This window comes from Allobosea sp. MMO-172, assembly GCF_037147855.1.
Taxonomy (GTDB): Bacteria; Pseudomonadota; Alphaproteobacteria; order Rhizobiales; family Beijerinckiaceae; genus Allobosea.
The window spans coordinates 340,919-396,747 of the sequence record NZ_JBBCUM010000002.1 but is presented as its reverse complement, the minus strand read 5'-3'; the positions used below and the strand labels follow the sequence as shown (position 1 = coordinate 396,747).

At 67.4% G+C, this 55,829-nt stretch carries 53 protein-coding genes (2 of these 53 running past the window's edge); 25 read left to right on the top strand and 28 right to left on the bottom strand.

All coding sequences use genetic code 11. The features are described 5' to 3' along the window. On the top strand, positions 1–145 hold the 3' end of the coding sequence (locus WFK61_RS05070) for a TetR/AcrR family transcriptional regulator (RefSeq protein WP_336810435.1). 548 nt of this gene lie to the left of the window's left edge; only the last 145 of its 693 coding nucleotides appear in the window; its start codon lies off the left edge, out of view; its stop codon occupies positions 143–145. 16 nt (positions 146–161) lie between these two features. Here the strand turns inward: WFK61_RS05070 and WFK61_RS05065 are convergent, their stop codons facing one another. The 13 genes from WFK61_RS05065 to WFK61_RS05005 all read right to left on the bottom strand — a co-directional run bounded on the left by WFK61_RS05065 (position 162) and on the right by WFK61_RS05005 (position 18,134). Then, positions 162–1,196: a GSCFA domain-containing protein gene (locus WFK61_RS05065; RefSeq protein ID WP_336810434.1), complete on the bottom strand. Its 1,035-nt coding sequence runs from the start codon at positions 1,194–1,196 to the stop codon at positions 162–164. A 115-nt stretch (positions 1,197–1,311) separates the two neighbouring features. Then, positions 1,312–2,769 carry a polysaccharide pyruvyl transferase family protein gene (locus WFK61_RS05060; protein WP_336810433.1) on the bottom strand — a complete coding sequence of 486 codons (1,458 nt, stop codon included), beginning with the start codon at positions 2,767–2,769 and terminating at the stop codon, positions 1,312–1,314. Next, positions 2,766–3,938 (bottom strand): hypothetical protein, encoded by a 1,173-nt coding sequence (locus WFK61_RS05055; RefSeq protein ID WP_336810432.1) that lies wholly within the window; start codon positions 3,936–3,938, stop codon positions 2,766–2,768. Before WFK61_RS05055 ends, WFK61_RS05060 begins: the two co-directional genes overlap by 4 nt. Continuing rightward, entirely contained in the window at positions 3,935–5,131 is a 1,197-nt protein-coding gene (locus WFK61_RS05050) for a polysaccharide pyruvyl transferase family protein (RefSeq protein ID WP_336810431.1), read from the bottom strand. The genes WFK61_RS05055 and WFK61_RS05050 overlap by 4 nt, the downstream gene beginning before the upstream one ends. Positions 5,132–5,163: 32 nt before the next feature. Then, positions 5,164–6,468, bottom strand: a complete 1,305-nt coding sequence (locus WFK61_RS05045) for a glycosyltransferase family 4 protein (protein ID WP_336810430.1) — start codon at positions 6,466–6,468, stop codon at positions 5,164–5,166. Between the two features lie 2 nt (positions 6,469–6,470). Then, on the bottom strand, positions 6,471–8,672 hold the full coding sequence (locus WFK61_RS05040; RefSeq protein ID WP_336810429.1) for a glycosyltransferase family 2 protein: 2,202 nt from the start codon (positions 8,670–8,672) through the stop codon (positions 6,471–6,473). 4 nt (positions 8,673–8,676) lie between these two features. Further along, positions 8,677–9,429 carry a hypothetical protein gene (locus WFK61_RS05035; protein ID WP_336810428.1) on the bottom strand — a complete coding sequence of 251 codons (753 nt, stop codon included), beginning with the start codon at positions 9,427–9,429 and terminating at the stop codon, positions 8,677–8,679. After that, entirely contained in the window at positions 9,426–10,673 is a 1,248-nt protein-coding gene (locus WFK61_RS05030; RefSeq protein WP_336810427.1) for a glycosyltransferase family 4 protein, read from the bottom strand. Before WFK61_RS05030 ends, WFK61_RS05035 begins: the two co-directional genes overlap by 4 nt. Continuing rightward, entirely contained in the window at positions 10,670–11,509 is an 840-nt protein-coding gene (locus tag WFK61_RS05025) for a class I SAM-dependent methyltransferase (protein ID WP_336810426.1), read from the bottom strand. The genes WFK61_RS05030 and WFK61_RS05025 overlap by 4 nt, the downstream gene beginning before the upstream one ends. Continuing rightward, complete coding sequence (locus WFK61_RS05020; protein WP_336810425.1) at positions 11,506–13,800, bottom strand: glycosyltransferase family 2 protein; 2,295 nt, start codon at positions 13,798–13,800, stop codon at positions 11,506–11,508. Before WFK61_RS05020 ends, WFK61_RS05025 begins: the two co-directional genes overlap by 4 nt. A 135-nt stretch (positions 13,801–13,935) precedes the next feature. Further along, positions 13,936–14,730: a calcium-binding protein gene (locus WFK61_RS05015; RefSeq protein ID WP_336810424.1), complete on the bottom strand. Its 795-nt coding sequence runs from the start codon at positions 14,728–14,730 to the stop codon at positions 13,936–13,938. A gap of 297 nt (positions 14,731–15,027) precedes the next feature. After that, the gene (locus WFK61_RS05010) at positions 15,028–16,383 is read right to left on the bottom strand and encodes an HlyD family type I secretion periplasmic adaptor subunit (RefSeq protein ID WP_336810423.1); all 1,356 of its coding nucleotides are present in this window, start codon (positions 16,381–16,383) and stop codon (positions 15,028–15,030) included. Continuing rightward, positions 16,380–18,134, bottom strand: a complete 1,755-nt coding sequence (locus WFK61_RS05005; RefSeq protein ID WP_336810422.1) for a type I secretion system permease/ATPase — start codon at positions 18,132–18,134, stop codon at positions 16,380–16,382. Before WFK61_RS05005 ends, WFK61_RS05010 begins: the two co-directional genes overlap by 4 nt. A 329-nt stretch (positions 18,135–18,463) precedes the next feature. On the opposite strand from WFK61_RS05005, the gene WFK61_RS05000 reads away from it, so the two are divergent. Together WFK61_RS05000 and WFK61_RS04995 are read left to right on the top strand one after the other, a co-directional pair. Next, positions 18,464–19,066 carry a MarR family transcriptional regulator gene (locus tag WFK61_RS05000; protein ID WP_336810421.1) on the top strand — a complete coding sequence of 201 codons (603 nt, stop codon included), beginning with the start codon at positions 18,464–18,466 and terminating at the stop codon, positions 19,064–19,066. Continuing rightward, entirely contained in the window at positions 19,015–20,208 is a 1,194-nt protein-coding gene (locus WFK61_RS04995; protein ID WP_336810420.1) for a glycosyltransferase, read from the top strand. Before WFK61_RS05000 ends, WFK61_RS04995 begins: the two co-directional genes overlap by 52 nt. A 10-nt stretch (positions 20,209–20,218) precedes the next feature. On the opposite strand, the gene WFK61_RS04990 is transcribed toward WFK61_RS04995, so the two are convergent. Next, positions 20,219–21,124: a LysR substrate-binding domain-containing protein gene (locus tag WFK61_RS04990; protein ID WP_336810419.1), complete on the bottom strand. Its 906-nt coding sequence runs from the start codon at positions 21,122–21,124 to the stop codon at positions 20,219–20,221. A 122-nt stretch (positions 21,125–21,246) separates the two neighbouring features. On the opposite strand from WFK61_RS04990, the gene WFK61_RS04985 reads away from it, so the two are divergent. The 9 genes from WFK61_RS04985 (at position 21,247) to WFK61_RS04945 (ending at position 29,510) form a co-directional block, all read left to right on the top strand. Next, positions 21,247–22,281 carry an ABC transporter substrate-binding protein gene (locus WFK61_RS04985; protein ID WP_442896260.1) on the top strand — a complete coding sequence of 345 codons (1,035 nt, stop codon included), beginning with the start codon at positions 21,247–21,249 and terminating at the stop codon, positions 22,279–22,281. A gap of 161 nt (positions 22,282–22,442) precedes the next feature. Then, on the top strand, positions 22,443–23,486 hold the full coding sequence (locus tag WFK61_RS04980; protein ID WP_336810418.1) for an ABC transporter ATP-binding protein: 1,044 nt from the start codon (positions 22,443–22,445) through the stop codon (positions 23,484–23,486). Beyond that, positions 23,483–24,349 (top strand): ABC transporter permease, encoded by an 867-nt coding sequence (locus WFK61_RS04975; protein ID WP_336810417.1) that lies wholly within the window; start codon positions 23,483–23,485, stop codon positions 24,347–24,349. Before WFK61_RS04980 ends, WFK61_RS04975 begins: the two co-directional genes overlap by 4 nt. Next, positions 24,346–25,146 (top strand): ABC transporter permease, encoded by an 801-nt coding sequence (locus WFK61_RS04970; RefSeq protein WP_336810416.1) that lies wholly within the window; start codon positions 24,346–24,348, stop codon positions 25,144–25,146. The genes WFK61_RS04975 and WFK61_RS04970 overlap by 4 nt, the downstream gene beginning before the upstream one ends. A 14-nt stretch (positions 25,147–25,160) precedes the next feature. Beyond that, on the top strand, positions 25,161–26,279 hold the full coding sequence (locus tag WFK61_RS04965; RefSeq protein WP_336810499.1) for an NAD(P)/FAD-dependent oxidoreductase: 1,119 nt from the start codon (positions 25,161–25,163) through the stop codon (positions 26,277–26,279). Next, on the top strand, positions 26,260–26,568 hold the full coding sequence (locus WFK61_RS04960) for a (2Fe-2S)-binding protein (RefSeq protein ID WP_336810415.1): 309 nt from the start codon (positions 26,260–26,262) through the stop codon (positions 26,566–26,568). The genes WFK61_RS04965 and WFK61_RS04960 overlap by 20 nt, the downstream gene beginning before the upstream one ends. Continuing rightward, positions 26,565–28,019: an NAD(P)/FAD-dependent oxidoreductase gene (locus tag WFK61_RS04955; protein WP_336810414.1), complete on the top strand. Its 1,455-nt coding sequence runs from the start codon at positions 26,565–26,567 to the stop codon at positions 28,017–28,019. The genes WFK61_RS04960 and WFK61_RS04955 overlap by 4 nt, the downstream gene beginning before the upstream one ends. Beyond that, positions 28,016–29,143 carry an NAD(P)/FAD-dependent oxidoreductase gene (locus WFK61_RS04950; protein ID WP_336810413.1) on the top strand — a complete coding sequence of 376 codons (1,128 nt, stop codon included), beginning with the start codon at positions 28,016–28,018 and terminating at the stop codon, positions 29,141–29,143. Before WFK61_RS04955 ends, WFK61_RS04950 begins: the two co-directional genes overlap by 4 nt. A 22-nt stretch (positions 29,144–29,165) precedes the next feature. Then, positions 29,166–29,510, top strand: a complete 345-nt coding sequence (locus WFK61_RS04945; protein ID WP_336810412.1) for a Rid family hydrolase — start codon at positions 29,166–29,168, stop codon at positions 29,508–29,510. Between the two features lie 24 nt (positions 29,511–29,534). Here WFK61_RS04945 and WFK61_RS04940 read toward each other — a convergent pair whose 3' ends face one another. Further along, entirely contained in the window at positions 29,535–30,776 is a 1,242-nt protein-coding gene (locus WFK61_RS04940) for an ROK family protein (protein ID WP_336810411.1), read from the bottom strand. A gap of 165 nt (positions 30,777–30,941) precedes the next feature. Between WFK61_RS04940 and WFK61_RS04935 the strand changes: the two genes are divergently transcribed. From WFK61_RS04935 to WFK61_RS04900, 8 genes are all read left to right on the top strand, one after another. After that, the gene (locus tag WFK61_RS04935; protein ID WP_336810410.1) at positions 30,942–32,201 is read left to right on the top strand and encodes an extracellular solute-binding protein; all 1,260 of its coding nucleotides are present in this window, start codon (positions 30,942–30,944) and stop codon (positions 32,199–32,201) included. A 31-nt stretch (positions 32,202–32,232) separates the two neighbouring features. Further along, positions 32,233–33,174, top strand: coding sequence for a carbohydrate ABC transporter permease (locus tag WFK61_RS04930; protein WP_336810409.1), 942 nt, complete (start codon positions 32,233–32,235; stop codon positions 33,172–33,174). Continuing rightward, entirely contained in the window at positions 33,174–34,016 is an 843-nt protein-coding gene (locus WFK61_RS04925) for a carbohydrate ABC transporter permease (protein WP_336810408.1), read from the top strand. The genes WFK61_RS04930 and WFK61_RS04925 overlap by 1 nt, the downstream gene beginning before the upstream one ends. 5 nt (positions 34,017–34,021) lie before the next feature. Next, positions 34,022–35,536: an argininosuccinate lyase gene (locus WFK61_RS04920; RefSeq protein ID WP_336810407.1), complete on the top strand. Its 1,515-nt coding sequence runs from the start codon at positions 34,022–34,024 to the stop codon at positions 35,534–35,536. Beyond that, a complete protein-coding gene (locus tag WFK61_RS04915; RefSeq protein WP_336810406.1) occupies positions 35,536–36,612 on the top strand; it encodes an ABC transporter ATP-binding protein in 1,077 nt (358 codons plus the stop codon). Before WFK61_RS04920 ends, WFK61_RS04915 begins: the two co-directional genes overlap by 1 nt. Next, positions 36,609–37,556 (top strand): carbohydrate kinase family protein, encoded by a 948-nt coding sequence (locus tag WFK61_RS04910; protein ID WP_336810405.1) that lies wholly within the window; start codon positions 36,609–36,611, stop codon positions 37,554–37,556. Before WFK61_RS04915 ends, WFK61_RS04910 begins: the two co-directional genes overlap by 4 nt. Beyond that, the gene (locus tag WFK61_RS04905; protein ID WP_336810404.1) at positions 37,549–38,574 is read left to right on the top strand and encodes an SIS domain-containing protein; all 1,026 of its coding nucleotides are present in this window, start codon (positions 37,549–37,551) and stop codon (positions 38,572–38,574) included. The genes WFK61_RS04910 and WFK61_RS04905 overlap by 8 nt, the downstream gene beginning before the upstream one ends. Positions 38,575–38,655: 81 nt before the next feature. Beyond that, positions 38,656–39,042, top strand: coding sequence for a RidA family protein (locus tag WFK61_RS04900; protein WP_336810403.1), 387 nt, complete (start codon positions 38,656–38,658; stop codon positions 39,040–39,042). Positions 39,043–39,064: 22 nt separating this feature from the next. Here the strand turns inward: WFK61_RS04900 and WFK61_RS04895 are convergent, their stop codons facing one another. The 11 genes from WFK61_RS04895 to WFK61_RS04845 all read right to left on the bottom strand — a co-directional run bounded on the left by WFK61_RS04895 (position 39,065) and on the right by WFK61_RS04845 (position 48,633). Further along, positions 39,065–39,796, bottom strand: a complete 732-nt coding sequence (locus tag WFK61_RS04895) for an amino acid ABC transporter ATP-binding protein (protein ID WP_336810402.1) — start codon at positions 39,794–39,796, stop codon at positions 39,065–39,067. After that, positions 39,777–40,430 (bottom strand): amino acid ABC transporter permease, encoded by a 654-nt coding sequence (locus tag WFK61_RS04890; protein WP_257733432.1) that lies wholly within the window; start codon positions 40,428–40,430, stop codon positions 39,777–39,779. Before WFK61_RS04890 ends, WFK61_RS04895 begins: the two co-directional genes overlap by 20 nt. Continuing rightward, a complete protein-coding gene (locus tag WFK61_RS04885; RefSeq protein WP_442896264.1) occupies positions 40,430–41,089 on the bottom strand; it encodes an amino acid ABC transporter permease in 660 nt (219 codons plus the stop codon). Before WFK61_RS04885 ends, WFK61_RS04890 begins: the two co-directional genes overlap by 1 nt. A 125-nt stretch (positions 41,090–41,214) precedes the next feature. Continuing rightward, entirely contained in the window at positions 41,215–42,018 is an 804-nt protein-coding gene (locus tag WFK61_RS04880) for a transporter substrate-binding domain-containing protein (RefSeq protein WP_336810400.1), read from the bottom strand. Between the two features lie 89 nt (positions 42,019–42,107). Beyond that, positions 42,108–43,085 (bottom strand): 2-hydroxyacid dehydrogenase, encoded by a 978-nt coding sequence (locus tag WFK61_RS04875; RefSeq protein WP_336810399.1) that lies wholly within the window; start codon positions 43,083–43,085, stop codon positions 42,108–42,110. A 19-nt stretch (positions 43,086–43,104) separates the two neighbouring features. Then, entirely contained in the window at positions 43,105–43,866 is a 762-nt protein-coding gene (locus WFK61_RS04870) for a GntR family transcriptional regulator (RefSeq protein WP_336810498.1), read from the bottom strand. A gap of 157 nt (positions 43,867–44,023) precedes the next feature. Next, a complete protein-coding gene (locus WFK61_RS04865) occupies positions 44,024–44,803 on the bottom strand; it encodes a sulfite exporter TauE/SafE family protein (RefSeq protein ID WP_336810398.1) in 780 nt (259 codons plus the stop codon). A 143-nt stretch (positions 44,804–44,946) separates the two neighbouring features. Then, positions 44,947–45,636: an ankyrin repeat domain-containing protein gene (locus WFK61_RS04860; protein WP_336810397.1), complete on the bottom strand. Its 690-nt coding sequence runs from the start codon at positions 45,634–45,636 to the stop codon at positions 44,947–44,949. Between the two features lie 82 nt (positions 45,637–45,718). Next, on the bottom strand, positions 45,719–46,210 hold the full coding sequence (locus WFK61_RS04855) for a GlcG/HbpS family heme-binding protein (protein WP_336810396.1): 492 nt from the start codon (positions 46,208–46,210) through the stop codon (positions 45,719–45,721). A gap of 282 nt (positions 46,211–46,492) precedes the next feature. Beyond that, a complete protein-coding gene (locus WFK61_RS04850; protein ID WP_336810395.1) occupies positions 46,493–47,098 on the bottom strand; it encodes a response regulator transcription factor in 606 nt (201 codons plus the stop codon). Further along, the gene (locus WFK61_RS04845) at positions 47,095–48,633 is read right to left on the bottom strand and encodes a sensor histidine kinase (RefSeq protein WP_336810394.1); all 1,539 of its coding nucleotides are present in this window, start codon (positions 48,631–48,633) and stop codon (positions 47,095–47,097) included. Before WFK61_RS04845 ends, WFK61_RS04850 begins: the two co-directional genes overlap by 4 nt. A 202-nt stretch (positions 48,634–48,835) precedes the next feature. Here WFK61_RS04845 and WFK61_RS04840 point away from each other — a divergent pair, with 202 nt between their 5' ends. The 4 genes from WFK61_RS04840 (at position 48,836) to WFK61_RS04825 (ending at position 53,033) form a co-directional block, all read left to right on the top strand. Beyond that, positions 48,836–49,858, top strand: a complete 1,023-nt coding sequence (locus tag WFK61_RS04840) for an amino acid ABC transporter substrate-binding protein (protein WP_336810497.1) — start codon at positions 48,836–48,838, stop codon at positions 49,856–49,858. An 87-nt stretch (positions 49,859–49,945) separates the two neighbouring features. Further along, entirely contained in the window at positions 49,946–51,118 is a 1,173-nt protein-coding gene (locus WFK61_RS04835; RefSeq protein WP_336810393.1) for an amino acid ABC transporter permease, read from the top strand. A 1-nt stretch (position 51,119) separates the two neighbouring features. Beyond that, positions 51,120–52,244 carry an amino acid ABC transporter permease gene (locus WFK61_RS04830; protein WP_336810392.1) on the top strand — a complete coding sequence of 375 codons (1,125 nt, stop codon included), beginning with the start codon at positions 51,120–51,122 and terminating at the stop codon, positions 52,242–52,244. Positions 52,245–52,349: 105 nt separating this feature from the next. Next, positions 52,350–53,033, top strand: coding sequence for a lysophospholipid acyltransferase family protein (locus tag WFK61_RS04825; RefSeq protein WP_336810391.1), 684 nt, complete (start codon positions 52,350–52,352; stop codon positions 53,031–53,033). Between the two features lie 13 nt (positions 53,034–53,046). Here WFK61_RS04825 and WFK61_RS04820 read toward each other — a convergent pair whose 3' ends face one another. After that, the gene (locus WFK61_RS04820) at positions 53,047–53,727 is read right to left on the bottom strand and encodes an EipA family protein (RefSeq protein WP_336810390.1); all 681 of its coding nucleotides are present in this window, start codon (positions 53,725–53,727) and stop codon (positions 53,047–53,049) included. A gap of 186 nt (positions 53,728–53,913) precedes the next feature. Here WFK61_RS04820 and WFK61_RS04815 point away from each other — a divergent pair, with 186 nt between their 5' ends. Then, positions 53,914–55,242, top strand: a complete 1,329-nt coding sequence (locus WFK61_RS04815) for a HAMP domain-containing sensor histidine kinase (RefSeq protein ID WP_336810389.1) — start codon at positions 53,914–53,916, stop codon at positions 55,240–55,242. Between the two features lie 182 nt (positions 55,243–55,424). Here the strand turns inward: WFK61_RS04815 and WFK61_RS04810 are convergent, their stop codons facing one another. Next, positions 55,425–55,829, bottom strand: partial view of a response regulator transcription factor gene (locus WFK61_RS04810; RefSeq protein WP_336810388.1) — the 3' portion only. The gene runs 279 nt beyond the window's last position; 405 of the gene's 684 nt are visible here — the last part of the coding sequence; its start codon lies off the right edge, out of view; the stop codon is at positions 55,425–55,427.

Sequence of the window (55,829 nt, the reverse complement as noted above, 5' to 3'; positions counted from 1 at the left end):
GACGGCGCTGGGCTGCATCGCCATGGTCGACAAGCTCCTGCACGAGGTCTTCGCCCGCGGCCTCGCCATCGGCCTCGGCGATGACGAATTCGCCGGGACGCTCTCGCTCAGCTGGCACCGTTCCCTGCTCGGCCGCGATCCCTGACCGCAGCGTCGCGCGCTCAGGCCGCCTGCGGCTGTTCCTGCGGCGCGAGATAGGCGCTCTGGAACGTCTCCATCACATGCCCGACCATCTCGCGCGCGACATGGAGCTGGTCGTCCTGGAAGGCGAGCGCGCGCGGCGAGTTGAGCACGATCTCGTAGCTCGGGAAGTAGTCGACGAAGTCGAAGCGGCGGAACAATTCCTCCGCCACCGCCCGCAGCACCGATTTCGAAGCGCTGTTGGCGACGATGACATCAGCGTCCTTGAAGGTCGCGCCGAAGGGCACCGGCGAGACCGTGACGACGAAGCGCATCTCCGGATGGCAGTGCTCGCGGATCAGCCCGATGATGTCGAGCATGTCGGCCAGCGTCGCGTCATAGCCGTAATCGACGAAGCGGAAGCGCTCCGGCATGCGTTGCAGCCAGACCGGGCCGGGATGGGCGTTCATGGCGATGCCGGTCTGCGCATCGAGCCAGGTCTCGGTCAGGCCGAGCGTGAAGAAGCAGACGCGCGCCTGCCTGATCTGCGCCGTCGCGGCGGTGAGACGCTGGCGGTTGGCGAGCGCCGTCTCGCGATCGAGCAGCCTCAGGCCGCTGGCCTGCGGATCGAACCATTGCCCGGGCGCAAGCTCGACCAGACCCTCGTCCGGGTAGCTCTCGCCGAGCAGGACACGCTTGATCTCATGGGTCATCGAGCGCACCGAGTACTTGTTCAGCGCGCCTCGGCTGAGCTGGCCGCGGTCGGCGCCGCCGCCGCGCCCGCTCTCCTCGTTCCAGCTCTCGAAATGCTCGGCCGGCACGCCATGGCCTTCGAGCAGCAGCGGCAGGCCACGCGTCATCAGGATGTTCTCGACCTCGCGCGCGAAGCAGGAACCCATGGTGAAGATCGGCTCGGACGGATCGAGCCTGAACTTCGACTTGTGCTCCACCGCGACGTAATCGCCCGTTGTCAGGCGCTCCTTGGCCATCTTCTCGGGCTTGCCCGAGGTCCAGCCGCGCACGGGGTTGCCGCGCATGATCGAGAGGGCCGTGCCTGCATCGTATTCGATCTTCATGATCGTCTCCTGGTTCGTGGAAGCCGATAGCTGGAAGGCCTTCGCCATGCCGGGCTGGCGAAGGGCCCTCCGTGATCCGAGACAAGCCGACCGTGATCCCGCCCCGGCCAGTCCCTCACATCCGGTGGGGAATGCCGTTCCGGTCGAGGAAGCCGCGCATCCGGTCGTAGGAGCCGGCATAGCTCTTCGCGAGGCCGTTCAGCGCCGCCTCCTGATAAACCGCGCGCCAGCCGCCCTCGGCGAGTGCCACCTCCGGCACGACCGGGATCTTCAACGTCTCAGCCAGTTCCTGGCTGCGTGTGTCATAGGCGACGAGCACGCCGGGCACGCCATGCGCCACGGCCGGCAGCACGCCATGAACGCGATAGCCGACCGCGAGGTCCTGCGAACGGGCGAAGGCGTCGTAGTGCTCGACATCGAAGAACGAGAAGAGCTGCTTCTCGTAGATCCGACGCATCGCGGCATCGTCCGCCCCGCTCCACCAGCCCGTGCGGGTGAACTCCGCGACGGCCTTCGCCTTGGCCGCGGGATCGCGCAGGAAGAACGCCTTCTCCTCCTGCTCGCCATGGGAGGACATCACCATCTCGCCTTGGGCATCGACCTTGAGCAGGGCGGCCTTCTGGTTGCGCAGATAGGCTTCGGGGTCGGCGGTGTAGCTCTTGTCGGCCTCGCGGCGCAGGCTGAACGCGACCTTGCGGATCTCGCGCTGATCGGGAACACGGATCTGGAGGTCGCGATTGCGGGTGCGGAAGATCGAAGGGCAGCCGACCACCTCGACATTGCGGATGCCGTTCTGCCTGAGCGTTTCGGCGCTGAAGGCACCACGCACGCCGATGGCGGCCGAACGCTCAGCCACAATCGACCAGAAGCGCTTCGAGGCGTCCGGAAGTTCGATCCGGCGGTTCTGGCTCGCCTGCGCGCCGACGCCGATGGCGTAGACCGGCAGCTTGACCTTCTCCAGCACTTCGACCGCGCGGAACCACTCCATGCTCTCATGGATGAAGTTCGAGCCACGCACGAAGACGAAGTCGAACTCGCTGGCATAGCGCGCGATGTCGGCATCCGTCGGCGACATGATCTTCATCGGCTCCAGATGCGCGTAATCCAGGAGCTTCAGCGTCGAGTCGTAGACGATCATGTCGCCGATATTGAAGTAGTCGCTGAGCAGCTTCTCCATCGGGGCGCGGTACCAGCGCACCTTGTCATGGTCGTAGACCTCGCCAGCCGGATAGATCACCAGCGCCCGCAGGGCCTTGGTCTTCGAGACCGGCCGCAGTTCCGAGCCCGGCGCGAGCGCGCCGGTGCGGACATCCGCGACCGCGATGGAGCGCAGGCGCGTTTCCGGCAGGGGAGGCAGCGGGATGGCGATCTCGGCAACGGTCGCATCGCCGGTGACGAGCGCGCCCGGGTTGATCGTGGCGTAGTCCTGCCCGTCGAGCAGCAGGCGCAGCGACGGCCAGCTACCGCCGGGCTCGCGGGCGACGAGGACGACGACCTCCTGCGTGGTCGCGCGCAGGATTTTCATCGTCTGCACGGCCTGGCTGGCCGGGAGCGGATGGGCGGGCGCATTCATGGATTGTCCTTCACGATGCGGATTTTGATGCGGACGAGATCGCGCTGCGGGCCGATCTTGCAGTCGGCGACACGCATCTTGGTCATGAACAGAAAGGGCTGGTCGCCCGTGGTCTCGAAATTGCGCGAGGGCGAGGCCGGATCGGCAATGGCGCCATAGGCGTAGCGGTCGCGGTCGCCGCAATCCTTGCTCCACATCGTCGGATGCGTGACGAGCGTCTTGAGCGGCGACCAGGTCACGAGATCCTTCGACCAGCTATAGGCGACGCGCCCGCCGGCGATGCCCTGCCTCGGATCGGGACCGAGATGGAAGATCGCGAGCCATTGCCCGCTCGCCTCGTGCCGGGTGACCGAGCCGACCGTGGTCGGCAGATGCCTCAACGGCTGGCACGGCCGCGCCCGGCTCAGGTCGTCGCGATAGGGATCGACGGCTGGAATGGTGAAATCCTGTCCGTCGAAGGCGCGCCACGCCGTCGCGTCCTTGATATCCGTGGAGCGGAACAGGCAGACGCCGTTCTTCTGGCCCTCGCCGCCAGTGGTCGCGATCAGCGCATACCAGGCGCCATCCTTCTCGACGATGTTGGAGGGGTTGAAGAAGCCGCGATGCCGGCCCTGCCCGACATCCTGCTTGTAGGGCGGCGCCGCCACCAGGGGACGCGGCTCGTCGGTCCTGAAGCTGCGGCCGCCATCGTTCGAGCGGGCGGCGGTCACGACATTGTACCAGCAGCTCATCGCCTCCTTGAAGCGGCAGGCGCCGGGATGCTTGTCGGCATGGTATTCGGCATGGATCAGCGCCTCGACATGGCGCCCGTCGCCGGTCCAGGTCGCGGCGATCCAGCTCTTGTCGCTGAAGGCGCTGGGATCGGCGCTGTTCTTCGCCTCGAAGGAGACCGCGCAGCTCTTGCGGATCGAGGCGAGGTCGCGGCCGATCAGCGGGCGGTTGCGGTAATGGCTGGCGAAGGCGACGACCTCGCCCTTGTCGTCGCGGAAGGCCCGCAATGGTGCATCCGGCAGGTCCCATTGCTCGCAGCGCTCGCGCGCCCAAGACACCACCGTCTCCTCCTGCGCGTCGGGCGCGAGCTCGAGCCGATAGCCCTGCGCCATCGCGGGCGCTGCCAGCAGCAGCAAGGCCGCTGGCAGCGCCCCACGCAGGATACGGGCGGCCCTCATGCCACCTTCCTTTCCGGCGCGGGCGCCTCCTGGGCAGCAGCAGCCGGCCTGACCATCTTGTGGTCGACCTTGTTCTCGCTGAGGAAGGCGCTCATCGCGCAGTAGACCTGCCCGTAAGCCACGTTGAAGCGGTCGAAGCGCGCCTGCTCCCAATACTCCTCCAGCCTGAAATCCTGGCCGGCGAAGACGTCGATGCTCGGGATCTTGAACGTGTCCGCGAACTCGACCGTGCGGCTGTCATAGGTGAAGTAGATCGAGGGCGTGCCGTTCGCGAGCGCCATCAGGTTGCCGTGCAGACGGTAGCCGAGCACGAGGTCGAGCCCGCGCACCAGCCGCTCATATTCCGCGACCACGTCGGAATAGAACATCCGGGTCTGGTAGAGCCGCTCGACCTGCTCGTCGAGATACCAGTTATTGGCCCATTCGTTCGCGCGCAGCGCGGTCATCGCCTGCGCCTGCTGGTCGATGGTGCCGAGCGCGAGCTTCTTCTCCTCGACCTCGCCCTGCGACATCAGCGTGACCTCGAAACGGTCCGCCATCGACTTCACCAGCGAGCGGTGGAAGGTGAGGTAGCGCTTGATGTCCTGGGCATAGGTCTTCGAGACCTCGCGCCGCAGCGTGACGCCGGCAGTCTTGATCTGCTCCAGCGGCGGCAGGCGGATGGCGAGGTTGGGATCGTTGTTCCGGAACGCCGTCGGGCAGCCGATGATGCGGACATTCCTGATGCCGAGATCGTTCAGCACCTCCGCGGAGTAGGTGCCGCGCACGCCGAGCGAAGCCGTCGAATCCGCAATGAGCTTGAGGACGGTCTTCGTGTCCTCGCTCAATTCCAGCTTGCCACTCACCGGGGCCTGCGCGCCGATGCCGAAAGCGATCACCGGAATTTTAAGCCGGCGCAGCACCTCGGCCGCCTTCGACCAGTTCATCTGCGCATGGACATAGTTGGAACCGCGCAGGAAGACGTAATCGTATTCGGCGTTGAGCCGGTCGATCATCGCGGGATCGACACGGTCGATCGGCAACTCGTCGAGCTTCTCGAAATTGAGCAGCTTCAGCGAGGAATCGAAGACGAAGGCGTCGCCGATATTGTGGTAGTGCTCGATATGGCTCTGCAGATCGGCATGGCGATACCAGCGGACATTGTCGTGGTCATAGACCTCCCCGGAGGGGCTGATGACGAGGATACGGGCCATGGTCGGGTCTCCCCTGTTGTTTCGTTATGGTTTCAGGCGATCATCGCGGCAGGGTCCTGCCGAGCGGGTGCAGGCTTGCGGCGTTCCGCCAGCAAGCGGCGGTAGAGATCGAGATGCGTGCCCGCGCATTCGCGATGGCTCATCGGCCGCTTGATGCCGCCGCGCAGGCGGTCCCAGAGCCCGGGCTCGGTCAGCGCGCGCGTCATGCAATCGACGAGGTCCTCCGGGCTGCCGGGCCGGAAATGCAGGCCGTCGACCTCGTCGGTGATCTTCTCGGCCATGCCGCCGAGATTGCTCGCCAGGATCGGGCGGCCGTGGAAGAACGCCTCCTGGATCACGATCGGCGAATTCTCCCACCAGACCGATGGCATCACCATCCAGTCGACCGAGCGCATCAGGTTCGGCATCTCGCGGTTCTGGAAGGCGCCGCAGAAGCGCACGCGCCGGCCGGCGGCCTCGACGAGCTTCGCGAACTTGTCCTGATAGGCCTGCGGCTGGCGCTCCAGATTGCCGCCATAGACCAGCAGGATCGAATCCTCGCCCCAGACCTTGTCGGGGATACGCGTCACCGCGTCGATCAGCACGTCGGCGCCCTTGTAGGGCGTGAGCTGGCCGAAATAGGCGAAGCGCGAGCGCCGCCCCTTACCTTCCGGCAATAGACGTGGCGGCGCGGCGCCGGCCACGTCGATGCCGTTCTCGATCACCGAGAAGCGCTCCTCGGCGAGGCCCCAATCGACATAGCGGTCGACGAGGAAGCGGCTCGGCGAGACGAAATGGTCGGCCAGCCCCAGCATGCCCTTGATGAAGGTCTCGCGTGCCAGGAAACGTGCCGGCGAGATATCCGGGAAGCAGGCGTTGCAGTCGGTCGGCGAGGCCCGGTAGCAGAGCTTGAACGCGCCGGTCTTCACCATCTGGCCGTGGTGGTGGCAGATCGAGAGATATTCGTGGAAGGTCACCACGATCAGCGCGTCCGGCAGCGCGTCACGCACCGCGAACAGGCATTCGAGACCGAGCCCGATGAAATGGTGGAAATGCACCACGTCGGGCTTCAGGTCGTGCAGCACGCGGACGAAATCGCGGTCGATCTCCTCCGTCGCCCGGTTCGAGATCAGGAAGTGGTCGTAATCCTCGGCGTAATAGAGCAGTTCGCCGCCGCGCTGGCGCAGGCTCATCAGCGCCGTGCCTGCATGGCGCGGTGTCGGCGCGCCGACGCGCGCGAGGAAATGGGAATCGACGCCCTCGCCGGCCTGCAAGCCCTTGTGCAGGTTGTAGGACGCCACCTCCGCCCCGCCGAGCGAGAGCGAAGGATGGCCGTGCGATATCACGAGAACCCGCATCCTCAGCCTTTCATGTTGGAGATGGCGAGCGCCCAGCGCCGGTCGAAGCTGGTGCGGTCGGCGAGCTGGGCGAGCGCGCCGGCATGGGGCGTCGCGGTCTCCGCATCGTCGACGGCATAGACCTCGACATCGGGCACCCAGAGCGAGGGCGAGCCCGCCATCCGGAGCTTGAGGCAGAGATCGAGCCCCTTCTCCGCCGTGGTGAAGTAGTTGCGCGCGAAGCCGCCGACCTCGATGAAGGCGGCGCGCGACAGCACGCAGCATTCGCTGGCGCCGGCCGCGACCTCCATCGGGCCGAGATTGCCGACCGCCTCCAGGGGATAGCCGACGAAGCGGTTGGCGATACGCCGGCTCGCGCCCTCGCCTTCCAGCCAGGCGCCGGCCCAGCGGATCGAGTCATCCTCGAAGAGCAGCGTCGGGCTCGCGACGCATTGGCCGCCCCGCGCTCGATAGGCTCGCTCCAGCCGGCCGAGCCAGCCGGGCATGCGGATCTGTGCAGCGCCGGACAGCAACGCGACCGTGTTGAACCGGCACGCACGCACGCCCGCCTCCAGCGCATCGCAGGCATCCTCGACGCCTTCGACGGCTACAAGACGCACCGACAATCCATAGAAGCGCGCCAACCGCCGCGCTTCGGCGCCGACACGGTCGAAGCTCTCCGAGGGCGCAGCGAGCACGATCGGCAGAGGCCGCGCCTCCGGGTCCATCGCGAGAAGCGCGAACAGCGCCGACAATTCGCGATGGCGGTGATCGAGGCCGATAACGAGGCCGAGGGGAGCTTCGGGATCGAAGGCGCCGACATCCAGCGTCTCGGCGGCACGCGGCGGCGCGATCTCGGCGGCCTGCAAGGCCGGCGCGATCTGGCGCTCGACCACGGCGTTCGCGGTCGAAGAGCGGGGATCGAGCAGGCCGAGCACGCGCTCAAGCGCGCGACGCGCCGGGGCCCGGTTGGGTTCGAGCGGCAGGAAGGCCGGGCCCGTGCCCTGCACCTCGAAGGCGAGATGCAGCGGCTGGCCGGCCTCGGGCAGAAGCTTCGGCGCGAAGACGATGAAGCCGTGATTATTGCGCCGCGAGGCCAGGGCCGGGCCGAAGCGCGGGTCCTCCATGAAGGCTGCCGTCACGTCGGCGCGCTGCACCCGCGTCCACACGCGGTCGACGGCGCAGGACTGGCTGCCGCTGCGCAGCGAGACCCCGCCGACCCGACGTTCGGGATCGAACAGCCAGCCGATGATCAGCACGCCGGTGCCCTCGACCACCGTGACCGAGTCGATGCCGGCCCGCACCGGCTCCTCCAGCAGGCAGACCGTGTCGCGCCCGTCGAAGCGCTGCGAGGCGCGCTTCAGCTTGTCGGCCGTGGCCTGCGGGGCGGTGCCACGTTGCAAGCCGTCGCGCAGGTGGCCGGGCACCGTGATCGGTTCGAGCAGGACATGGCGCTCATAGACCTCAAGCGCGCGCCAACCGTCATTGCCGCGGAAATAGAGCCGCTCGATCTCGCCGGGGTGCTGGGCGTGGCAATCCTCCAGCAGGCCGAAGAAGCCGCGCGCGCCCTCGCCGAGATCGTCACGCTCGAAGGTCCCGGTTTCGAGATGGGCCGGCGACAGGCCGCCATGCGAGATCAGGAGCTTCACCCGCCCGGCGGCGAAATGCGAGGTCCAGCCCTGCAGGAAGATGCCGCCGACCGATCCGGCGATATCGTCGAGCTTGCCCATCACCTCGACGAAGCCGCCCGGCCGCGCCACCGTCTGCAGCAGCATCGCCACGGCCCTGAGGCGGCGCGGATTGGGCGCCCCGGTCAGCAGCACTTCGAGCAGACCGTCGACCACGCTCGGAAAGGCCTGCCCGGCATCGTCGGCAAGCTCGGAGAGGAAGGCCTGCAGCGGTTGAGGCTTCGGCGCCAGGATCAGCCGCAGCGGCCGGCCGGGGCGGCCGATCAGCAGCGCGCCGGTGCCGCTGTCGTCGACGCTGGGCGCCGGCGCCAGGCACAGGAAGCCGGTCGCCGCCGAAGGCTCGGAGCCGGGCCGGCGCCAGCTCAACACCATCGTCTGGGCGCGGTTGCGCGGGTTGCCGTCGACCGCGACCGGCACCTTCGCCGGAATGGCGTCGCAATGGCTGCGGACGAGGATCGCGTTTTCGCCGAGCGGCGTCCAGGCGACGGTCGGCGCCTGCGCGATCGCTGTCCTCTCGGGAACGATGACCTCGCTCATCGTCTTAGCCTCCCCACAAGGTGACGGCGAGCGTGACGAAGGACATCACCGCGGCGAGCGCCGAGAGGAAGCCGAGGATGACGGTGACCTGCCGAAGCGGTGCGCGCGCCTCCTTGCGGATCGCGTCGAGCCGCTCGTCGAAGCCGCGCAAGGTGCCGTCGAAACGCAGCTGGAAGACATCGAGCTCGCCGAGCCGGCGCACGATCTCGCTCTGGCTCTCGGTCTCGGCTTTGGTCGCCTCGGCCAGCGCATGGTTTTCTTCGAGGCGGGCCGCGATGCGGTCGAGCTTCTCGTTGAGCTCCTTCTGGGCGAGCTGGCCGCGCCGGTTGAGCGCGATCAGCAATTCGACCTTGTCGAAGAAGCGCGCCAGCGGCACGGCGATCGCCGCCTCCGCCGCAAGCTCGTCCGCTGCCGGCAAGCGCAGTTCGAACTCCGCACTCGTCGCAGGCGAAATGCCGGTCACCACCAGCCGGGTGCGCGCCGCGACCAGCGTCTCGTCGAGATCGATCGAGAAGGCGTGCTTGCCGTCGCCGATGCCGTTACGGCGCAGGTCGATGCGGCTCTGGTCGGCCTTCGTTTCCGCGACGACCTTGCCGTCCAGGAAAACCCTGACCGTGATCGCCTCGTCGGGCCGGGCCTCGTCCCAGATCCAGCCATGCAAGCGGCTGCCATCGAGGGCATCGACCCGTCCGTTCAGGCGGGCGGGGTTGACGTTAGGCAGGCGGACTTCGTTGTCCTGATGCTGAGCCGTGGTCATGCAGCCTCCGCGAGCTTGAGGTCATCGAAGAGGGCAAGGTGGCGGCCGGCGCAGTCGGCTAGCGTCGGCTGCTCGGCAATGCCGTGGACGAGGCGCTGCCAGAGGCCGGCCTCCTCCATCGCCCGGCGAAGGATGCGGGCCAGCGCGACCGGATCGCCCGGCCGGACATGCAGCCCGTCGATCTCGTCGCGCACCATCTCGGCCATGCCGCCGATGGCGCTGACGATCGGCGGGCGGCGGTGCTGGAAGGCTTCCTGGATGACGAGGGGCGCGTTCTCCCACCAGATCGAGGGCATCACCACCCAGTCGATCTCGGCCATCAGGCCCGGCACCTCGTCGCGGGAATAGGGCCCGCAATGCGTGACGACGCCCTCCGCGCCGCCAAGCGCAGTCTCGAACGCCGCGGTGAAGGCCTCGCTCTGGAACGGCGCGCCGCCATGGATGCGCAGGGAGAATTCGGTCTCGCCGGAAGCGCGCAGCAATTGCGCCGCCTGCAACAGCGGCAGCACGCCCTTCCAGGGGTTGAGATTGCCGAAATAGCCGAAGCTGGTGCGCCGGCCCGTGGCCTGCCGATGCGGCGCGGCCTCCTGTGTCGGGCGGGCATTGGCGATGACCTCGATCCGCTCGCCGGGCAGGCCCCAGTCGACATAGCGCTGGCACAGGAACCGGCTCGGCGCGACGAAGCGGTCGACAGCGGCGAGATGCGTCTTGATGAAGCGCTCGCGCAGCAGGAAGCGGTCGGAGCCGATCTCGGGGAAACAGCCATGGCAGGCCGAGGGCGAGGAACCGTTACAGCGCTGGCGATCGCCCGGCCGCACCATCAGCCCGTCATGATGGCAGATCGGGTAGTAGTCGTGCAGCGTCATCACGATCGCCGCCTGCGGCAGGAGCCTTCGCGCCAGCGTCAGGAACTCGGCGCCGATCAGCACGAGATGATGGACGTGGATCACGTCCGGCCGGAACTCCTCCAGCAGCGTCGCAAGGTCCTGCAGCGTGCCGTAATGGTCGATCTGGCTCATGTGGAAGCGGTCGTAATGCGCGCTCCACAGCAGCACGTCCTCGCCGATAGCCTGCAGCGCCGTGCCCGGATGCGGCCCGCGATGCATCGCATTGGTCGCACCGAGGAACAAAACCTCGCAGCCCTGCTCCCGATAGGCCTGCGTCAGGTCATGCGCGAAGATCTCGGTGCCGCCCGGATGCAGCGACGGATGGTTATGCGCGACGACGAGGATGCGCCGGCTCATGCCACGCCTCCCGGTCCCTTGCTCCCCGGCTTCGTCGCGATCAGCAGGTCCTGGTAATGCGCCGCGCTGATGCCGCGCCAATGCCCCGGCCTGAGCGCCTCGACGGCAAGCCCGGCCTCAGCCGCCTGCTCCAGCAGGAAGCGGCTGTCGATCCCGGCAGCGGCAAGCGGGGCCTCGTCGATGGCGTACCAGCCCGGCCCATCCTGCCAGCGCTTGAACGAGAGGCGCTCCTGCCCCGTCGGGGAGCCGTCGATCGCAAAGGCGGTCAGGAACAGGCGCCCGCCCGGCGACAAAAGGCGCGCCGCCTCCTGCAGGTAGACTACCAGTTCCTCGGGCGGCAGATGCGTCGCGACCGAGGTCATCGTCACGAAATCGAAGCTGCCATTGGCGAAGCCGAAGCGGACCTCGATACCCGGCAGCGAGCCCTGCGGATTATAGAGCGGATGGGCGATGTCGAGCCGCTGGAAACGGAAGCGCGGATAGGCCGGCGTGATCGTCTGGGCGCACCAGAGGATGCCCTCCATCACGGGATCGACGCCGTCATAGCTGCCGCGCTCGGGATCGAGATATTGCGTCAACGGCACGGCCATACGACCGATGCCGCAGCCGATGTCGAAGACGCGCTCATGCGGTTTCAGCCGGCCGATCCGGATGAAATGGCCGAGGAATTCAGCGCCGATCGCGCGATAATCGCCGTCGCCGACGAAGATCGAATCCGGCGGCGGATGCGGCATGAAGCGGTTGCTCTGCAGCGAGGCCAGGAGCCAGTCGAGCTCGGGCCCGGCGGAAGCCTCCGCGGGAGCCGGCTCCGGTGCGATCTGTCTCAGGGCAGTCATGCGGCGGTCGCTCTCCTGAAGGTGAAGCGGGGAACAAGGTCGGGTTCGCTGGGAACGGCAGGCGCCGGCAGGGCAAGCTCGGGCGCGGAGGTCTCGAAGGCCTGCATCAGCGCCTCGATCTGGGCGCCCCAGCGCTGCGATTGCAGCCAGGCATTGTGCTGGGAGGCGGCGCCGCGCGTGTAATCGACACTGCGCGCGATCGATTGCCGCTCGAGATGATAGAGCGCGACATCCGGGACATAGAGGATGCCGAAGCCGGCGCGCCTGATCTTGAGGCAGAGATCGCTGTCCTCGTAATCGCCGATGACATAGCTCTCGTCGAAGCCGCCGAGCTCGTCATAAAGATCGCGCGCCATCACAATGCAGGCGCCGGTGACGCCGGGCACGGGCCGCTCGATCGTGGCCGGCGCATAGCTGCCGGGCATGCCCTTGAAGTAATGATGGTTGAGCCAGGTGCCTTTGCTGTCGCGCTTGAAGAACAAGCCGGCATGCTGCAGCGAATTGTCGTCATAGAGCAGCTTCGGGCCAACAGCGCCGACCCTTGCGCGGCGATCGAGCCGGGCGATCAACCCCTCCAGCCAGCCGTTTCCGGTCGGGACCACATCGGAATTGACGAGGGCGAGCACCTCGCCCCGGGCCACGGCGGCGCCGGCATTGCAGGCAGCCGAGAAGCCGCCGTTGCGCTGCATCGCGACGAGCTGCATCGGCAGGCCATAGGCGAGATGCAGGCCGCCGAGCAGATGCGCGACCTCGGCCTCGTGCTCGGGCGAATCGAGCACATAGATCAGTTCGGCATGCTCCGAGAACCACGGGTCCCCGGCGAAGGCCGCGACCTGCACGCGCAGGAAATCATAGACGCGATAGAGCGGGATCACGACCGAAGCCTTCGGTCGCGCCAGCGAAGGCCCGTATGCTTTGATGAGCGGTTCGGGCCGGCTGTCGCGCAGGTCCTCCTGGCAGGCGGCGAGGATCGGCGCGAGTGTCGTCTCGATCATCCCGGCGGTGAGATATTGCGGCGGGATCGCCGCCAGCGCCCGCGCCCGGATCGTCACGGCATCGGCCGGCTGCACCGGCGGGCGCAATGTCAGCGTCGTCCCGGATTTCAGCTTGATCTCGCAGCGCGGCTGCAGAACCGGCGCGCCGCCGGCATAATCGGCAGCAAAACCGGCGAAGCCTGTGGCGGCACGCGTCTCGCCATCCGCCCCGGCCGGCAGGCGCACGGGGAAACGCTGCAAACGCGAGAGCATCGCGATCGGCTCGCCATTGCCGCGATGGAGCAGGACTTCTTCGAGGAGATCGTCGGGATCACGCAGCCAGCCGCCGATCAGCAGCCCGGCGCGGTTGCAGACCGCGAGATCGAGTTCGGCGGCAGGCAGGTCGTCGCTGCGGCGGACATGCTGGACGGCGAGCGGCACGCGCCGCTGCATCTCGATAGCGAGCAGGCGACCCTGCTCGGACAGCCCGGCAAGCTGCTCGACGACCCAGTTGCGCAGCCCGTCGCGGCTCGCGGCCTTGCCCGCCCACCAGCGACCGAGCGACGGCGCGGATTGCCGGCCGGGCAGCGTGCGCAGCACCAGCGAGCGCTCGCCCTGCAGGATCAGCAGGCCGCCGCCACGGCTTGGCGGCGCATCCAGCACGAGTTGGGCCTCGCGCTTGCCGCTGCGGTCGGCCGCGCCGAGGCGAGCCTTGAGATCGAGCCGCGTCAACCCCGCACCGTCGAGGCGGGCAACGCCCTGCAAGGCGCCGAAGCCGGCCGGCACGGCGGTCTCGAACAGCCATTGCCCTTCGACCAGCGCCGCGGTCGGCTGCATCGCGATCGGCTTCGGGAATAGCGTCAGCAGGAACTGGCGCAGGAAGGACAGGTAATTCGGGATCGCGGCGAGGCCGAACAGGGGCGGCCAGGCGCGGACCAGCGCATTGGCGAGTGTCAGGCGCGCCTGCGGCGTCAGCTCCTTGAGGATTTCAGCCGGGTCGGCGAGGCCGTGGACGAGCGTCGGATCGAAGCCGGCCGTCACCTCGCCTTGCGGACCATGGTCGCTGAGGGTCGCGACGACATTGTCATGGCCGGAGGAGCGGAAGGCGACGGCGAGCCGCTCGCGCCCGTCGCGCAGGCCAAGCGAGATCGAGGCCGCCGGCAGGCGCCTGCCGCCGCCCGCGAGCGCAAGTGCGGGCTTGCCGAAGGGCGAGGCCTCGAGCGTCCAGCAGAGCAGGAAGACCGAACCGCCGAGGCGGTGGAGTTCGAGCTGGGCAGGCGGTGTCGTCGCCATCGCGACGGGCGCGAGAGAAAGCATTGAGGCGCTCCTGCGGCACGGAGAATCCCGGAGCGCATGCGGAAAGCGGGGGGAGGCTTTCCGGGGGCGTGCGCGCTCCGGGAGCTGCGAACCTCTCGCCCGGCCGCCATGGCCGAACGAGAGGCAGCATCAGGATCAGGCGACCGTGAAGTAGGAGTTCGGATCGGCCTGAACGTCGTCGGCGGAGACGCCGACCAGGGTGAGCGTGTCGCCGTTGCCGAGATCGACGACGGTGTTGCCGCCGACGGTGGTGGCACGCGCCGCAACGTCCTCGGCCGAGCTGATGCCCGTGCCGTTGATGTCGGACGCGATCTGCAGCATGTCCGAGCCGGCCTCGAAATCGAGGACGACATCGTTGCCGCCGCCGCCCTCGAACACGAAGGTGTCGCTGCCGGCGCCGCCATGCAGGATGTCGTTGCCGGCACCGCCGAACAGCATGTCGTCGCCAGCGCCACCCTGAAGGATGTCGTTGCCTTCGCCGCCGTTGAGGATATCGGCCCCGTCACCGCCCTGAAGGACGTCGTTGCCGGCGCCACCCTGGAGGATGTCGTCGCCCGGGCCGCCCTGCAGGATGTCGTTGCCTTCGCCGCCGATCAGGACATCGTCGCCGTTATTGCCGCGCAGGATGTCGTCGCCGGCACCGCCGCTGAGGATGTCGTTGCCCTCGCCGCCGAACAGGGCGTCATTGCCCTCGTCGCCGGACAGGACATCGTCGCCGAGCCCGCCGAAGAGGGTATCGTTGCCCTCGCCGCCGAACAGGGCGTCGTTGCCGCCGTCGCCGAACAGGGTGTCGTCACCTTCCTCGCCGAACAGGGAATCGACCTGATCCCCACCCTTGACGATGTCGTCGCCGGCTCCGGCGAGAATCACGTCACTGAAGCGACTCCCAATCAAAAAGTCGTCGAATGCACTTCCTTCGATCGTCGCCATACGGCACCTCCTGGGCGATCTGGTGAACCTGGACCATTCGGCGGCCGCACCGCAGAACGAGAAGACCAGGAATGTTTCCGACGACCATCGATAGATCAGGCCATCGCTCGACCGGGCGAAGATTGCTCAACAGATGCAGTGCAGCAAGCTTTTTATTGTGATCATTTTGCGACGCAACATAGTTTAGTCTTTATTTTACGATCAAAAACCTATCCATATTCTCGAAGATATACTTTCAAATTCGAAATATAGCCCCGAACGCACTAGCCTGTCGGCCACTGCGCCGATGGCACCCGCTCAATCCTCGCGGAAGGCCCGGTTGAAGCTGTCGGTGATCGGCGAGAGCAGGTAGTCGACCGCGCGGCGCGCGCCGTTGACGATCATCACCTCGGCGGTCATGCCGGCATGCAGCGAGACCTTGTAGTCGCGCAGGCTGCCGGGATCGATCTCCGCCCGCACCACGAAATAGGGCGCGCCGGTCTTCTCGTCGATCAACTGGTCCGGCGCGACATAGCTCACCTTGGCCTGCAGGGGCGGCAGCAGGCGCGAATTGAACGCGGTCAAGCGCACGCGCGTCGTGGAACCGATCTTCACCGCATCGATGTCGCGCGGATCGACCTTGGCCTCGACGATCAGCGGCTCGTGCTCCGGCACGATGTCGAGGATCGCCTCGCCCGCCGCGATCACGCTGCCGGCCGTGCGCATCCGGATATTGGCGACGACACCTTCCTGGGGCGAGGTCACCACCAGCCGGCGCAGAATGTCCTCGGCCTGCACGATGCGCTCGGTCACCTCCGAGAGCGCGAGCTGTCCTTCCTGGATCTCCCCGCCGATATCGTTCTGCCGTTCGAGGCTGATCGAGAGGATTTCGAGATTGGCGCCCGCGACCGCCTGCTCGGCCTTGGCCTTGCGCGCGGTCAATTCCCCGGCCTTGCCGGACAATTCGCTCTGCTTGGTCTGCAATTCGACGAGCTGGCTGCGCTTGGCATAGCGCTTCTCGTAGAGCTCGGCCATGATCCTGGCTTCCTCGTCGATCAGCGAGCGCTGCTGCGTGGTGGCGTCGATCTGGGCCTTCAGCGCGTCCGATTCCGCCTGATGCTGCTCGATAACGCGCTGCTGGATATGGACCTTGCCGTCATGGACCTGGGCGCGGGATTTGAACAGGCCCTGCTCGGCCCGCAGCACCTCGCGCGCGATCGGCGAATCCATCCGCGCGATATCGGCGGGAAAGGCGATCTCGCCGGCCCCGGTCTGCTCGGCCCGCAGGCGCGCGAGCTTGGCTTCGAGCCCGATGCGCTTGGCCTGCAACTGCTGCAATTCGGCGCGCTGGCGCGCATCCTCCAGCCGCAGCAGCGGCTCGTCCCGTGCGACGCGCTCGCCCTCCGCCTTGAGCAGGGTCTTGAGGATGCCGCCTTCGAGATGACTGACGGTCTTGCGCTTGCTGTCGACCGCGACGAGGCCGGGCGCGACGGCGGCATTGTCGAGCCGCGCCGTCACGGCCCAGGCGCCGAAGCCACCGAAGCCGACGCCGATCGCGGCGACACCGGCCAGCACGAGGTTGCGCAGGCTCGGCATGCGCTCCTCGAGGATTTCCGGCTCGACCTGTACGGTGAGCGAATGTTCGGGGCGCTTGATCAGGGAACGTCCGGTCATGCCTTCACCTCGCGAGCCGGGGCCGGGGCTGTCGGAGCCTTGCCAGCGGGCTCGATCTCGACGCGCCCGCCGGGCGTGATCATGCCGGCGATCTCCCCGCGCGGGCCGAATTGCTGGACGCGGCCCTCGCGCAGCACCAGGAGCTTGTCGACCACCTGCATCACCGAGGGGCGATGCGCGATCAGCACGACGATGGCGCCGCTCTCGCGCGCCGCCGCAATGGCGCGGATCAGGCTCTGCTCGCCCTCGGCATCGAGATTGGCATTGGGCTCGTCGAGCACGATCAGGCGCGGCATGCCGTAGAGCGCCCGCGCCAGGCCGATGCGCTGGCGCTGGCCACCGGAGAGGTTGAAGTCGCTATCGGCGACATTGGTGTCGTAGCCGAGCGGCAGGCGGCCGATCAGCTCGTGAACGCCGGCAATGCGTGCCGCCTCCAGAATGGCGCGCGGATCGGGATCGCGCATGCGGGCAATGTTCTCGGCGATCGTGCCGTTGAGCAGCGAGACCGATTGCGGGAGATAGCCGGCCATCGCGCCGAACGAGCCGCGCTCCCACAGATAGGTGCTGTGCCCGTCGAGATAGACGCCGCCGACATTGGGCCGGAGCACGCCGACAAGCAGCCGCGCCAGCGTCGACTTTCCGGCGCCGGACGGGCCGACCACGCCGAGCACCTCGCCGGGCTGCAGCGTGAAGGAGACGCTCTTGATGACCGTCAACTCCTGCCCGGCCGGCGCATAGATCACCCGGTCGACCACGAGATCGCCCTGGCAGGGCGGGGTCGGGACGGTCTGGCGCTGCGAGTTGCGGCCGAGAACCAGCTCACGCACGCGCTTCCAGGCGGCGGCGGCGAGAACCCATTGCCGCCAGTCGGTGATCATCGAATCGAACGGCGCGAGCAGGCGGCCGAGCAGGATGCTCGCGGCCATCAGCGTGCCCGCGGTGACCTCGTTGCGGATGATCAGGATGGCGCCGGTCGCATAGACCGCGAGCTGCATCGTCATGCGCGAGGAACGCGTCACGGCGGCGATGAACTTGCCCCGCCGCGTGCCCATGTCGAGCTGCTCGATCATCGCCAGTTGCTGGCCGCGCCAGCGCCGCGAGAGCGCCGGCAGCATGCCCATGGCCTCGATCGTCTCGGCATGGCGCAGGCTGGCGCCAACCTCGTTGATGCTGGCGACGCCGGCCTCGTTGGCCTCCTTGAGGACGCGCCGGGTCAGCATGTCCGAGAGCACGCCGAGCAGCAGCAGGATGATCAGCGAAGCGAGCCCCACCAGCCCGTAGATCGGATGCAGGGCGAAAAGCACGGCCAGGAAGATCGGCGACCAGGCCGCCTCCAGCGGCGTCGCGATCGCCGAGCTCGCGATGAAGAAGCGGATGTCGTTGAGATCGCGGATCGCCTGCGTCGCCTGGCCCGAACCCTTCTCGAGCGAGGAGCTCACCGCCGCCTGCAAAGCCGGCAAATTGAGCTTGCGCGCGAAGATGCTCGCCATCGCCTGGAAGGTCAGCGAGCGGATGAACTCGATCACGCCGTAGAGCACGAGCGCCCCGACCGCGATGACCAGGAGCATCGTCAGCGTGTCATAGCTGCGGCTGACGATCACGCGGTCCTGCACCTGCATCATGAACAGCGGGACGGTCAGCAGCAGCAGGTTCACGCACAGGCTGAGGAAGCCCGCATAGCTCAGGCCGCCGACGAACGAGCGCTGGAGATTCCGGATCAGGGCGTCGGGCGCCGGCGTCACCGCCTTCATGCAAGGCTCCAAGAATGAGGGTGCGTTGGGTCCGAGAGAGCTGCGGGGAAAACCCCGTCATCGGACTTGCAACGAGACATGGAGGGAGTGTCAAGATTATGACAGATTAGAAGCGTAGCTCACCGACTCAGATGGAAGCAAATAAGGCTGAACTATGAGAAATTTTGAATTTCGAAACAGTTTCTGCGCATCGAAAGAATACTACAATCTTATCTAATGGCTAACGTAGGTGGCATGTGCTTTGCCTATAGGCTTCTAACCACAAATCGGAGGCAAAAGAGATGGATTGTTTAATTTTCGATCAGGTGGGGTAAGGAATGCACTTTAAATTGCGCGGCGGCGAGCAATTCACAGGCAGTTCCCTGAACGGCCACCATCCGGCGAATGGTTCCGGTGTCCTCGACGAGGTCCCCGATCGCCGAATTTCCCCTTTTGACCTCGCGCGGGTGATCGAGCGGGTCAGCCGGCGCTTTCTCGACTATCTCCGGCTCGAACTGACCAAGCTCGGCATCGACGACATCTCGCCATCGCAAGTCATGGTGCTGATGACGATCGGACAAGGCGAGATCGCCGTCCGCGATCTGCTTGACCGCGGCCATTACGGCGGCTCGAACGCCTCCTATAATCTCAAGCAGCTCGTGGAGAACGGCTATCTCGACCGGGGGGCCTCGCCGCGCGATCGCCGGCAGGCCCGCATCTCGCTCTCACTGAAGGGGCAGATGCTGTGCGAGCGGCTGCGCCTGCTCGACGAGGCCAGCCAGTTCGGCCAGCGGCTGGAAAGCAACCGCGAGACCGACCTGAACACGACCCACGAAACCCTGCGCCAACTCGAACAGTGGTGGAACGACGCGCTCCGCTACGGCGGAGTGCTGCTCGCATCATGCATGTCCTATTCGTTCATCGCGCAGGATCTGGTCAATTCGCTGCTCTGATCGGCAGCCTCGTCGCGGAGGGCGCCGAGGTCACCCTGATCACCGAACGCCCGGCGCAGGAGGCGCCGGGCGTTCGCCAGCTCGTCTATTCCGTCGACGAGAGCACGACCCAGCACCCGGCGCTCGCAGCGACCGAGTATCACCTGCGCACCGGAGAGGCGGTGGCGCGCCTGATGGAGCGCCTGAAGCGCAGCGATCCCCCGGATGTCGTCCTCGGCCATATCGGCTGGGGCGGCCTGCTCTTCGCCCGTGACGCGCTGCCCGCTGCGGGGCTGATCGGCTATTGCGAGTACTATTACCGCAGCACGGATTCCGATCTCGATTTCGGCATCGACGAGCCCGTGCCGGCCGCCGATCGCCAGCGCGTCCGCATGCGCAACGCCGCCCAGCTTCTCGCGCTCGACACGCTCGATGCCGCCTATGCGCCGACGCAATGGCAGCGCCGGCAATATCCGGCCGCCTACCGCCAGCGCATCGCCGTCTGCCATGACGGCATCGACACCCGCTTCTGCCGCCCGGACAGCGAAGCGACCTTCATCCTGCCCGACGGCCGTGTGCTCTCGCCGGGTATGCCCGCCGTGACCTTCGTCGCGCGCGATCTCGATCCCTATCGCGGCTATCCCGAATTCATGCGCGCCGCGGCGCTCCTGGCCGCCCGTCGCCCCGACGCGCTCTTCGTCGTGGTCGGCGGCGACGGCTCCGGCTATGGCCGCCCCCGTTCCGATGGCAACAGCTGGCGCGAGGCGATGCTTGCCGAGACCGGGCTCGGCGACCGGATCGTCCATATCCCCTGGCTCGCCCATGATGAGTTGATCCGGCTGTTCCAGGTCTCGGCCGCCCATGTCTATCTCACCGTGCCCTTCGTCTTGTCCTGGTCGCTGCTGGAAGCGATGGCCTGCGGCTGCCTCGTCGTCGGCTCGGACACCGAACCGGTCAAGGAAGTGATCCGCGACGGCGCCAACGGCCTGCTCGCCCCCTTCCATGACAGCGAAGCGCTGGCTGAACGCATCGAGGAAGCGCTGGCGAGCCCCGCGCTGTTGCAGCCACTGCGCCGCGCCGCACGGGAAACCGTCATCGCCGGTTACGAGCGCGAGCGCTGCATAAGCAGACAGACCGGCTGGATCCATCAGTTCGGCGACTGAGGCCTGGCTTTTACGCGGCCGCAGTCCCGGCAAAGTCGAGAGCCGCAGCCCGAACCGTCTCCGCGAAATCCTGCGCGACGGCGGAGCGGAAACGGCCGGCACCCCAGATGATCGCGATATCGTAGGTCACCGACGGCCTGAGCGGCCTCACCTCGACGCCTTTGCCGCGATATTCCTCGGCCGTGAACGGATCGACCACCGAAAGCCCCGCGCCCGCCGCGACGAGCCCGCAGGCGATCATCGATAACGGCGTCTCGACCCGGGTCTGGCGCGCGACGCGATGGGCTGAGAACAGCGCATCGATACGGTAGCGCAATTGCGTCGACTGCTCGAGCGAGATGAACGGCTCATCGACGAAATCCTCCGGCGCCAGCACCGCCTTGGCGGCAAGCCGATGCCCTGTCGGCAGCACCGCGACCGGCGCCATTGCCGGCAGGATCTCGATATCGATCCCCGGAAAATCCAGCGGGAGCTGTGCGAAGCCGAGCTCGCAGAAACCCGACGTGACCCAATCCACGACCTGCGAGGAGATGCTGCCATAGATCGCGATCTCCAGGTCCGGCTTCTGCTTGAGGTAGCTACCCACGACCCGCGGCAGGAAGCCGACATTGAAGGCCGGCAGCGCCGCGACCCTGAGCGAGCCTGCTCGCCCGTCGCGCAGGTTGCGCGCGGCATTCTCGATCCGCTCCAGCCCGACGAATTGGCGCTCGACCTCGCGATAGAGCGAGAGCGCCTCGTTGGTCGGCACCAATCGCGCGCCGCGCTTCACGAAAAGCGGCAACCCGAGGGCATATTGCAGGTCCTGGATCAATCGCGTCACCGCCGGCTGCGTGACGTTCAGCGCCTGCGCGGCGGCGGTGATGCCGCCGGTCACGATCACCGTCCGGAAAGCCTCGATCTGGCGCGGGTTCAGCATGCTCGATCCTCACTCGAAGCGGACATAACATTTCGGCATGGGCTGCGCGAAACATTCGATTTGACCAGTTCCAAAACAGCCCCGAACCTAACGGCATCACTCGAAAACGAGGAGGGGATACCGTGAAGCTCGCCATCACATTCGCTCTGGTTACCGGAACCGCGCTCGCCGGCTCCGCCGCTTTCGCCCAGCAGAAGACGCTTTACGTCGCCGGCTATGGCGGCTCCTACGAGCAGACCATGCGCAAGGAGGTCATCCCGGCCTTCGAGAAGCAGGCCAACGTCAAGATCGAGTATGTCGCCGGCAATTCCACCGACACGCTCGCCAAGTTGCAGGCCCAGAAGGGCAACCAGCAGATCGATGTCGCGATCGTCGATGATGGCCCCGCCTATCAGGCGGTGGCGCTCGGCTTCTGCGGCACGCTGACCGACGGCGCAGTCTACAAGGACGTCGCGCCGGTGATGAAGTTCAAGTCGAACAAGGGCGTGGGGCTCGGCCTCGTCGGCACCGGCCTGTTCTACAACAAGAACGTCTTCGACGAGAACAAGTGGCCGGCCCCGACCTCGTGGACCGACCTGAAGTCGAAGATCTACGGCAAGAAGATCGTCAGCCCGCCGATCAACAACACCTATGGCCTGCATGCGCTGATCGCCTTCGCGCAGATCGGCGGCGGCGGCGAGGGCAATATCGAGCCGGGCTTCGAGGCCTTCAAGAAGGACATCAACCCGAACATCGTCGCCTATGAACCCTCGCCGGCGAAGATGACCGAGCTCTTCCAGAACGGCCAGGCCGTGCTCGGCGTCTGGGGCTCGGGCCGCGTCAAGGCCTTTGCCGACACCGGCTTCCCGGTCGAGTTCGTCTATCCGAAGGAAGGCGGCTTCGCGCTCGGCGTCGCGGCCTGCCCGGTCGAGGGCTCGAAGAACGCGGCCGAGGCCAATGCCTTCATCCAGTTCATGCTCTCGCCCGCGATCCAGAAGGTGATGGCGACCGGCGCCGGTTTCGGCCCCGCCAACATGACGGTGACGCTGACACCCGACGAACAGAAGGGTCTGCCCTATGGCGAGGACGTGAAGAAGCTCAAGGCCGTCGACTGGGACATCGTCAACGCCAAGCGCGAGGAATGGACCCGCCGCTGGAACCGCGAGGTCGAGCGGTAACACAGTCCGCCTTCCAACCTCACCGTCATCCCTGACGCAGCGAAGCGAAGATCCGGGATCCATGCCTGAACCTTCTTCGGAAGCGCTCCGGAATGGATCCCGGGTCAAGCCCGGGATGACGCGGAGTTTCCGCGCCCTCAAACGAGGCCAGCAAACAACCCATGTCCCATCTCGTTCTCGAAGGCCTCGGCAAGTCCTACGGCACGGCGGTCGCCGTCGAGGGGCTCAACCTCACGGTCGCGCGCGGCGAGTTCATCTCGCTGCTCGGCCCCTCCGGCTGCGGCAAGACCACGACGCTGCAGATGATCGCCGGCTTCGTGCCGGTCGATCGCGGCCGCATCCTGCTCGACGGCGGCGATCTCGGCGGCGTCGCGCCGAACAAGCGCGGCCTCGGCATCGTCTTCCAGAGCTACGCGCTCTTTCCGCATATGACCGTGGCGCAGAACATCGCCTTCGGCCTCGAAATGCGCGGCGTCGAGAAGGCGGAGCGCGAGAAGCGCACGCTGGAGGCGATGGCGCTGGTCGGCCTCAAAGGGTTCGAGGATCGCTATCCCCGGCGCATGTCGGGCGGCCAGCAGCAGCGCGTCGCATTGGCCCGCGCCCTCGTCATCAGGCCCTCGCTCCTGCTGCTCGACGAACCCCTCTCCAATCTCGACGCCAAACTGCGCGAGGAGATGCAAGGGGAGCTGCGCCAGATCCAGCGCTCGATCGGCACGACCACCATCCTCGTCACGCATGACCAGCACGAGGCGATGGCGCTGTCCGACCGCATCGTCGTGATGAATCGCGGCCGCGTCGAGCAGATCGGTGCGCCCGACGCCGTCTATGGCGCACCCGACACCGCCTTTGTCGCGAATTTCCTGGGCAAGACCAATGTCCTGGCAGCAACCGGCGACGGCCGTGGCCATGTCGCGATCGAAAACCTTTCCGTGCCGCTCGCCGGCGCCCCTTCAGGCACGCTGCGCATCGCTGTCCGCCCCGAGCGCCTCGGCTTCGCGGCGAAGGGCGCGCCGGGCTTCACAGCCCGCATCACCACCCGCGTCTTCCAGGGCGCGCATTGGCTGCTGACGGCAGACAGCGCCGCCGGTCCGGTCACGCTGATCCGGCACAATGACGGCAGGCCTGTCCCCGGCGAAGGCGAGAGCGTGATGCTGAGCTTCGGCCCCGGCGACGCCGCGTTGCTGGCGGAGGGCGCAGGTTCATGAGCCCGGATGCTTCCGCCCGCGCGACGCCTTACTGGCTGACGGGTCCTGCGCTCGCCGTCTTCCTCGGCCTCGTCATCATACCGCTCGGCATGACCGTGCTGCTCGCCTTCTACGACTGGGGTCAGTACAAGGGCATCGTCGCCGAGTTCACCCTGAAGAATTTCCGCGAGATCTTCAGCGACAGCTATTTCCTCGAAGTCTTCCTGCGCACGCTGCGCATCTCCGTGCTGGTGACGCTGTTCGCCATCCTGATCGGCGTGCCCGAGGCCTATATCCTCAATCGCATGTCGCCGGCCTGGCGCGGCCTCTGCCTGCTCGCGATCCTCGGGCCCCTCCTGGTCTCGGTCGTGGCTCGCACACTCGGCTGGGCGCTGCTGCTCGGCTCGAACGGGCTGGTGAATCGAGGGCTGATGGCGCTCGGCCTGATCGGCCAGCCGCTCGAATTCATGTTCACTGAGACCGGCGTGGTGATCGCACTCGTCCATGTGCTCATCCCCTTCATGATCCTCGCGGTCTGGGCCTCGCTGCAGCGGCTCGATCCGCAGATCGAGAATGCCGCGCTCTCGCTCGGCGCCTCGCGCCTCACCATCTGGCGCCGCGTGATCCTGCCGCAGATCGTGCCGGGCATCCTCTCGGGCTCGATCATCGTCTTCGCGCTGGCGGCCAGCGCCTTCGCCTCGCCCGCGATCATCGGCGGCAGGCGGCTCAAGGTCGCGGCGACGCTCGCCTATGACGAGTTCCTGAACACGCTGAACTGGCCGCTTGGCGCCGCCGTCGCCGTGCTCCTGCTCGCAGCCCTCGTGATCCTCACCGTCGGTGCCAACCGGCTGGTCGAGCGGCGCTACTCACAGGTGTTCGAATGAGCCGCAACGGTCCCTTCGCCATCCTGTTCCACGCGCTCTTCGTCGTCTTCATGCTGGCGCCGCTGGTGGTGGTCTGCCTCGTCGCCTTCACGCCGGAGGGCTATCTCTCGCTGCCCGGCCGGGTCTGGAGCCTGCGCTGGTTCAGGGCGATCCTCGATTACCCCGAGTTCCTGCGCGCCTTCCGGGATTCGCTCTGGCTGGCCGCGCTGTCCTCGACCGTCGCGATCGGGCTTGCGGTGCCCGCCGCGCTCGCCATCGCGCGCTATCGCTTCCCCGGCCGCGAGGCGATGACGGCTTTGTTCATGTCGCCGCTGATGGTCCCCCATGTCGTCCTGGGCATCGCCTTCCTGCGCTTCTTCACGCAGATCGGCCTCTCCGGGACCTTCCTCGGGCTGGTGCTGAGCCATATCATCGTGATCCTGCCCTTCGCGCTGCGCCTCGTGCTCGCCGCCTCCTACGGCATCGACCGGCGCATCGAGCACGCCGCGATCTCGCTTGGCGCGAGCCCGGCCGTGGTCTTCCGGCGCGTAACATTGCCGCTAATCCTGCCCGGCGTCGTCTCGGGCTGGCTGCTCGCCGCGATCAACTCCTTCGACGAGGTGACGATGACCGTCTTCATCGCCTCGCCCGCCACCACCACGCTCCCCGTCCGGATGTTCCTCTACATCCAGGACAATATCGACCCGCTCATCGCAGCCGTCTCCGCCTGCCTGATCGCCCTGACCGCCATCCTGCTGATGGCGCTGGACAGGCTCTTCGGGCTCGACCGGCTGTTCGTCGGAACCGGAAAAGGCTGACGCCAGTGTCCACTATCCCTAAAGAACCCGATGTCGCCGTGATCGGCGGCGGGGTGGTCGGCGGCGCCATCGCGCTCGGCCTCGCCCGCAGCGGCGCCAAGGTCGCGATCCTCGACGAGGGCGACACCGCGTTGCGGGCCTCGCGCGGCAATTTCGCGCTGGTCTGGGTGCAGTCCAAGGGCTTCGGCATGCCCGACTACGCGCTCTGGTCGCGCCGCTCGGCCGATAGCTGGCACGAACTGGCCGCGTCGCTGGCCGGCGAGACCGGAATCGACGTCGCCCATAGCCAGCCCGGCGGCTTCATGCTCTGCCTCTCGCAGGACGAGCTCGACAAGCGCGTCGACGCGATGCGCCGCCTCCATAACAGCCGGCCGCTCTCCGACTTTCCCTATGAGGTGCTCGACCATGCCGAGACGAAGCGGCGCCTGCCCGCCATCGGCAAGGATGTCGTCGGTTCGCTCTATTCCCCGCTCGACGGCCATGTGAATTCGCTGAAGCTGTTCCGGGCCTTGCGCGAGGCGACGGTCCGGCGCGGCGTCGACTACCGTCCGAACAGCCCGGTCGAGAGCATCGTGCCGAAGGATGGCGGATTCGCCATCACAGGCCCCTGGGGCGAGATGCGCGCCGGCAAGGTCGTGCTCTGTGCCGGGCTCGGCAATGCGCGGCTGGCTCCCATGGTCGGGCTCGATGCGCCGGTGAAGCCGAGCAAGGGCCAGATCATCATCACCGAGAAGACCGAGCCCTTCCTGCACAATCCGATGGTCACGGTGCGCCAGACCGACGAGGGCGGCGTCATGATCGGCGACAGCCAGGAGGATCGAGGCTTCGACACCGTCGTCGGCCAGCCGATCCTCTCGACCATGGCGGAACGGGCCGTGAAGATGTTCCCGCGCCTCGCCGGCCTCAATGTCGTCCGCACCTGGTCGGCCTTGCGCGTGATGAGTCCCGACGGCTTCCCTATCTACGACCAGTCGCAAACCCATCCCGGCGCCTTCGTCGTCACCTGCCATTCCGGCGTGACGCTCGCCGCCAACCATGTCCTGACGCTCGCTCCCGCGATCCTCGCCGGCACCTTGCCGGAGAGCGTCGCGAGCTTCACCGCACGGAGGTTCCATGTTCCGGCCCATAGCTGATCTTGCCGCGAGCGGAGAGCTGAGCTTCACCTTCGACGGCCGGCCGCTGACGGCGCGCGCGGGCGACACTGTCGCCACCGCCCTGCTCGTCAACGGCATCACCGCCTGCCGCGAGACCCCGGTCTCCGACACACCGCGCGCGCCCTATTGCCTGATGGGCGTCTGCTTCGACTGCCTCGTCGTGATCGACGGCATCGGCAACCGGCAGGGCTGCCTCGTCCCGCTTGTCGAGGGCATGCGCATCGAGACCCAGCATGGCCGCCGCCATCTCACGGAGGCCGCGGAATGATTCCGATCGCCAGCATCGAACAGCTCACTGAGACCTATGACCTCCTTGTCGTCGGCGCAGGCCCGGCCGGCCTTTCCGCCGCAGCGCGTGCCTCCGAGCTCGGCCTCTCCGTCCTGCTCGCCGACGAGAACCCGGCGCCGGGCGGCCAGATCTACCGCGCCGTGACCACGACGCCGGTCAGGAACCGCGCCATCCTCGGCGAGGACTATTGGCGCGGCACCGGCATCGTCGCCCGCTTCGAGCGCTCGAAAGCCGCCTACGCCCCGCGCTGCACCGTCTGGTCGATCGGCCCGGACGAGACCGCGCCCGGAACCTTCGAGCTTGGCCTCTCGCTCGACGGCAAGGCCCGCATCATCAATGCGCGGCAAGTGATCCTCGCCACAGGCGCGCAGGAACGCCCCTTCCCGATCCCCGGCTGGACCTTGCCCGGCGTGATGACGGCGGGCGCCGCGCAGATCGCGCTCAAATCCGCAGGCGCCATTCCAGCGGGGCGCACGGTCATCGCCGGCTGCGGCCCGCTGCTTTACCTGCTCGCGGGCCAGCTCGCGGCTGCCGGCTGCCAGATCACCGCCGTGCTCGACACGACGCCATCCGCCAATTGGTCGAAAGCGCTCGCCGCCGTCCCGGATTTCCTGCGCTCGCCCTATCTCGCCAAGGGCCTCAAGCTGATGGCGGCGGCGCGTCGCAAGCTGCGCTTCGTCTCCGGCGTGACCAGCCTGACGGCAACCGGCGATGGAAAGCTTGCCACCGTGCAGTTCGAACAAGGGGGCCGCACCGGCACCATCGCTTGCGACACGCTCCTGCTGCATCAAGGCGTGATCCCGAGTGTGAATTTCTCCAATGCCGCCGGCTGCGCCCATGATTTCGACACTGAGCAGCACGCCTGGGTGCCGCGCGTCGATGCCTGGTTCGCCTCGACCGTGCCCGGCATCGCCATCGCCGGCGACGGCGCCGGCATCGGCGGTGCGGAAAGCGCGGCCCTGCGCGGCGAGATCGCGGCCTTCGGTGCGGCATCGCAGCTGGGTAGGCTCAGCGAGGCCGAACGTGACCGGCAGGCGGCGCCGGTCCGGGCAGAACTGGACAAGAAACTGCGCGGTCGGCGCTTCCTCGACCTGCTCTACAAGCCGGCGCCGCAATTCCTGGCGCCGCCCAAAGACGAGACCATCATCTGCCGCTGCGAGGAGGTCACGGCCGGACAGGTCCGCGACGCCGCGAAACGCCTTGGCGTCACTGGCCCGAACCAGATGAAGGCCTTCCTGCGCTGCGGCATGGGTCCCTGCCAGGGCCGTCTCTGCGGCCCGACGGTCGTCGAGCTGATCGCGCAGACGCGCGGCACGACCCCGGCCGAGACTGGCTATTACCGCCTGCGCCCGCCGATCAAGCCGGTGACACTGGCCGAGCTCGCAGCTTTGCCGCAGACTGAAGCCTCGGTGAAGGCGGTCGTCCGGTGAGCGCTGAGCGTCGTAGCGCCGATGTCATCGTCATCGGCGGCGGCATCCATGGCTGCTCGACCGCCCTGCATTGCGCCATGCGCGGGCTCTCGGTCATCCTGATCGAGAAGGACCATGCCGGGCGCCACGCCTCCGGCGTCAATGCCGGCGGCGTGCGACAGCTCGCCCGCCATATCGCGGAAATTCCCCTCTCCAACGCCTCGATGGCGCTCTGGCACAACATCGCCGAACTGGTCGACGACGATTGCGGCTTCACCAGCGACGGGCAGGTGCTGGTCGCCGAGGACGAGGCCGACCTCGAAGGCTGCCGTACCCGCGTCGCCGACCTGACGCTGCGCGGTTTCCACCATGAAGAAATGATCGACGCCAGGGAATTGCGCGCGATCGTCCCCGCGGTGTCCGAGAGCTGCCCCGGCGGCGTGATCTCGCGCCGCGACGGCGCCGCGATTCCCTTGCGCGCGACACAGGCCTTCAAGCGTAAGGCCGAGAGCCTCGGCGTCACCATCCGCGAGGGCGTGCGCGTCACCAGGGTCGAGCAGGACGGGCCGAACTGGCGCGTCGTCACCGATGCCGGCGACTTCCTCGCTCCGCGCATCGTCAATGCCGCTGGCGCCTGGGCCGACCGCATCGCCAGCGATCTCGGCGAACCCGTGCCGCTCTCGGTCATCGCGCCGATGCTGATGATCACCGCGCCATTGCCGGCCTTCATCAAGCCCGTGGTGATCCTGCGCGGGCGAAAACTCTCCTTCAAGCAGTTCGACAACGGCACGGTGCTGATCGGCGGCGGCCATCTCGGCACCCCCTTGCGCGATGAGAACCTCACGTTGCTCGACTGGCGCAAGCTCGCGATCAGCGCCGGCACGGTCTGGGACCTCTTCCCGATCATGCGCGGCGCGCCGGTCGTACGCGCCTGGGCCGGGATCGAGGCACGCATGCCGGACGACCTGCCGGTCTTCGGCAGGAGCGCCCGGCACGAGGGCGTCTATCATCAGTTCGGCTTCTCGGCCCATGGCTTCCAGCTCGGCCCCGGCGCCGGCGCGGTGATGGCCGAGATCATCGCGACCGGCCGCTCGAACGTGCCGATCGACGGCCTCGACATCGCCCGCTTCACCACCACCCACTGAGTTTCAACGCAGGAGAAGACCCATGGCCATCAAGCGTTCCATCCGCACGCCGATCCAGAACCGTATCGTCGAGACCGGCAATCTCGTCTTCGTCGGTGGCGTCATCGCCGACGACACCATGCAGTCGATGGGTCCGCAGACGCAGAACATCCTCGGCAAGATCGAGGGCTATCTCGGCGAGGTCGGGCTCGACCGCAAGGCGATCGTCGCCGCGCAGATCTACGTCACCGACCTCTCCCAGAAGAAGGACATGGACGCCGCCTGGACCGGCTTCTTCGGCGAGGACATGCCGACCCGCGCGACGGTCGGCGTCGCCGATCTCGGCGGCGGCGCGATCATCGAGATCGTGGTCACCGCTTCGCGCTGAACGATTGTCGCGACCGGAGCACCGTCAGCCTGAAGCCGAGGCGGATGCGTCCGGGATCAGGCTGACGCGATCGAGCTTCGGCGTCATCGTGTCGAGCAGGGGCAGCGCCGCCGCGCCAAGCGCTGCCGTCAGGCGGCCGGTCCCGCCGCGCTGGACGCGCGGGATTGTCCGCCACGGCCGGTTCGCCACCGAGATCGGCAGAGGCGCCATCGCCGCGATCAGCGCATCGATGACCGTATCCGGCATCTCGCCGCCGAGAATGACGGTCTCCGGATCGAACAGGTTCTCCAGCATCGTCACGACCGGCGCCAGCAATCCCGCCGCCTCAGCGATCCAGCCGGCAAGCGCGGGATGCCCCTGCGCGTGCAGGCGCGCGACCTCCTCCGGCCCAGCCCCTACAAGACCGGCCTCGCGCAAAGTCTCCGCCAGCGCATGGAAGGAGGCATAGCGTTCGAGGCAGCCATGCCCGCCGCAGGCGCAGGCGCGGCCATCTAGCACGACCGGGATATGGCCGATCTCACCGGCATTGCCGAAGGCCCCGCGATAGGGCTGCCCGGCAACGATGACGCCAAGGCCCAAACCCGCACCAAAATAGATCTGGCAGAAATGGCGCAGGTTACGGCCAAGCCCGTGGAGATGCTCGCCCACCGCTGCCGCATTGGCGTCGTTCTCGATCACGACCGGCGTGTTCAGGGCATCCTGCAGGAGCTGCGCCGCATCCTGCCCGGCCCAGCCGGGCAAGGGCGATGTGCCGACCGAGTTCATGCCCTCGATCTCGAAAGGGCCGGGCATCACCACGCCGCAGCCGAGCAGGCGCTCGGGCAGGCCGGCCTCGCGCCTGACCGCGACCAGCTCCGCCGCGGCCGTCTTCTGCACGCCTGCGACTGTCGTGTCCGCGAGAGGCGCGATGCGCTGCGCCCTGATCCGCCCGGCGAGGTCGACGAGGACGGTCGTGACATGGTCGGCCGCGATCTCCATCCCAGCCGTCATCCCGCCCTCGGGATTGACGGCGAACTCGACCGGCGGCTGCCCCCGCGCCGTCCGGCGCCGGCCAAGCTCGGTCAGGAAGCCCTCCTCGACCAGCTCGGCGACGATGTTGGAGACCGCCTGCGCCGTGAGCTTGGTCAGCACCGCGATATCGGACCGGCCGAGCTGGCCGTGCTGGCGCACGGTTTCCAGCACCACCCGGCGGTTATGGCTGCGCGTCCGCTCGGGATTGGTGCCGACGGCGACGCTGCGGGAGGGAGGGACGGGACGGTTCGGCATAGGCGGTCGCGCTGAATCGGAGCAACAGCCTGCTCCGGCAATTAATCCAACTCAAGTGAATTAATGGATTGACAGCCGCGGGCCGGCGAGACGACGATACCTGCGAGCCTCCCGAATGCCGTCCGCCGGCAGGGACGGGGGACGACGAAATCAGGGGAGAGGGTCATGCGCGGCTTACGCGGGATGCTGTTGGGTCTGATGGTCTCGGTCGGCGCGGTCGCCGGCGCCAAGGCGCAGACCGTCGAGATCGAGTACTGGCAGTATGTCTTCGACGCGCGCGTCAAGGCGATGACCGAGCTGATCAAGCGCTTCGAGGCCGCCAACCCGAACATCAAGGTCAAGCAGACGACCTTCCCCTATGCCGACTACCAGACCAAGATCGCCGCGGCGATGCCGGCCGGCCAGGGCCCCGACGTCGTGCAGCTCTTCTACGGCTGGCTCGACAATTTCGTCGGCGCCAAGTTCATCCAGCCGCTGCCGCGCGACGCCTTCCCGCCCGCCGCGATCGAGAAGGAATTCTACCCGATCGTCTCGGCGATGAAGCGCGACGGCGAATATTACGCCCTGCCGACAGCGGTGCGCTCGCTCGCGCTGTTCTACAACAAGAAGCTCTTCCAGGAGGCCGGGCTCGACCCGAACACGCCGCCGAAGACCGTCGAAGAGCTGCTCGACATGGCCAAGAAGACGACCAAGCGCGACGGCGCCGGCAACATGCTCTCGGCCGGCATCACGCTCGACTTCCCCGGCCAGGATTATCACTGGTGGCGCGAGACGCTGCTGCGCCAGAACGGCGGCGCGCCCTATAGCGACGACAACCGCAAGGTGACCTATGACAGCGAGGCCGGCGCCAAGTCGCTGAATTGGTATGCCGACCTCCAGCGCACCCACAAGGTCGGCCAGGTCGGCTTCATGGACGAGGGCCAGGCCGCCTTCCGCGCCGGGCGCGCCGCGATGACCATCGACGGCTCCTTCCGTCTCGGCGCCTTCGGCGGCATCAAGGCCTTCGAATGGGGCGTTGCCGAGCTTCCTGCCTCGGCCGACGGCAAGAAGGCGAATTTCGCCAGCTACTGGGTCAACGCCATCACCACCAAACCGACCGGCCCGAAGCTGGAAGCGGCCAAGAAGTTCCTCGCCTTCGTCACCACGCCCGAGGCGATGCAGCTCTGGCTCGAGACCGTCGGCGAGTTGCCGGCGCGCAAGGAAGCGGCCGAGACCGAGAAGAACCTGAACCACCCGGTCTATGGGCCGTTCCTCAAGGCGCTCAACTACTCGCACGCCACGGTCTTCGTCGACGAGCTGGCCCAGCGCCAGGTCGCACTCGACATGATCAATCGCGTGCTGCTGCAGAACCAGGACGCCAAGGCAGCGCTCGCCGAGGCCGCCAAGGCCGAGCAGGCCATCCTCGACCGCTTCTACAAGAAGTGATGCGGGCCGGGCGTCGGATCGGATTGTCGCGATGAACGCCTCTTCGTCTCGTGTCGATGCGCGATCCGGCGCCCGCCCGTCATCGGGCCTCGGCATGCGCCAGAAACAGGTCCTCTGGGCCTGGTCCTTCCTGGCCGTGCCGGTGCTGTTCTATGCGGTGGTGCGCTTCTATCCGACGCTGGAAGCGTTCTGGATCGCCACCACCAACTGGAACCTGCTGACCAAGCCCTCCTTCATCGGGCTGGCCAATTTCAAGCGGCTGATGGCCGATCCGGTGTTCTGGCAGGTCTTCCGCAACACCGCGCTCTACCTGCTGCTGGGCACGCCGATCAGCCTGCTGCTCGCCTTCACCATCGCCTATCATCTCGACCGCGTGCGCTTCCTGCACGGCTTCATCCGGGCGCTGTACTTCCTGCCCTTCCTGACGACCGCGGCGGCGATGGCCTGGGTCTGGCGCTGGTTCTACCAGCCGGTGCCGATCGGCCTGTTCAACAACCTGCTCGCCGGCATCGGCATCGCCCAGCAGCCCTTCCTGCGCTCGACGACGCAATCGCTGCCGGCCGTGCTCGCGCCCGCGATCTGGGCCGGTCTCGGCTTCCAGGTCGTGATCTTCATGGCCGGCCTGCGCGCCATCCCGACGACCTATTACGAGGCCGCCCGCATCGACGGCGTCTCGAACGGCACGATCCTGCGGCGGATCACCCTGCCGCTGCTCAAGCCGACGATCGTCTTCCTCGTCGTCTTCTCCTCGATCGGGTTCCTGCGCATCTTCGATCAGGTCTACAACATGACCAGCCAGACGAGCAGCGACCCCGGCGGCCCCCTGAACGCCACCAAGCCGCTCGTGCTGATGATCTACCAGACGGCCTTCTCCTCCTTCGATATGGGCTATGCCGCGGCCCAGACCGTCGTGCTCTTCCTCGTGCTGCTCGTGGTCTCCCTGCTGCAGCTCAGGCTGCTGAAAGACCGCTGATGAGCGCCGCCGCCTCTCCCCTGGCCTTGCGCATCGAGCCCGGCCGCATCCTCACCTGGCTCCTGCTCTTCGGCGGCGGCCTGTTGATGGTGACGCCGCTCGCCTTCATGTTCGCGACCTCGCTGAAGGATTCCTCCGAGATCTACGATCTCGCCTTCTTCCCGGCCCATCCGACACTCGCCAACTACGTGGCCGTGCTTTCGGACGGCCGCTTCCTGCGCTGGTTCGCCAATTCCTTCGGCATCGCGGTCGCGGTCACGCTCTCGAACGTCTTCTTCGACAGCCTCGTCGGCTACACCCTCGCGAAGTTCCAGTTCCGCGGCCGCTATCTCGTCTTCATCGCCATCCTCTCGACGCTGATGATCCCGACCGAGATGCTGGTCATCCCCTGGTACGTCATGGCCAAGAACTTCGGCTGGCTCGACAGCTACTGGGGCATCATGTTCCCGGGCATGATGACGGCCTTCGGCACCTTCCTGATGAAGCAGTTCTTCGAGACCGTGCCGAACGACTTCCTCGAAGCCGCCCGCATCGACGGCCTCAACGAATTCGCGATCTTCTGGCGCATCGCCATGCCGCTGGTGACGCCGGCGCTCTCGGCGCTGGCGATCTTCACCTTCCTCAGCAACTGGACCGCCTTCATCTGGCCGCTGATCGTGACCACGAGCAAGGAACTCTACACCTTGCCGGTCGGCCTCACGAGCTTCGCGGTGGAATCGCAGGTCCAGTGGGAGTTGATCATGACGGGCGCCGCGCTCGCGACCCTGCCGACGCTGACCGTCTTCCTGCTGCTCCAGCGCTATATCGTGCGCGGCGTGGTCCTCGCCGGTCTCAAGGGCTGATTGCCATGACGAAAACCGATCCCCGCGCGAGCGACACCTCCGTCTTCCCCGATCCCGTCTACAAGGAAACCGTACTGCGCCCGCTCTTCGACGGCGCGAAGACGCATCATGTCCAGAGCTTCCGCGCCATCGACCGCGCCCATCTCGTCATGCTCCACGAGACGGACATCCTGCCGCGTGCCACTGCCGGCCGCATCGCCCGCGCGCTCGCCGAAATCGACGATGAGATCGACCCGGCCACGCTGAGCTATGACGGCTCGGTCGAGGATTACTTCTTCCTGATCGAGGCGGAACTGAAGAAGCGCCTGCCGGCCGACGATGCCGGCCGCCTCCATACCGGCCGCTCGCGCAACGATATCGACCACACCCTTTTCAAGCTCGCCCTCAAGCCGCGGCTCGACCATATGGCCGGCCTGCTGCGCGCGCTCATCACGGCCACCCTCGACCTCGCCGAGCGCGAGAAGGCGACATTGATCGTCGCCTATACCCACGGCCAGCCGGCGCAGCCGACCACCTTCGGCCATTACCTCTCGGCCGCCATCGAAGTAATGCTGCGCGACCATGAGCGGCTGGTGCAGGCCCGTGCCCTGCTCGATCTCTCGCCGATGGGCGCCGCCGCGATCACCACCTCGGGCTTCCCGCTGGACCGTGCCCGCGTCGCGCATCTCCTCGGTTTCGCCGTGCCCCTCCAGAATTCCTACGGCTGCATCGCCGCGATCGACTACCTCACCGCGACCTACAGCGCGGTCGAGCTCGTCTTCCTGCATCTCGGCCGCCTGATTCAGGATTTGCAGGTCTGGACTGCCTTCGAGGTCGGCCAGCTCTATGTGCCCAATGCCTTCGTGCAGATCTCCTCGATCATGCCGCAGAAGCGCAATCCGGTCCCGATCGAGCATCTGCGTCATCTGGCCTCGCAGACCGTGGCGCGCGCCCGGATGGTCAGGGACATCGTCCACAACACGCCCTTCACCGACATGAACGACGCCGAGGGCGAAACCAACGAAGCCGGCTATCAGGCCTTCGCGACGGGCGAGCGCGTGCTCGGCCTGCTCGCCGCGCTGTTGCCGGCATTGCAGGTCGACGGGCGTCGCGTTGCCGAGAACATCCGCCGCTCCTGCATCACCATCACCGAGCTGGCCGACACGCTCGTCCGGTCGGAAGGCCTGTCCTTCCGCACAGCCCATGAGATCGCCGCCGATGTCGCCCGCGCCGTGGTCGCAGCTGATGGCGACCTGCCGCGCGATGGTTACGCGCCCTTCCGCAAGGCTTTCCGCGAGCATGCCGGCCGCGAGCCTGCATTGAACGAGGCCGCCTTTGCCGAGGCCGTCTCGCCCGAGCATTTCGTCGCGGTGCGCGAGCGCTTCGGTGGGCCGGGGCCGCAGGCGCTTGGAGCCGCCCTCGCCGGCTATCGCGGTATCCTCGTAGCCGCCGGCCTCGCCGCAACCGCGACCGCTGCGCGCGAGGCTTCCGCGCGCCATGAACTCGACGCCGCCTTCGCGGATCTGATGGGAGCAGCCTGATGGCGGGTATCGAGCTTCAGGGGCTGGTCAAGCGCTACGGCAAGACGCAGGTCGTTCATGGCATCGACCTCGCCATCGAGGACGGCGAATTCGTCGTCTTCGTCGGCCCGTCCGGCTGCGGCAAGTCGACGACGTTGCGCATGATCGCGGGGCTGGAGGAAATCGACGGCGGCACCATCACCATCGGCGAGCGGCCGGTGAACCGGCTGGAGCCGAAGGAGCGGAACATCGCCATGGTGTTCCAGAACTACGCGATCTACCCGCATATGAGCGTCGCCGAAAATATCGGCTTCGGCCTCTATACGGCGAAGCTCGACAAGGCCGAGAAGCGCCGCCGCATCGAGGATACCGCGCGCATCCTCGGCCTCGAGCCGCTGCTCGAACGCAAGCCCTCGGCCCTGTCCGGCGGCCAGCGCCAGCGCGTCGCCATCGGCCGCGCCATGGTGCGCGACCCCGCCGCCTTCCTCTTCGACGAACCGCTCTCCAATCTCGACGCGCAACTGCGCGCCCAGATGCGGCTTGAGATCAAGCGCCTGCACCAGCGGCTCGGCCGCACCATCGTCTTCGTCACCCATGATCAGGTCGAGGCGATGACGCTGGCCGACCGGATCGTGGTGATGCGCGATGGCCGCATCCTCCAGGTCGGCGCACCGATGGAACTCTACGAGAAGCCGGCCGATGTCTTCACCGCCCGCTTCATCGGCTCGCCGACGATGAACATCCTGCCGGCCCGGACGAGCACCGCCGATGGCAAGCCGACGCTGGAGCTGGCCGGCAACGCCATCGCCCTGCCGCCCCGCCCCACGCCGCTCCCCGCCGAGGTGCTGGTCGGCGTCCGTCCGCAGGAACTGCGCGTGCTCGCCCCCGGCGACAACGCCGATCTCGTGCTCACCGGCAAGGTCGCGGTGGTCGAGCCGCTGGGCTCGGAGACCTTCGTCCATGTCGAGCATGGCGACGGGCTGATCCTCGCCTCGGCCTCGGCCAAGGCGCCGCCGGTCGTCGGCCACGAGGTTCGCCTCGGCGCCGGCATCGACTCCTTGCGCCTGTTCGATGCGGCGACCGAGCGCGCGCTATGAGCGCCGGGCGCGACCTCGTCCTCAGCATCGGCCGGCTCTACTGCGATATCGTCTTCCGCGGGCTCGATGCGATGCCGCGCCTCGGCGAAGAGCGTTTCGCCGAGACGGTGGCGATCGTGCCCGGCGGCGGCGGCTTCATCACCGCCGCCCATCTCGCCGCGCTCGGAATGCGCGCGAGCCTGCTCGCCCGCATCGGCACGGACCCGCTCTCCGGCACGCTTGCGCCGGCACTGGCGGAAAGCGGCGTCGATCTGCGCTGGCTCGAACGCACGCCCGAGGCCGGTCCCCAGCCGACCGTCGTGATGGTGCAGGACGGCGAGCGCGCCTTCCTGTCACGGCGCGCCGGCAGCGCCCGCCCGGCAACGCTGGACGCGGCCCTCGCCGATCCGGCCGCGCGCCATCTCCACATCGCCGAATTCGCGACGCTCGCGGAAATCCCCGATCTGATCGAGAAAGCGAAGCGCGCAGGCCTCACCGTCTCGCTCGATCCGAGCTGGGACGATGACTGGATTCGTCGGCCCGACCTGATCGCGCGCGCCGCCGGCGCCGATATCTTCCTGCCCAATGCAGCGGAGGCACGGGCGATCGCGGCTTGCGAGGATCTCGATCAGGCTGGCATCCGCCTCGCCCGGCATTTCCCGCTCGTCGTCATCAAGGATGGCGGCAATGGCGCCCGCTTCTTCGAGCGCGACGCCGCCATCGCCCTGCCCGCTCCCGAAGGCGGGCCGGTTCTCGACACGACCGGTGCGGGTGATGCGTTCAATGCCGGTTTCCTCGCCGCCTGGTTCGCCGGGCGCACGCCCGAGCGGACACTGGCGGAAGGGATCGCCTGCGGTACCCTCTCCGTCCGCTCCGTCGGCGGGGCCGGCGCACGGCTTGACCGCGCCGAGGTCGAAGAGATCAGCCGGAACCTGCTGCACAGCCATGAGCGGATCGATGCCTGAAGCCATTCTCATCCGTGAGGCCGCCGAGGCGGCCGAGGTCGCCGCTCGCCAGATCTCGGCCAATGCCGACGCGATGGCACAGCTCGGCGAACAGCTCCGGCGGCGCCAGCCCGCCTTCATCGCGACCTGCGCGCGAGGCTCCTCCGACCATGCCATGACCTATGGCAAGTACCTGCTGGAGCGCACGCTCGGCCTGCCGGTCGCCTCGCTCGGCCCGAGCCTGGCTTCGGTCTATCGCGAGGAACTCGATCTCTCCGGCGCCGTCTTCATCGCCGCCTCGCAATCGGGCCGCAGCCCGGACGCGCTGCAACTGACCGAGACGGCCAAGCGCGGCGGCGCGCTGACGGTCGGCCTGATCAACGACATGGACTCGCCGCTGGCGGCGCTGGTCGATGTCGCCCTGCCGCTCGCAGCCGGCCCCGAGACCAGCGTCGCAGCCACCAAGAGCTTCCTCGCCACCGGCATCGCCCTCCTGCACCTCACCGCCGCCTGGAGCAGCGAGCGTGCCCTCTCGGATGCGCTCGTCCGTTCGCCCGAACTGCTCCGGCAGGCCGGGCTTTGCGACTGGTCGCCCTTCCTCCGGCGCCTTGAACAGGCGACGAGCCTCTATGTCATCGGCCGCGGGCTCGGCCTCGGCATCGCCCAGGAAATGGCGCTGAAGTTCAAGGAAACCTGCCGCATCCATGCCGAGGCCTTCAGCGCGGCTGAAGTGCTGCATGGGCCGCTCGCGCTGGTCGGGCCGGGCTTCCCAGCACTCGTCCTCGACCCCGCCGACGAAGGCAGCGAGAGCACGCTTTCCGTTGCCCGCAACTTCGCGGCGCTGGGGGCGGAGGTCGCCTATGCCGGCTCCGACGCGGCGTCGGGCATCGCGCTCCCCGTACCGGCCGAGGCCCCGCCCGTGCTGATGCCGCTGCTGCAGGCGCGCGCCTTCTACGGCGGCATCGCGGCGCTGGCGGCGGCCCGCGGGCTCGATCCCGACCGCCCGCCGCATCTGCGCAAGGTTACGCAGACGCTGTGAGCTGTGGCTGTCTCGGGGCAAGGTTCCGCGGAACCGCCGCTTGCTTTAGACCTGATACGGCCTCAAGCCTTGGATCGTCAGATGAAACAGCCGCTCACGCCCGCTTCGCTCGCCCCGCCTTTCGGGCAGTATTCCCACGGCATGAAGGCCGACGCACAGGGCGTCCTGCTGACTTCGGGCCAGCTCGGCATCAACAGCGACGGCAGCGTCCCGGAGGATGCCGGCGAGCAGGCCCGCATCTGCTTCGAGAGCATCGCCGCAATCCTGCGCGAAGGCGGCCTGTCGATGGCGAATATCGTGCGCCTCAACGCCTTCGTCACCGACCGCAAGCATATGCCGGCCTATATGAAGGCGCGCGACGAGGCACTGGCCGATTGCCCGGTCAAGCCGGCCTCGACGCTGGTGATCGTCTCCGGCTTCAGCCGCCCGGAATTCCTCGTCGAGGTCGAGGCGACGGCCGTCTACTGAGCCGGCCGTCCCCAACGGGCGCTCAGTGAGCGCCCGCCTTGACGAAATTGGCGAGTTCCGGCGTCTGCGGATTGGCGAAGACTTCCTTCGACGGCCCGCTCTCCCAGATCAGCCCCTGATGCATGAAGATGGTGGTGTCCGCGACGTTGCGCGCGAAACTCATCTCGTGCGTCACCAGCAACATGGTCATGCCGCCCTTGGCGAGCTTCTCCATCACCAGCAGCACCTCGCCGGTGAGCTCCGGATCGAGCGCCGAGGTCACCTCGTCGAACAGCATCACCTTCGGCTGCATGGCGAGTGAACGGGCGATCGCGACGCGCTGCTGCTGGCCGCCGGAGAGATTGTCCGGATAGCTGTCGAACTTCTCGGAGAGGCCGACCTGCGCCAGCACCTCCTTGGCGAGCGCCAGGGCCTGCGCCTGCGGCACGTTCTTGGTGATGCGCGGCGAGAGCATGATGTTCTGCCCCACCGTCAGATGCGGGAACAGATTGTAGCTCTGGAAGACGATGCCGACATCCTTGCGCAGCTCGCGCAGCTTCGTCGGGTCCTGCGTCATCGTGTGGCCGGCGACCTCGATCTTGCCGGACTGGAACGTCTCGAGCCCGTTGATGCAGCGCAGCAGGGTCGACTTGCCCGAGCCCGAGCGACCGATGATCGCGACGACCTGGCCGGCCTCGACGCTGAGCGAGACGCCCTTCAGAACGGCCAGCGAGCCGTAGCTCTTGTGGATGTCTTCAATGAGAACGGCTGGCATTCATCACCTTTTCGAGATGGCGGCTGAGCCGGGACAGCGGGAAGCAGATCGCGAAATAGATCGCCCCGACCAGCGTGAAGATCTGGAAGGCCTGATAGGTCGCGTTGTTGACCAGCATGCCGGCGCGCATCAGGTCGACGAAGCCGACGACCTGCACGATCGAGGTGTTCTTCACGAGCTGGACGAGGAAGCCGACCGTCGGCGGCAGCGAGATGCGGATCGCCTGCGGCAGGATGACATGGCGGTAGGTCTGCGCCGTCGTATGCGCCAGCGAGGCCGAGGCCTCCCATTGCTGGCGCGGCACGGATTCGATCGAGCCGCGCCAGATCTCGGCGAGATAAGCCGAGACATAGATCGACAGCGAGGCCGACGCCGCCAGGAAAGGCGGCAGTTCGATGCCCAGCGCCGAGAGCCCGTAATAGCTCATGAACAGCACCATCAGCACCGGGATCGACTGGATCACCAGAATGTAGCCGGCCGCGAAACGGCGCAGCCAGCGGATGCGCGACAGGCGCATGATCGCGAACACGCCCCCGATCGCGCCGCCGATGAAGAAGGCGATCGCGGTCAGCGCCAGCGTCCAGCCGGCGGAACGCAGGATGAAGAGGGCCTCTGGCCAACCGAAGGTCTGCATCAGGCGGCCTCCCCATGCGCTTCGGTGAGGCGGGCGAGGCCCGAGACCTGCGGGAAGAGCTTCCGGCCGAGCCAGTTGAGGAAGAGTTTGAAGGAGAGCGCCAACACCAGATAGAGCACGGTGACGACGATATAGGTCTCGAACGAGCGGAACGTGTCCTGCTCGATGATCGCCGCCGTGCCCGACAGTTCCTGCACCGAGACGAAGGAGCAGATGCTGGAGGCCAGCATCATCAGCACGAACTGGCTCGACAGCGCCGGCCAGACCCGGGCGAAGGCCGGCTGCAGCACGACATGCTTCAGCACCTGCCATCGGGTCATGGCGAGCGCGAGCCCGGCCTCGATCTGCGATTTATGGATAGAATCGACGCCGGCGCGGATGATCTCGGTGGCATAGGCCGCGAGATTGAGCGTCATCGCCAGCAGGGAGGCTTCGAGCCCGTTGAGGCGGATGCCGATCTGCGGCAGCCCGAAGAAGATCATGAAGAGCTGCACCAGGAACGGCGTGTTGCGCATCAGCTCGACATAGGCGTCGACGATATAGCCGGCCCAGCTGCCGGCGAGGCTGCGCAATGCGGTCAACGCCGTCGCCAGCACGAGCCCGAGCCCGATCGCGACGAAGGACAGCACGATCGTGAGCCAGACCCCGTTCAGGATCATCGGCCATTTGGAAAAGACGTCTTGGAAGAGCAATGGCCCGCTCCTTCGGCCTCAGGGGTAGGTCGAGGGTCGCCGGCGCGCACGGGGCGCGCCGGCTTTTCGGCAGATCCGGTGGAAAAGGCGGATCAGAAGGTCGGAAGCGGCGGCAGCGGGCTGCCGACCCACTTCTGGGCGATCGCGTCGAGCTCGCCGTTCTGCTTGACGTAGTAGATGAAGTTGTTGAGCCACTGGCGCAGCTCATAGGCGTCCTTGCGCATGGTCATCGAGTTCGGCTGCATGCCGAAGACGAACTTGAGCTCGGTCTCGGTCTCGCCGCGCGCCTTCATGGCGGCGTTGGCCTGCGCGTCCGGGCCGGCAATGGCCTGGACCTGGCCGGAGAACAGCGCCTGCATCGTGGTGGCGTCGTCCTCGAAGCGCAGGATGGTGAGGTTCAGTTCCTTCTCGCGGTTGGTGAACTCGCGCTCGACGCTGGAGCCGCGGTTGACGCCAACCTTCATGCCCTTGAGATCGGCCCAGGTTTTGATCGGGACGTTCTTCTTGGCGTAGATGCCGGTCTGGAAGGCGCTGTAGGGGATCGAGAACATCACCGCCTTGGCACGCTCGGGCGTCGGCGCCAGCGTGGCGACGAGGAAGTCGACCTTGTTGGCTTCCAGCGCCGGGATACGAGCCGGCGGCGTCAGCTGCACCAGCTCGACCTTCACGCCGAGATATTTGCCGATCAGCGCGATGACATCGGCGTCATAGCCGATGGCGTTGCCCTGGGAATCGACCGAGCCGTAGGGCGGCGCACCGATCAGCACGCCGATCTTCACCGAGCCGCGCTTGATGATGTCGGTGACCGTCTGGGCCGAGGCCTGGCCGGCTGCGAGCATGCCGGCGCCGAGCGCGAGCAAGGTACCGGCAATCCGGAGATGCTTGAGCATATTCATCTTGTGTCTCCTCTGCTGCGGCCTTGCCGCTTGTCATGGCCCGGCTTCTGGCGGCCGGTTTGGGAAGAAACGGGTCAGCGCATCGGCTGTCAGGCGCTGGCGCGCACGACGTTGACGAGCGGTTCGCCGGCGAAGCGGCGCTTGATGTTCTCGGCAATGACCCCCTGCCGGCGGCTGATCGTGCCGCTGGTCCATCCGGACATGTGCGGCGTCATTAAAACGTTTGAAAGCTCATGAAAAGGCAGATTCGCAGGCAGGGGCGTGCTGTCCCCAGCGCTGGGGTAGCGATACCAGGTATCGATGATCGCCCCGCCGATCCGGCCGGCCTTGAGGGCGTCGAACAGCGCCTGCTCGTCGATGGTCGGGCCGCGCCCGACATTGACGGCCACGGCGCCCGGCCGCATCGCGGCGAAGGCTGCGGTGCCGAGGATGCCTCGCGTTTCCTCGGTGAACGGCACCGAAACCACGACGATATCGACCGAGCCGCAGAATTCCGCCAGCGCATCGAGCGTGAAGGCACGGTCGACCAGCGGTGAGGTGGGGACGGCGCTGCGATTGGCGACATGCACCTTCATCTCGAAGGCCTTGGCCCGCGCCGCGATCGCCTTGCCGATATGGCCGAAGCCGAGGAGGCCGATGGTCTGGCCGGCGATTTCGCCATGGACGCGCTCCGGCGCACCAGCCCAATAGGCCCAGTCGCCCTGCCGCAGGCGCCGGTCGGCATCGGCGAGCGGGATGTTGCGCGCCAGCAGCGCCGCCATCACGTATTCGGCGATGGCCTGCTCATGGCCGAAGCAGTTGCAGACCGCGGCGGAAGCCGGCAGCGCACCGAGATCGACCATGTCGTAGCCGGCACCCGGCACATGGAAGAGCTTGAGCCCGGCGGGCTTCGGCAGGCCGGCATCGAATTTCACGCCGACGATCACCTCGGCCTCGGCATAGGCCTGCCGGTCAGCGGCGGCCTCCAGATTGTCGGGCAGGAGCCTGATCTCGGCCTTGTCGCCGACGAGCCCGGCAAAGCCGTGACTGAACGAGGCGGCATTCTCGCCGTGGAAGACAATGCGCATGATCCGGTGGTCCCTTCCGTCAGGTCGTCAGCAGCGGCTCGACCCTGCAATCCAGCAGGGATGGGTCGATGCCCGCTTCCATCTCGTCGAACATGCCGTCCACGAAGCCGATCAGCGCGTCGGAGGCGGCCACAGCCTCATCCGCCCGGCGCGCCGCGATGGCGTTCAGCACCGCGATGTGGTGGTCGATCGAAACCGAAAGCGCGACACGCTGCGGCATCGCGCTGTGATAGATGAAGCCGATGCGCCGGAAGATCGTGTGCAGCGGGCGCAGCGTATGCTGGAGAAAGGGCTCGGCAGCGGCCGAGAGCACCGTCTCGTCGATCCGGCGGTCCAGCGTGTTGAAATCGGCTAGGCTCAGGCTGTCCCGGCGTTCGCGCAGCAATCGCTCGATATGCAGGAACTGGTTGCGATGGGAGGGGCCTGCCCTTTCGGCCGCGAGCCCGATGACGAAGCGCTCGAGATCGCGCCGCAGCCGCAGCAGCACGCGCTCGCGCGCCAGATCGATCGGCGCGATCTGCAAGCCATGTCGCGGGCGCACGACGATCAACGTATCCGCCGCCAGCCGGTTGACGGCGTGATGGACAGGCGTGCGGCCATAGCCGGTCATGTCCTGGAGGTCCTGAAGCGACAGGAAGCGGCCCGGCGGCAGCTCGCAAGTGATCAGCATCGCCTCGATGCGTTCATAGGCGAGTTCGAACAGGTTGACGCGGTTGCGCCGCTTCGGCGCGGGCGCCTCCTCGACCTCTGCCTGTCGCGGCTGGATCGCGCTGCGCGCCATCCCGGTCTCCTCCATGAGGGCGCTCTTGACCGGCGCCCGTTGGGAAGAAGCGTAGACATGTTGTGAAATTTTACAAGAAGCTATTTCTGACCCGGAAGGGCTTGAGCAGCAGTAGCGTCGCGAGGGCGGCTTAAGCTGACTGGTCCGTCAGCGCGTTCTAGCCGCCGCTTCCCCACAGGGCATGGACCGACTGCGCGATGGCGAAGCCGCTGACGGCGAGCAGGATCACGATCGCGACGAGGCGGTAGTGGCGTTGCAAGGCCGAGCGGAACAGGCGCGTTCCGATCAGCTGTCCTAGGAACAGCGCGGGAATGGTTACCGCCGCCAGCAGCGCCGTGGACGTCACCAGAAGCCCGGACGCTCCGGCAAAGCCGATCGCGACCGCGTCCGAGAGCAGGAAATACAGGATGATCGAGGCCCGCCCGACATGCATCGCCGTCTGGGCGTTGAGATAGAACAGCACCACGGGCGGGCCGCTCATCGCGGCGGCGCCGTTGAGCAGGCCGGACAGGATGCCGACGCCGAAGGTCGCGGGCGCGCCCGGCTCGCGGCTTGCCTTCAGCCCGGCGGCCAAGGCGCAGGTCGTCGCCAGCACGACCAGCGCGATGATGAGGCGCATCACGTCGGCCGGGAGCGCAGCGAGCCCATAGAGACCGATCGGCGTCGCCAGCAGCGCACCGGCGACGAGCAGCATGACCGAACGCAGATGCGCCGAGCGCCAGAGGCCGGGCAGCAATTGCAGGCTGCCGACCACCTCCAGCATCAGCACCATCGGCACGGCCGTAACGGGGTCGGCGATCAGGGCGAGCAAAGGCACGGCCACGAGCGCGAAACCGAAACCGGTATAGCCACGCATGATCGCCGTCAGGAAAACGACGAGGATGCAGGCTGCAACCTGCCCCGTGCTGAAGGGCTGCAGCAGCCCAGCGATCGTCATGAAGCCCCCGCGAATGGACCAGCCTCGTATGGGCGCGACCGAGCCATCTGCCTAGAGCCATTCCGGCAAAACTATTTGGCCGCTTTGCGCGGGGCCGAAGCGGCCCGGCAGCAGCTTCGACGCAACAGTCAGGCAGGCTGGCTTCAGCGAGGAGCTGCGGCCTCCAGCAGCGCGACCATGGCGGCGTATCCACGCGAGTGGGCATGCTGCAACGGCGTCACGCCCTGCCGGTCGGCCAGATTGCGATCGGCACCGGCCACGAGCAGGGCCCGCACCGTCTCGACATGGCGCTTGCCACCATCGCCGAGAATCACGGCCTCGATCAGGGCGGTCCAGCCGAGATTGTTGACATGGTCGAGCGGTGCGCCGGCCACGATCAGCTCGCGGACGATGCCGTCATGGCCGAGATGGGCGGCAGCGATCAGCGCCGTGCCGTCATAGCGGCTGGTGGTGAGTTTGGCCGAGGCGCCGGATGCCAGCAGGGCCTTCAGGGCGGGGACGTCGTCGCTGACCGCAACGATGGTGACGGCGTCGTAGTGTTGGTTGTCGAACAGGCCGGGATCGGCCCCGGCTGCGATCAACGTCCGGATCGCCTCGACCTGCCCGCGAAAGGCCGCGACATGCAAGGGCGTGCGACCATTGCCGTCGCGCGCGTCAAGCCCCTCGCGGGCTCCGGCAAGGCGGCGGATGGCCGCGATATCGCCGGAGGCCGCCGCAGCGTGAAGGCCGCGATAGGCGGCGAACTCGGCCGCATCGGGCGGTGTCTGCGCGGCGGCCGGTCCGGTCAGGGCGGCCGCGACCAGAGCCAGTGCGATGAGCAGCATTCTCGCCATCACGGCGCTCCTTCCTGCGAATAGACGAAAGGCAGGCGGTCGCTTCCGCAACCGCCTGCCCTGTTTCAAACCGGCTTCAAGCTCAGCGCAGCTTGGCCTTCACCTTCTCGATGCCGGCATTGGCGCATTCCTCGTCGAGATGGCCGCCCGGGGCGCCGCCGACGCCGACCGCACCGATCACCTCGTCGCCGACCTTGACCGGAACGCCGCCGCCGAGCAGCAGGAAGCCTTCGATCGCGGCCATGTTGCGCGCGGCCGGGTTCTTCTCGACGTTCTCGGCGATCGCGCCAGTGGCGTTGCGGGCGGAGGCCGCGGTGAAGGCCTTGTCACGGCTGGCGGCGACGGTATGCGGGCCGGCGCGGTCGGCGCGCAGCACCGCGCGGGTGACGCCGGCGCGGTCGACGACCGTCGCGGTGACGTTGAAGTTCTTGGCGGCGCAGGCCTCGACGGTCGCCTGGGCGATTTCCTGGGCGATGGCGAGCGGCATGTTGCGCTCCTGCAGGACCTGGGCGCCGGCGGCAGCCGGAACGAGCGCAAGCACAGCGGCAGCGACGGCGAAACGGATCTGGGTCATGATCTCTCCGGGACGTGAGCGAGGACGAGCCGTAAGCTCGATGACCGCACGCTAGCCGGTCCCGTCAGGCGTTTTGATCGGTGCGGTGCCGGAGCCGCCTCCGTAATCCTACGGAGAGCCCCGCCTGTGATGGCTACCGGTTTTCGATTGAACCGCGACGTCATCCCGGACAAGCGGCGAAGCCGCGCCGATCCGGGATCCATCGTAGGGCTCCAGAGCCTTACGATGGATCCCGGGGCAAGCCCGGGATGACGTGGTGTTTCCGCGGAAAATCGATCCGCCTTATCCCTCCAGCGCGAAGCGCACCATCTCGGCGACCGACCCCGCCCCGAGCTTCTCGGCGATGTGAGCGCGATGGGTCTCGACGGTGCGCGGCGAGACGTCGAGCGCCCGCGCGATCTCCTTGGTCGACAGCCCCTCGGCGACGAGATCGAGGATCTCGCGCTCGCGCTGGGTGAGCTTCGCCATGCGGGCATCGCGGCCGGCGCGGGCGGCCTCGGTCCGGTTGCGCTGATCGAGCGCCGCGAAAGCCGCTTCGATCGCTTCGAGCAGCACCTGCTCGTCGATCGGCTTGGTCAGGAAATCGACCGCGCCGGCCCTGAAGGCGCGCCGGCAGGCGGCGACATCGCCATGGCCGGTGATCATCACCGTCGGCATGCCGCCGGCCTCCTTGGCCATGCGCTCCAGCAATTGCAGGCCGGAGGTGCCGGGCATGCGGATATCGACGACCAGGCAGCCGTCCTGGCGCGGATCGGGCCGGTCGAGGAAAGGCTGCACGCCGGCAAAGGGCCGCGGCGCGAAACCCATCGTGCGCAGCAGCAGGACGAGCGCATCACGCACATCGGCATCATCGTCGATCAGATAGACGGTGCGCGGCGCCGGTTTCATTCCGCAGCCATTCCAAGTTCGGCCGCCAATGCCGGAAAGCGCACGCTGAAGATCGCCCCGCGCTCCGCCCCGTTACGCGCAGCGATCCGCCCTCCGGCCGCTTCGACCAGGCGTTCGCAAAGCGGCAGGCCGAGCCCCATGCCGCTGCTCTTGGTGGTGAAGAACGGCTCGAACAGGCGGGCCATGTCGGCCTCCGCGATGCCCAGACCATCGTCGGCCACGGTGATCTCCGCCTCACCGTCAACGAGGCGCGTGGCCAGCACGATCTCGCGCCGCGCGGCCGGCATCGTCTCGACCGCCTCCGCCGCGTTGCGGACGAGGTTGTGCACCACCTGCTCGATCGAGACGCGGTCGAGCAGCGCCTGCGGGCCGGGCTCGCTCAGCTCCAGCCGCAGCGAGACCTCCCGCTCCTGCAGGTCGCGCTGGCTGAGCTCGACCACGTTGCGGACGATCCGGTTGAGATCCTGCGGCTGTCGCTGCGGCTCGCGGCGCGTCACATAGGCCCGCAGTCGCTCCAGGATCTCGCCGGCCCGGCGCGCGTGCCGGACATTGGCCTCGAGCACGCCGGTGAGATCGCCGGGCGCCGCCTCGCCCGATTTGGCGAGCCGCAAGCCCGCCTGACTCTGGCTCAGGATCGCCGTCAACGGCTGGGTGATCTCATGGGCGATGCCGGAGGCCATCTCGCCAACCGTGTTCACCCGCATGGCATGAGCGAGCCGGGCGTCATGCTCGTGCAGGCGCACCGCCTCGCGCGCCCGCCGGCTGGCGCGCCGCTCGCGCAGCACCGCCAGCAGCAGGAAAAGTCCGAGGCCCGCGGCAAGCGGCCAGCCGAACAGCAGGCCCGGCGGCTGCAATTCGGCGAAGGCCGGCCGGCGCGCCAGCTCCAGCATCAGCGGCTGCGATCGGCTGCCCAGAGCCTTCGCGAAGGCGATACCGGGGATCGATGTCCCCGCCTGCAGCGGCCAGCCATGCTGGAGGATCGCGGCCCCGGATGCATCGCTCAGCTTCAGCGCGACGTCATCCGACAGCCCGCCTTCCGGCTCGGCCAGAAGCCGGGCATCGATGACGAGCACCAGCGCCCGTGGCCCATGGCCGACATCCGGCACGCGCTTGACCAGGGCATAGAATGGCCCCCCGGACCGGCTCGCGAGCGTGACGGCCTGCCCCGGCGCCAGCGCGCTCACGCGGGCCGACAGGGCTGCCGGGTCGAAATCGGCGAGGCTGGGTGGCATGCTGCCGGCAGAGACGGTCTCGATCAATTCGACGGCTGCAATGCGCGGGTAGAAGCGCTGCATCGCCTCGACCACCGCCCGAAAGCTCGCCGATTCCGCATTCGAGCTGGCGAGAACCGCCGCTAGGCTGGTGAGATGCGCGTCGTGCTGCTCGGCCCGTTGCGAGACGATGCGGTGCAGCGTCGTTCCCTCGCGCTGGAGCGCATCGCTCGCCCGGATGAACTCGACGACGGCGCCGAGCCCGAGCCCGGCCAGCGCCAGCGGAATCCACAAGAGCAGGAATGGGGCGAGGCGCGGCTTCAAGGGTCGTGTCCGGTTTCAGCCCGAGCCTACCTCGCGCGACCGACGCCGTCACGGTCACAGCGCGAGGAAGTGCTTTCACGCAAGGGAGGAAATCCGCCGCGATCGCAGCCCCGAACGCTCTTGCGGTCACAACAACGCCCCAATAGGCTCCTCGTCGACGCACCGATACAGGCGCGCATAAGGGGAAACGCCTATGCCAAAGATGATCACCAGACTGGTCGCATTCGGCCTCGCCGCCGCGGCCTTTTCCGTATTCGCGGCGCCGGCCTCGGCGCAAGCCACGCTCGAAACCGTGCGCAAGCGCGGCAAGGTGCTCTGCGGCGTCTCCCCGACGGCTCCGGGCTTCTCCTATGCCGACGACAAGGGCGTCCGCCAGGGCTTCGACGCCGATGTCTGCCGCGCGGTTTCCTCCGCCGTCTTCGGAGCGCCGGACAAGGTCGATTTCGTCCCGCTCAATACCAATGTCCGCTTCCAGGGCCTGCAATCGGGCGAAGTCGATCTGCTCTCGCGCCAGACCACCGCGACCTTCTCGCGCGACACCTCGCTCGGCCTCGATTTCGCGCCGGTCGTCTTCTACGACGGCCAGGGCCTGATGGTCTCGACCAAGCTCGGCGTGAAGAGCGCGGCCGAGCTCTCGCAATCGGCCGTCTGCATCCTGCCGGGCACGACGACGCTGCAGAACCTCGAGGACTATTTCAAGCCGCGCAACATCAAGTACGAGGCCGTCGTCTTCGAGAACCCCGACGAGTGGCGCAACGCCTTCTTCTCAGGCCGCTGCGACGTCATCACCACCGACCGTTCGGACCTGGCTTCCGTGCGCGCCATCGCCAACGACCCGAAGCAATACGTCATCCTGCCCGAGACGATCTCGAAGGAGCCGCTCGCCCCCGTCGTCCGCCAGAACGACAGCAATTGGCGCGACATCGTCTCCTGGACGGTCAACGCCCTGATCGCAGCCGAGGAATACGGCATTACCAAGGGCAATATCGACGAGCAGCTCAAGAGCAAGGACCCCGAGATTCAGCGCCTGCTCGGCGTCAACGGCGACCTCGGCAAGATGCTGAACCTCGACAACAAATGGGCCTATAACGCGATCAAGCAGCTCGGCAATTACGGCGAGCTCTTCGAGCGCCATCTCGGCGAGAAGACCCCGCTCGGCCTCACGCGCGGCCCCAACCAGCTCTGGAACAAGGGCGGCCTGATCTACTCCCCGCCCTTCCGGTGAGACCTGCCTAACGTGCGTTCCCTCGATTGACCTGAGACCATCGGCCGCCTCCGTGCGGCCGATGCGTCCCCAGCCCGGAACAGCCCGATGGCCACCTCCGATTCCAGCCCGGTGCGGCTGCTCTACGACGTGCGCGTCCGCGCCGTGCTCTATCAGGTCGTCGCGGTCGCTCTCGTCGTCGGCATCGGCCTCTATCTCTTCGGCACCGTCTCGCGGAAGCTGGCGGCGCAGAACATCGCGACCGGCTTCGACTATCTCTCGCGGCCCGCCGGCTTCGTCATCAGCCAGTCCTTCATCTCCTACGATTCCGGCAACACCTATGGCCGCGCCATCCTGGTCGGCCTGCTCAACACGATCTGGGTCTCGGTCTTCGCCGTCATCCTCTCGAGCATGCTCGGCCTCGTCGTCGGCATCGCCCGGCTGTCGCGCAACCCGCTGCTCTCGACGCTGGCGCTGGTCTATGTCGAGGCGCTGCGCAACGTGCCGCTGCTACTGTATCTCTTCCTCTGGTACGCGCTGATCGTCGCGGTCTTCCCGCCGGTGCGCGACGCCTGGCAGATCCTGCCCGATGTCTTCCTCAGCAATGGCGGCCTGATCGTGCCGTCGCTGCGCTGGTCCTCCGCCCATACCGGCGTGCTCGCCGCCGCCGCGCTCGGCATCGTCATCGCCTGGTTCGTCGCCTCGTCCTTCCGCCGCAAGCGCGTCGCGACCGGCCAGAGCCGCATGGCCTGGCCCTTCGTCCTGCTCGCCCTCGTGATCCCGCCGCTTCTCGCCCTGCTGGTCTTCCAGCCCGAGATGGCGGTGAACTGGCCGGAAAAGGGGCGCTTCCGCATCACCGGTGGCCTGCAGGTCACGCCGGAATTCACCGCGCTGCTGGTCGGACTCGGCCTCTCGGCTTCCGCCGGCATCGCCGAGATCGTGCGCGCCGGCATTCTCTCGGTCGGGCGCGGGCAGTGGGAGGCGGCGCGCGCGGTCGGCCTGCACGATCGCCAGACCATGCGGCTCGTCGTGCTGCCGCAGGCGCTGCGCGTGATCATCCCGCCATTGACCAGCTCCTATCTCTCGACCTTCAAGAACTCCTCACTCGCCATCGCCATCGGCTACCCCGATCTCGTGATGGTCTCCAACACCACGATGAACCAGACCGGGCAGGCGATCGAGGGCATCGCCATCTTCATGCTGGTCTATCTGGGCATGTCGATCACGATCTCCATGCTGATGAACTGGTACAACGCCCGCGTCGCGCTGGTGGAACGTTGAGATGACCGACGCCGCCCAGCTCAACACCCTCGCCTCCATCCCCGACGAACGGCCGGTGCGGCCGGCGCGCAGCTGGTTTGCGCTGCTCAAGCCCTATATCGGCTCGCCCTTCAACGCCGTCGTCACCTTCGCCTGCCTCTGGCTGATCTACCGGCTGGTCACCGGCGCCTGGGGCTGGCTCGTCACCCGCGCCATCGTCGAAGGCGGGCCGCAGACCTGCAAGGCGGCCGCCGGTGCCGGCGCCTGCTGGCCGTTCCTGGCGGCGAAGCTGCGCTTCATGATCTTCGGCTTCTTCCCCTATGACGAGCACTGGCGCCCGGCGCTGGCGGTGCTGCTTTTCCTTGGCGCGATGGCCTATTCGATGATCCCGCGCTTCTGGTCGCGCCACCTGCTCTGGCTCTGGCTGGCCGTCGTCATCATCTGCGGCGTGCTGATGTATGGCGGCGTCTTCGGCCTCCGGGTGGTCAACACCACGAACTGGGGCGGCCTGCCGCTCTCCTTCATGCTCTCCTCGGTCGGGCTCGCCTTCGGCTTCGTGCTCGGCGTCCTGCTGGCGCTGGCGCGCTCCTCGAAGCTGCCGGCGATCCAAGTCATCGCCATCGTCTTCATCGAGATGGTGCGCGGCGTGCCGCTGGTTTCGATCCTGTTCATGGCCTCGGTGATGCTGCCACTGTTCATGCCGGATGGCGTGACCATCGACAAATTGCTGCGGGCGCAGGTCGCGATCATCATCTTCGCCGGCGCCTATATCGCCGAGACGGTGCGCGGCGGCCTGCAGGCGGTGCCGAAGGGCCAGCACGAGGCGGCAGCCTCGCTCGGCCTCGGCTACTGGCTGTCGATGCGCAAGATCGTGCTGCCGCAGGCGCTGAAGATCGTGATCCCGCCCTTGGTCAACATCTTCATCGGCTTCTTCCAGGATACGACGCTGGTCACCATCATCGGCCTGCTCGATTTCCTCGACACGGTGCGCTCCGCGATGCGCGATCCGGTCTGGCAGGGCATCGCCGTGCTGGAGGGCTATATCTTCGCGGCGCTGGTCTATGCCGTGTTCAGCTACGGCATGGGCTCCTATAGCCGCTTCATCGAAAGACGCCTGAAGACCGATCACAGCCACGGCCGGCACTGAGAAGGGCTTTTAGGGCCGTTTCGCGGGCGCTTTTGCGCCCGCGCAATGTTCCAGCAAGCCGCCGCGCCGACCACTCCCGATGATTCTCATCGTGGAGATCGGACGATGCTCTTCAGCCCAGACCGGTCGGCGGCGCTCGCCGGCCGCGCCCTGCATGCCTATCTCGACCTCGTCAGGCGGACGACGCGCTTCAAGCCGGTCATTCCCGGCGCCCGCCCGTGGGAGCGCAACCGCGAGCCCTTCATAGCCCTGACCTGGCACGGCCAGCAGATGCTGACCTTCGCCGCGCTCGAAGGCGCCCCGCGCGTCGCGGTCCTGACCTCGCTGCATTTCGACGGGTCGGTCGTCAGCACCGTGGTCGAGCGTGCCGGCTTCCGCAGCATCCGTGGCTCCGGCACGCAAACCCCGGCCAAGATCATGGCGAAGCGCTCCGTCCCGGCCTTCTTCGAGATGCGCGACGCCCTGCGCCGGGGCACCAGCCTGATGCTCACCGCCGATGTCCCCAAGCTGTCGCGCATCGCGGGAAAGGGTGCCGTCCAGCTCGCCCGCGTCACCGGCCGGCCGATCTATCTCTTCGCCGCCGTCACCAGCGCGCGGGTCGATCTCGACAACTGGGACCATGCCAGCATCGCCCTGCCCTTCGGACGCGGCTGCGTCCTCTGGTCGGAGCCTCTCTATGTGCGCAAGGCTGCGGACGACCGCGAGATCGGCCTGATCGCACTGGACATATCGACCCGCCTGGACGAGCTCCATGCCACCGCTCAACGCAATATCGGCCGGGAGCGCTAGCCTGAGCCTGCCTTCAGCGGCGGCCGGGCGGTGCGCAACCGCCGGGCGCCCCGCAGATATCCGCCGGCGGGCGCAGCGTCTCCGGCTCGCCGCCGGGCTCGATCCGAATCCGGCTAAGGTCTCCCGAAAGCCTCAGGCCCAGGCCCGACGAGATCAGCACGATCCGCGCCCGGCTGGAGGCCAGGATCGTCGCATTCGCGCCGGCGAGGAAATGGGCGCTGCCGCCGAGGCTGGCATAGGTGCCGAACACGTCCTCCTGCCGGTCGAGCCCGTAGACCAGCATGATCACCCGCCCGTAATCAGCGCCGAGACCGATGCCGACCGAAAGCGCCGTCCAGATCACCGGCATCGGGATGCCGTCCGAGAAGCGCAACTCGCCGCTGCCATGCCGCCCGCCGACGACGAAGGAGCCGCTGAGCTCGCCACCGACGATATAGGCGTTCGGCTCGCCGAAGAGCGCGAGCGAACGCTCGATCGGCACGCTCACCGTCTTGGAGGCCGTGTCGAAGACGCCTTCGACCAGCCGGGCGATGTCATGGCGCGACGCGGTCGGCAGCTGGCCGGGCCGGATGTCTTCCCGCCGGGGCACGCCCTGCCCGGCAGCCGGCACATGCGCCGACATGACGGCGAGCAGGGCCGCCAGCACCATGCGGCGCAGCCGGAACTCTCCCGCCATGGCGCGCAGCGCTTGCATCAGGCGAGGGGATCCATGAGGGAGTTGAACGACAAGGGTGATACGGTCCATGCAGCGTCCGGCAGGGCGACGCCCCCGGCCCGAGAAGCCATACCCATACAGAGGCTCCGTGACGACCCGCAACGTTGAAACCGTTTCGATATCCCCTGCGTCGAAACGCGCGCGGTGGCTGACGGATGCCCGGCGATGACCTCGCTCTCGCGCGCCCTGACCATCCGGCTGACGCTGCTCGGAACCGTCCTGTTCGTCGCCTTCATCGCGGCCGTGCTCGCCTTCACCTTCATCACCGAGGACCCGGGCGTCCTACGCAACGATGTCACCTCCCAGATCATTCGGCAAAGCGTGCGCCCGTCCGGCAGCGCCGCGCTGCAGGTCGAGAAGACACCGGGCCTCCTGAAGATCGAGCAGGCCAGCCCGCTGCTCTGGTATCTGGTCTCGGACGGACGTTCGGTCGTCGAGTATGCGCCAGAATTGCGGCCGGGCCTGCCGATCGACATCCGGTTGGATGGCCCGACCATCGCCGCCCAGATGCGGGTCGGCGGCGAGGATGCGCTTTCGGTCGACGTCGCCGAGCAGGATGGCAGCCGCATCCTCGTCGCCACCGGCGGCGGGCGACCGGGCTGGGACGTGATCCTCGGCTATTTCCTGCGCGCCATCGCCGGCTCCGCCGCAGCGATCTCGGTCGTGTTCGGGATCATGATCGCCGCCGCCATCGCCATGTCCGTCTCCTATATCTCGAGCCGGCTGCGCAGCGCGGCCGAGGCCGCCGCCCGGATCGACCCACGGGCCCCGCGCGGCCTGCTCCCGACGGATGAAACCCCGGTCGAACTGATGCCGCTGACCACCGCGCTGAATTCGGCGCTCGACCAGATCGCGGGCAATATGGAGGTGCAGCGGCGTTTCATGAACAATGTCGCGCATGAACTGCGCACCCCTCTCGCGGTGATGCGCACCAAGGTGGATTCACTGTCCGACGAGGGCGCCCGCCTGGCGCTCACGACCGATGTCAGCCGCCTCACCACCATCGTCTCCTCGATGCTGCAGCTCGCCCGCCTGCACAACACCGACCTGCCGTTCGAGCCGCTGCGCCTGAACGCGCTGGCGCGCGACGTCCTTGCCGATCTCGCGCCGCTCGTGCTCAGCAACGGCATCGGCATCGCTCTGGAGGAAGAGGGCGCGCAGGATGTCCTGATCGCGGCCAACGAAGCCACGACCCGCGCGGCGATCGCCAACCTCATCGACAACGCGCTGCGCCATGCGCAGGCGCGCTCCTCCATCCTGGTAAAAGTCATCGACGGAAATGTGCTGGAGGTCAGCGACGACGGAATCGGGATTGCTGCCGCCAAGCGCGCGCAGGTCACCGAGCCGTTCAACCGGATGTCGCCGCATTCGACCGGCGCCGGGCTCGGCCTGACGATCGTACGCGACATCATGGCCGCTCATGGCGGCACGCTCGATCTCAGCGACACGGCAGGCGGCGGCACCACGATCCGCCTGAGCTTCCGGACGGTGTAGCCGGATTGAACTGATAGCTTCGCAGCTCCCTTGTCATTCCGGGGCGCGCCGCAGGCGCGAACCCGGAACCCACGACTGGGTGAGAGGCCAAGAATTCGGTTGCCCGCGGCCTACCCAGTCGTGGGTTCCGGGTTCTTCACTGCGTGAAGCCCCGGAATGACAAAGGTGGTGCAAATCATGAGTTACAGCGCCGGCTCGGCCTTCTTCAGGATATAGCCGATGCCGCGCAGGGAGGTGATTTCGACATCCGCCCCGGCATCACGAAGCTTGCGCCGGAGCCGTGAGATCTGCGCTTCCAGCGTGTTGGACTCGATCAGGTCGTCGAAGCCGTAGACGGCCTCGATCAGCACGTCGCGGGTGACGACGCGGCCGGTTCGCTGCACCAGCGCCTCCAGGATCAAGGCTTCGCGCCGGCGCAGGTCGAGCGCCTCGGTCCCGACCGAGGCATTGCGGCCTTCGAGATCGAGCGAGAGATTGCCGGCGCTGAGGACGAGCGAGCGCTTCGGATGGCGCCGCCGCGCGAGAACACGCACCCGCGCGATCAGCTCCCCCGGCTCGAACGGCTTGACCAGATAATCGTCCGCCCC

What these genes read in the sequence shown, in the direction of transcription:
- WFK61_RS05065 (WP_336810434.1), bottom strand. Translation starts at nt 1,196, where the DNA reads ATGAAGATCGAATACGATGCAGGCACGGCCCTCTCGATCATGCGCGGC.
- WFK61_RS05060 (WP_336810433.1), bottom strand. Translation starts at nt 2,769, where the DNA reads ATGAATGCGCCCGCCCATCCGCTCCCGGCCAGCCAGGCCGTGCAGACG.
- WFK61_RS05055 (WP_336810432.1), bottom strand. Translation starts at nt 3,938, where the DNA reads ATGAGGGCCGCCCGTATCCTGCGTGGGGCGCTGCCAGCGGCCTTGCTG.
- WFK61_RS05050 (WP_336810431.1), bottom strand. Translation starts at nt 5,131, where the DNA reads ATGGCCCGTATCCTCGTCATCAGCCCCTCCGGGGAGGTCTATGACCAC.
- WFK61_RS05045 (WP_336810430.1), bottom strand. Translation starts at nt 6,468, where the DNA reads ATGCGGGTTCTCGTGATATCGCACGGCCATCCTTCGCTCTCGCTCGGC.
- WFK61_RS05040 (WP_336810429.1), bottom strand. Translation starts at nt 8,672, where the DNA reads ATGAGCGAGGTCATCGTTCCCGAGAGGACAGCGATCGCGCAGGCGCCG.
- WFK61_RS05035 (WP_336810428.1), bottom strand. Translation starts at nt 9,429, where the DNA reads ATGACCACGGCTCAGCATCAGGACAACGAAGTCCGCCTGCCTAACGTC.
- WFK61_RS05030 (WP_336810427.1), bottom strand. Translation starts at nt 10,673, where the DNA reads ATGAGCCGGCGCATCCTCGTCGTCGCGCATAACCATCCGTCGCTGCAT.
- WFK61_RS05025 (WP_336810426.1), bottom strand. Translation starts at nt 11,509, where the DNA reads ATGACTGCCCTGAGACAGATCGCACCGGAGCCGGCTCCCGCGGAGGCT.
- WFK61_RS05020 (WP_336810425.1), bottom strand. Translation starts at nt 13,800, where the DNA reads ATGCTTTCTCTCGCGCCCGTCGCGATGGCGACGACACCGCCTGCCCAG.
- WFK61_RS05015 (WP_336810424.1), bottom strand. Translation starts at nt 14,730, where the DNA reads ATGGCGACGATCGAAGGAAGTGCATTCGACGACTTTTTGATTGGGAGT.
- WFK61_RS05010 (WP_336810423.1), bottom strand. Translation starts at nt 16,383, where the DNA reads ATGACCGGACGTTCCCTGATCAAGCGCCCCGAACATTCGCTCACCGTA.
- WFK61_RS05005 (WP_336810422.1), bottom strand. Translation starts at nt 18,134, where the DNA reads ATGAAGGCGGTGACGCCGGCGCCCGACGCCCTGATCCGGAATCTCCAG.
- WFK61_RS04995 (WP_336810420.1), top strand. Translation starts at nt 19,015, where the DNA reads ATGCATGTCCTATTCGTTCATCGCGCAGGATCTGGTCAATTCGCTGCT.
- WFK61_RS04990 (WP_336810419.1), bottom strand. Translation starts at nt 21,124, where the DNA reads ATGCTGAACCCGCGCCAGATCGAGGCTTTCCGGACGGTGATCGTGACC.
- WFK61_RS04980 (WP_336810418.1), top strand. Translation starts at nt 22,443, where the DNA reads ATGTCCCATCTCGTTCTCGAAGGCCTCGGCAAGTCCTACGGCACGGCG.
- WFK61_RS04975 (WP_336810417.1), top strand. Translation starts at nt 23,483, where the DNA reads ATGAGCCCGGATGCTTCCGCCCGCGCGACGCCTTACTGGCTGACGGGT.
- WFK61_RS04970 (WP_336810416.1), top strand. Translation starts at nt 24,346, where the DNA reads ATGAGCCGCAACGGTCCCTTCGCCATCCTGTTCCACGCGCTCTTCGTC.
- WFK61_RS04960 (WP_336810415.1), top strand. Translation starts at nt 26,260, where the DNA reads ATGTTCCGGCCCATAGCTGATCTTGCCGCGAGCGGAGAGCTGAGCTTC.
- WFK61_RS04955 (WP_336810414.1), top strand. Translation starts at nt 26,565, where the DNA reads ATGATTCCGATCGCCAGCATCGAACAGCTCACTGAGACCTATGACCTC.
- WFK61_RS04945 (WP_336810412.1), top strand. Translation starts at nt 29,166, where the DNA reads ATGGCCATCAAGCGTTCCATCCGCACGCCGATCCAGAACCGTATCGTC.
- WFK61_RS04940 (WP_336810411.1), bottom strand. Translation starts at nt 30,776, where the DNA reads ATGCCGAACCGTCCCGTCCCTCCCTCCCGCAGCGTCGCCGTCGGCACC.
- WFK61_RS04935 (WP_336810410.1), top strand. Translation starts at nt 30,942, where the DNA reads ATGCGCGGCTTACGCGGGATGCTGTTGGGTCTGATGGTCTCGGTCGGC.
- WFK61_RS04930 (WP_336810409.1), top strand. Translation starts at nt 32,233, where the DNA reads ATGAACGCCTCTTCGTCTCGTGTCGATGCGCGATCCGGCGCCCGCCCG.
- WFK61_RS04925 (WP_336810408.1), top strand. Translation starts at nt 33,174, where the DNA reads ATGAGCGCCGCCGCCTCTCCCCTGGCCTTGCGCATCGAGCCCGGCCGC.
- WFK61_RS04920 (WP_336810407.1), top strand. Translation starts at nt 34,022, where the DNA reads ATGACGAAAACCGATCCCCGCGCGAGCGACACCTCCGTCTTCCCCGAT.
- WFK61_RS04915 (WP_336810406.1), top strand. Translation starts at nt 35,536, where the DNA reads ATGGCGGGTATCGAGCTTCAGGGGCTGGTCAAGCGCTACGGCAAGACG.
- WFK61_RS04910 (WP_336810405.1), top strand. Translation starts at nt 36,609, where the DNA reads ATGAGCGCCGGGCGCGACCTCGTCCTCAGCATCGGCCGGCTCTACTGC.
- WFK61_RS04905 (WP_336810404.1), top strand. Translation starts at nt 37,549, where the DNA reads ATGCCTGAAGCCATTCTCATCCGTGAGGCCGCCGAGGCGGCCGAGGTC.
- WFK61_RS04900 (WP_336810403.1), top strand. Translation starts at nt 38,656, where the DNA reads ATGAAACAGCCGCTCACGCCCGCTTCGCTCGCCCCGCCTTTCGGGCAG.
- WFK61_RS04895 (WP_336810402.1), bottom strand. Translation starts at nt 39,796, where the DNA reads ATGCCAGCCGTTCTCATTGAAGACATCCACAAGAGCTACGGCTCGCTG.
- WFK61_RS04890 (WP_257733432.1), bottom strand. Translation starts at nt 40,430, where the DNA reads ATGCAGACCTTCGGTTGGCCAGAGGCCCTCTTCATCCTGCGTTCCGCC.
- WFK61_RS04885 (WP_442896264.1), bottom strand. Translation starts at nt 41,089, where the DNA reads ATGATCCTGAACGGGGTCTGGCTCACGATCGTGCTGTCCTTCGTCGCG.
- WFK61_RS04880 (WP_336810400.1), bottom strand. Translation starts at nt 42,018, where the DNA reads ATGAATATGCTCAAGCATCTCCGGATTGCCGGTACCTTGCTCGCGCTC.
- WFK61_RS04875 (WP_336810399.1), bottom strand. Translation starts at nt 43,085, where the DNA reads ATGCGCATTGTCTTCCACGGCGAGAATGCCGCCTCGTTCAGTCACGGC.
- WFK61_RS04870 (WP_336810498.1), bottom strand. Translation starts at nt 43,866, where the DNA reads ATGGCGCGCAGCGCGATCCAGCCGCGACAGGCAGAGGTCGAGGAGGCG.
- WFK61_RS04865 (WP_336810398.1), bottom strand. Translation starts at nt 44,803, where the DNA reads ATGACGATCGCTGGGCTGCTGCAGCCCTTCAGCACGGGGCAGGTTGCA.
- WFK61_RS04860 (WP_336810397.1), bottom strand. Translation starts at nt 45,636, where the DNA reads ATGGCGAGAATGCTGCTCATCGCACTGGCTCTGGTCGCGGCCGCCCTG.
- WFK61_RS04855 (WP_336810396.1), bottom strand. Translation starts at nt 46,210, where the DNA reads ATGACCCAGATCCGTTTCGCCGTCGCTGCCGCTGTGCTTGCGCTCGTT.
- WFK61_RS04850 (WP_336810395.1), bottom strand. Translation starts at nt 47,098, where the DNA reads ATGAAACCGGCGCCGCGCACCGTCTATCTGATCGACGATGATGCCGAT.
- WFK61_RS04840 (WP_336810497.1), top strand. Translation starts at nt 48,836, where the DNA reads ATGATCACCAGACTGGTCGCATTCGGCCTCGCCGCCGCGGCCTTTTCC.
- WFK61_RS04835 (WP_336810393.1), top strand. Translation starts at nt 49,946, where the DNA reads ATGGCCACCTCCGATTCCAGCCCGGTGCGGCTGCTCTACGACGTGCGC.
- WFK61_RS04830 (WP_336810392.1), top strand. Translation starts at nt 51,120, where the DNA reads ATGACCGACGCCGCCCAGCTCAACACCCTCGCCTCCATCCCCGACGAA.
- WFK61_RS04825 (WP_336810391.1), top strand. Translation starts at nt 52,350, where the DNA reads ATGCTCTTCAGCCCAGACCGGTCGGCGGCGCTCGCCGGCCGCGCCCTG.
- WFK61_RS04820 (WP_336810390.1), bottom strand. Translation starts at nt 53,727, where the DNA reads ATGCAAGCGCTGCGCGCCATGGCGGGAGAGTTCCGGCTGCGCCGCATG.
- WFK61_RS04815 (WP_336810389.1), top strand. Translation starts at nt 53,914, where the DNA reads ATGACCTCGCTCTCGCGCGCCCTGACCATCCGGCTGACGCTGCTCGGA.